Annotated in this window: 59 protein-coding genes (1 of these 59 running past the window's edge); 4 read left to right on the forward strand and 55 right to left on the reverse strand. The window is 44.9% G+C overall.

Annotated elements, in window-relative coordinates:
• Positions 1-119 precede the first annotated feature (119 nt).
• The 12 genes from AYW76_RS15070 to ccmA all read right to left on the reverse strand — a co-directional run bounded on the left by AYW76_RS15070 (position 120) and on the right by ccmA (position 10,210).
• Complete coding sequence (locus AYW76_RS15070) at positions 120-350, reverse strand: YheU family protein (protein ID WP_067222505.1); 231 nt, start codon at positions 348-350, stop codon at positions 120-122.
• The gene (gene ligA, locus AYW76_RS15075) at positions 350-2,386 is read right to left on the reverse strand and encodes an NAD-dependent DNA ligase LigA (RefSeq protein ID WP_067222508.1); all 2,037 of its coding nucleotides are present in this window, start codon (positions 2,384-2,386) and stop codon (positions 350-352) included. Before ligA ends, AYW76_RS15070 begins: the two co-directional genes overlap by 1 nt.
• Before the next feature lie 68 nt (positions 2,387-2,454).
• On the reverse strand, positions 2,455-3,480 hold the full coding sequence (gene zipA / locus AYW76_RS15080; RefSeq protein ID WP_067222511.1) for a cell division protein ZipA: 1,026 nt from the start codon (positions 3,478-3,480) through the stop codon (positions 2,455-2,457).
• Positions 3,481-3,546: 66 nt separating this feature from the next.
• Positions 3,547-4,725 (reverse strand): c-type cytochrome biogenesis protein CcmI, encoded by a 1,179-nt coding sequence (gene ccmI / locus AYW76_RS15085; protein WP_082866256.1) that lies wholly within the window; start codon positions 4,723-4,725, stop codon positions 3,547-3,549.
• A complete protein-coding gene (locus tag AYW76_RS15090) occupies positions 4,722-5,144 on the reverse strand; it encodes a cytochrome c-type biogenesis protein (RefSeq protein ID WP_067030722.1) in 423 nt (140 codons plus the stop codon). The genes ccmI and AYW76_RS15090 overlap by 4 nt, the downstream gene beginning before the upstream one ends.
• Positions 5,141-5,650, reverse strand: a complete 510-nt coding sequence (locus AYW76_RS15095; protein ID WP_067030725.1) for a DsbE family thiol:disulfide interchange protein — start codon at positions 5,648-5,650, stop codon at positions 5,141-5,143. The genes AYW76_RS15090 and AYW76_RS15095 overlap by 4 nt, the downstream gene beginning before the upstream one ends.
• Position 5,651: 1 nt before the next feature.
• The gene (locus tag AYW76_RS15100) at positions 5,652-7,589 is read right to left on the reverse strand and encodes a heme lyase CcmF/NrfE family subunit (protein WP_067222661.1); all 1,938 of its coding nucleotides are present in this window, start codon (positions 7,587-7,589) and stop codon (positions 5,652-5,654) included.
• A 15-nt stretch (positions 7,590-7,604) separates the two neighbouring features.
• Positions 7,605-8,036: a cytochrome c maturation protein CcmE gene (ccmE, locus tag AYW76_RS15105; RefSeq protein ID WP_067222513.1), complete on the reverse strand. Its 432-nt coding sequence runs from the start codon at positions 8,034-8,036 to the stop codon at positions 7,605-7,607.
• A complete protein-coding gene (gene ccmD / locus AYW76_RS15110) occupies positions 8,037-8,213 on the reverse strand; it encodes a heme exporter protein CcmD (protein WP_067099700.1) in 177 nt (58 codons plus the stop codon).
• Positions 8,203-8,949, reverse strand: coding sequence for a heme ABC transporter permease (locus AYW76_RS15115; protein WP_067222516.1), 747 nt, complete (start codon positions 8,947-8,949; stop codon positions 8,203-8,205). The genes ccmD and AYW76_RS15115 overlap by 11 nt, the downstream gene beginning before the upstream one ends.
• Positions 8,949-9,611, reverse strand: a complete 663-nt coding sequence (gene ccmB / locus AYW76_RS15120) for a heme exporter protein CcmB (protein WP_067222519.1) — start codon at positions 9,609-9,611, stop codon at positions 8,949-8,951. The genes AYW76_RS15115 and ccmB overlap by 1 nt, the downstream gene beginning before the upstream one ends.
• Positions 9,608-10,210: a cytochrome c biogenesis heme-transporting ATPase CcmA gene (gene ccmA / locus AYW76_RS15125; protein WP_231872627.1), complete on the reverse strand. Its 603-nt coding sequence runs from the start codon at positions 10,208-10,210 to the stop codon at positions 9,608-9,610. Before ccmA ends, ccmB begins: the two co-directional genes overlap by 4 nt.
• A gap of 117 nt (positions 10,211-10,327) precedes the next feature.
• On the opposite strand from ccmA, the gene fliK reads away from it, so the two are divergent.
• Together fliK and AYW76_RS15135 are read left to right on the forward strand one after the other, a co-directional pair.
• Positions 10,328-12,214, forward strand: a complete 1,887-nt coding sequence (gene fliK / locus AYW76_RS15130) for a flagellar hook-length control protein FliK (RefSeq protein ID WP_067222526.1) — start codon at positions 10,328-10,330, stop codon at positions 12,212-12,214.
• On the forward strand, positions 12,215-12,481 hold the full coding sequence (locus tag AYW76_RS15135; protein ID WP_067222529.1) for an EscU/YscU/HrcU family type III secretion system export apparatus switch protein: 267 nt from the start codon (positions 12,215-12,217) through the stop codon (positions 12,479-12,481).
• 3 nt (positions 12,482-12,484) lie between these two features.
• On the opposite strand, the gene AYW76_RS15140 is transcribed toward AYW76_RS15135, so the two are convergent.
• The 40 genes from AYW76_RS15140 to bioB form a co-directional block, all read right to left on the reverse strand.
• On the reverse strand, positions 12,485-12,901 hold the full coding sequence (locus AYW76_RS15140) for a DUF2802 domain-containing protein (protein WP_067222532.1): 417 nt from the start codon (positions 12,899-12,901) through the stop codon (positions 12,485-12,487).
• Between the two features lie 27 nt (positions 12,902-12,928).
• On the reverse strand, positions 12,929-13,423 hold the full coding sequence (locus AYW76_RS15145) for a chemotaxis protein CheW (protein WP_067222536.1): 495 nt from the start codon (positions 13,421-13,423) through the stop codon (positions 12,929-12,931).
• Between the two features lie 16 nt (positions 13,424-13,439).
• Positions 13,440-14,561, reverse strand: coding sequence for a chemotaxis protein CheW (locus AYW76_RS19385; protein WP_231872628.1), 1,122 nt, complete (start codon positions 14,559-14,561; stop codon positions 13,440-13,442).
• 5 nt (positions 14,562-14,566) lie between these two features.
• Entirely contained in the window at positions 14,567-15,340 is a 774-nt protein-coding gene (locus tag AYW76_RS15155) for a ParA family protein (protein WP_067099718.1), read from the reverse strand.
• 68 nt (positions 15,341-15,408) lie between these two features.
• The gene (locus AYW76_RS15160) at positions 15,409-16,215 is read right to left on the reverse strand and encodes a flagellar motor protein MotB (protein ID WP_067222539.1); all 807 of its coding nucleotides are present in this window, start codon (positions 16,213-16,215) and stop codon (positions 15,409-15,411) included.
• A complete protein-coding gene (locus tag AYW76_RS15165; RefSeq protein ID WP_067222543.1) occupies positions 16,208-16,945 on the reverse strand; it encodes a motility protein A in 738 nt (245 codons plus the stop codon). Before AYW76_RS15165 ends, AYW76_RS15160 begins: the two co-directional genes overlap by 8 nt.
• Positions 16,945-18,015, reverse strand: coding sequence for a protein-glutamate methylesterase/protein-glutamine glutaminase (locus tag AYW76_RS15170; protein ID WP_067222547.1), 1,071 nt, complete (start codon positions 18,013-18,015; stop codon positions 16,945-16,947). The genes AYW76_RS15165 and AYW76_RS15170 overlap by 1 nt, the downstream gene beginning before the upstream one ends.
• Before the next feature lie 21 nt (positions 18,016-18,036).
• Complete coding sequence (locus tag AYW76_RS15175; protein ID WP_067222549.1) at positions 18,037-20,376, reverse strand: chemotaxis protein CheA; 2,340 nt, start codon at positions 20,374-20,376, stop codon at positions 18,037-18,039.
• 15 nt (positions 20,377-20,391) lie between these two features.
• Positions 20,392-21,198 carry a protein phosphatase CheZ gene (locus tag AYW76_RS15180; protein WP_067222552.1) on the reverse strand — a complete coding sequence of 269 codons (807 nt, stop codon included), beginning with the start codon at positions 21,196-21,198 and terminating at the stop codon, positions 20,392-20,394.
• A gap of 9 nt (positions 21,199-21,207) precedes the next feature.
• Positions 21,208-21,588, reverse strand: a complete 381-nt coding sequence (locus AYW76_RS15185; protein WP_425643020.1) for a chemotaxis response regulator CheY — start codon at positions 21,586-21,588, stop codon at positions 21,208-21,210.
• A 57-nt stretch (positions 21,589-21,645) separates the two neighbouring features.
• Positions 21,646-22,365, reverse strand: a complete 720-nt coding sequence (locus AYW76_RS15190; protein ID WP_067222556.1) for an RNA polymerase sigma factor FliA — start codon at positions 22,363-22,365, stop codon at positions 21,646-21,648.
• A gap of 117 nt (positions 22,366-22,482) precedes the next feature.
• Positions 22,483-23,829: a flagellar biosynthesis protein FlhF gene (gene flhF, locus AYW76_RS15195; protein ID WP_231872629.1), complete on the reverse strand. Its 1,347-nt coding sequence runs from the start codon at positions 23,827-23,829 to the stop codon at positions 22,483-22,485.
• A gap of 128 nt (positions 23,830-23,957) precedes the next feature.
• Positions 23,958-26,051 (reverse strand): flagellar biosynthesis protein FlhA, encoded by a 2,094-nt coding sequence (flhA, locus tag AYW76_RS15200; protein WP_067222562.1) that lies wholly within the window; start codon positions 26,049-26,051, stop codon positions 23,958-23,960.
• 53 nt (positions 26,052-26,104) lie between these two features.
• Positions 26,105-27,244, reverse strand: coding sequence for a flagellar biosynthesis protein FlhB (gene flhB, locus AYW76_RS15205; protein WP_067222565.1), 1,140 nt, complete (start codon positions 27,242-27,244; stop codon positions 26,105-26,107).
• Entirely contained in the window at positions 27,237-28,019 is a 783-nt protein-coding gene (fliR, locus tag AYW76_RS15210) for a flagellar biosynthetic protein FliR (protein ID WP_067222569.1), read from the reverse strand. Before fliR ends, flhB begins: the two co-directional genes overlap by 8 nt.
• On the reverse strand, positions 28,019-28,288 hold the full coding sequence (fliQ, locus tag AYW76_RS15215; protein ID WP_067222572.1) for a flagellar biosynthesis protein FliQ: 270 nt from the start codon (positions 28,286-28,288) through the stop codon (positions 28,019-28,021). Before fliQ ends, fliR begins: the two co-directional genes overlap by 1 nt.
• A 2-nt stretch (positions 28,289-28,290) precedes the next feature.
• A complete protein-coding gene (gene fliP / locus AYW76_RS15220; RefSeq protein ID WP_197467839.1) occupies positions 28,291-29,049 on the reverse strand; it encodes a flagellar type III secretion system pore protein FliP in 759 nt (252 codons plus the stop codon).
• A complete protein-coding gene (gene fliO / locus AYW76_RS15225; RefSeq protein ID WP_231872630.1) occupies positions 29,039-29,344 on the reverse strand; it encodes a flagellar biosynthetic protein FliO in 306 nt (101 codons plus the stop codon). The genes fliP and fliO overlap by 11 nt, the downstream gene beginning before the upstream one ends.
• Positions 29,345-29,433: 89 nt before the next feature.
• Positions 29,434-29,895: a flagellar motor switch protein FliN gene (gene fliN / locus AYW76_RS15230; protein WP_067030774.1), complete on the reverse strand. Its 462-nt coding sequence runs from the start codon at positions 29,893-29,895 to the stop codon at positions 29,434-29,436.
• A gap of 14 nt (positions 29,896-29,909) precedes the next feature.
• On the reverse strand, positions 29,910-30,881 hold the full coding sequence (gene fliM, locus AYW76_RS15235; protein ID WP_067030777.1) for a flagellar motor switch protein FliM: 972 nt from the start codon (positions 30,879-30,881) through the stop codon (positions 29,910-29,912).
• Between the two features lie 9 nt (positions 30,882-30,890).
• Positions 30,891-31,412, reverse strand: a complete 522-nt coding sequence (locus tag AYW76_RS15240) for a flagellar basal body-associated FliL family protein (protein ID WP_067222578.1) — start codon at positions 31,410-31,412, stop codon at positions 30,891-30,893.
• Between the two features lie 92 nt (positions 31,413-31,504).
• Positions 31,505-33,379, reverse strand: coding sequence for a flagellar hook-length control protein FliK (locus tag AYW76_RS15245; protein WP_067222581.1), 1,875 nt, complete (start codon positions 33,377-33,379; stop codon positions 31,505-31,507).
• Positions 33,380-33,426: 47 nt separating this feature from the next.
• Positions 33,427-35,121 carry a fused response regulator/phosphatase gene (locus AYW76_RS15250; protein ID WP_067222584.1) on the reverse strand — a complete coding sequence of 565 codons (1,695 nt, stop codon included), beginning with the start codon at positions 35,119-35,121 and terminating at the stop codon, positions 33,427-33,429.
• Positions 35,122-35,138: 17 nt separating this feature from the next.
• Complete coding sequence (locus tag AYW76_RS15255) at positions 35,139-35,438, reverse strand: STAS domain-containing protein (protein WP_067222587.1); 300 nt, start codon at positions 35,436-35,438, stop codon at positions 35,139-35,141.
• 43 nt (positions 35,439-35,481) lie between these two features.
• Positions 35,482-37,218, reverse strand: a complete 1,737-nt coding sequence (locus tag AYW76_RS15260) for a hypothetical protein (RefSeq protein WP_067222590.1) — start codon at positions 37,216-37,218, stop codon at positions 35,482-35,484.
• Between the two features lies 1 nt (position 37,219).
• Entirely contained in the window at positions 37,220-38,944 is a 1,725-nt protein-coding gene (locus AYW76_RS15265; RefSeq protein WP_067222594.1) for a hypothetical protein, read from the reverse strand.
• Complete coding sequence (gene fliJ / locus AYW76_RS15270) at positions 38,944-39,381, reverse strand: flagellar export protein FliJ (RefSeq protein WP_067222598.1); 438 nt, start codon at positions 39,379-39,381, stop codon at positions 38,944-38,946. Before fliJ ends, AYW76_RS15265 begins: the two co-directional genes overlap by 1 nt.
• A gap of 49 nt (positions 39,382-39,430) precedes the next feature.
• Complete coding sequence (fliI, locus tag AYW76_RS15275) at positions 39,431-40,768, reverse strand: flagellar protein export ATPase FliI (RefSeq protein ID WP_067030801.1); 1,338 nt, start codon at positions 40,766-40,768, stop codon at positions 39,431-39,433.
• Between the two features lie 9 nt (positions 40,769-40,777).
• On the reverse strand, positions 40,778-41,560 hold the full coding sequence (locus AYW76_RS15280; protein WP_067222601.1) for a FliH/SctL family protein: 783 nt from the start codon (positions 41,558-41,560) through the stop codon (positions 40,778-40,780).
• Between the two features lie 3 nt (positions 41,561-41,563).
• Positions 41,564-42,574, reverse strand: coding sequence for a flagellar motor switch protein FliG (fliG, locus tag AYW76_RS15285; protein WP_067030808.1), 1,011 nt, complete (start codon positions 42,572-42,574; stop codon positions 41,564-41,566).
• Between the two features lies 1 nt (position 42,575).
• Entirely contained in the window at positions 42,576-44,249 is a 1,674-nt protein-coding gene (fliF, locus tag AYW76_RS15290; RefSeq protein WP_067222604.1) for a flagellar basal-body MS-ring/collar protein FliF, read from the reverse strand.
• 26 nt (positions 44,250-44,275) lie between these two features.
• Entirely contained in the window at positions 44,276-44,635 is a 360-nt protein-coding gene (fliE, locus tag AYW76_RS15295) for a flagellar hook-basal body complex protein FliE (RefSeq protein ID WP_067222607.1), read from the reverse strand.
• Between the two features lie 71 nt (positions 44,636-44,706).
• Positions 44,707-46,053, reverse strand: coding sequence for a sigma-54-dependent transcriptional regulator (locus AYW76_RS15300; RefSeq protein WP_067222610.1), 1,347 nt, complete (start codon positions 46,051-46,053; stop codon positions 44,707-44,709).
• Positions 46,046-47,206: a sensor histidine kinase gene (locus AYW76_RS15305; RefSeq protein ID WP_067222614.1), complete on the reverse strand. Its 1,161-nt coding sequence runs from the start codon at positions 47,204-47,206 to the stop codon at positions 46,046-46,048. The genes AYW76_RS15300 and AYW76_RS15305 overlap by 8 nt, the downstream gene beginning before the upstream one ends.
• A complete protein-coding gene (locus AYW76_RS15310) occupies positions 47,207-47,677 on the reverse strand; it encodes a helix-turn-helix domain-containing protein (RefSeq protein ID WP_067222617.1) in 471 nt (156 codons plus the stop codon).
• Positions 47,678-47,784: 107 nt separating this feature from the next.
• Positions 47,785-48,471, reverse strand: a complete 687-nt coding sequence (gene bioD / locus AYW76_RS15315) for a dethiobiotin synthase (protein ID WP_067222619.1) — start codon at positions 48,469-48,471, stop codon at positions 47,785-47,787.
• The gene (bioC, locus tag AYW76_RS15320; protein ID WP_067030827.1) at positions 48,464-49,252 is read right to left on the reverse strand and encodes a malonyl-ACP O-methyltransferase BioC; all 789 of its coding nucleotides are present in this window, start codon (positions 49,250-49,252) and stop codon (positions 48,464-48,466) included. Before bioC ends, bioD begins: the two co-directional genes overlap by 8 nt.
• On the reverse strand, positions 49,233-50,039 hold the full coding sequence (locus AYW76_RS15325; RefSeq protein ID WP_067222622.1) for an alpha/beta fold hydrolase: 807 nt from the start codon (positions 50,037-50,039) through the stop codon (positions 49,233-49,235). Before AYW76_RS15325 ends, bioC begins: the two co-directional genes overlap by 20 nt.
• Positions 50,040-50,045: 6 nt before the next feature.
• On the reverse strand, positions 50,046-51,230 hold the full coding sequence (bioF, locus tag AYW76_RS15330; RefSeq protein WP_067222625.1) for an 8-amino-7-oxononanoate synthase: 1,185 nt from the start codon (positions 51,228-51,230) through the stop codon (positions 50,046-50,048).
• The gene (gene bioB / locus AYW76_RS15335) at positions 51,217-52,203 is read right to left on the reverse strand and encodes a biotin synthase BioB (RefSeq protein ID WP_067031439.1); all 987 of its coding nucleotides are present in this window, start codon (positions 52,201-52,203) and stop codon (positions 51,217-51,219) included. Before bioB ends, bioF begins: the two co-directional genes overlap by 14 nt.
• Positions 52,204-52,742: 539 nt before the next feature.
• On the opposite strand from bioB, the gene AYW76_RS19140 reads away from it, so the two are divergent.
• Both AYW76_RS19140 and bioA read left to right on the forward strand, forming a co-directional pair.
• Positions 52,743-53,030, forward strand: coding sequence for a ComF family protein (locus AYW76_RS19140; RefSeq protein ID WP_156489095.1), 288 nt, complete (start codon positions 52,743-52,745; stop codon positions 53,028-53,030).
• 86 nt (positions 53,031-53,116) lie between these two features.
• Positions 53,117-54,406, forward strand: coding sequence for an adenosylmethionine--8-amino-7-oxononanoate transaminase (gene bioA, locus AYW76_RS15345; protein ID WP_067222632.1), 1,290 nt, complete (start codon positions 53,117-53,119; stop codon positions 54,404-54,406).
• Between the two features lie 58 nt (positions 54,407-54,464).
• On the opposite strand, the gene AYW76_RS15350 is transcribed toward bioA, so the two are convergent.
• The 3 genes from AYW76_RS15350 to rplI form a co-directional block, all read right to left on the reverse strand.
• Positions 54,465-56,027, reverse strand: coding sequence for a methyl-accepting chemotaxis protein (locus AYW76_RS15350; RefSeq protein WP_067222635.1), 1,563 nt, complete (start codon positions 56,025-56,027; stop codon positions 54,465-54,467).
• 87 nt (positions 56,028-56,114) lie between these two features.
• Positions 56,115-57,491: a replicative DNA helicase gene (gene dnaB / locus AYW76_RS15355; RefSeq protein WP_067222639.1), complete on the reverse strand. Its 1,377-nt coding sequence runs from the start codon at positions 57,489-57,491 to the stop codon at positions 56,115-56,117.
• 164 nt (positions 57,492-57,655) lie between these two features.
• Positions 57,656-57,671: the end of a 50S ribosomal protein L9 gene (rplI, locus tag AYW76_RS15360; RefSeq protein WP_067030847.1), read on the reverse strand. 431 nt of this gene lie beyond the right edge of the window; 16 of the gene's 447 nt are visible here — the last part of the coding sequence; its start codon lies beyond the right edge, outside the window; the stop codon is at positions 57,656-57,658.

The raw sequence follows: 57,671 nt of genomic DNA on the forward strand, positions 1-57,671 counted from the left end.
AAAAATCCGATTAAGAATGCTTAATCGGATTTTCTTGGGCTATTTAACTTAATGCAATCCTTAAGTGAACAGCATTAGCCTAAATAGCCCTTTTTTAATGTCTGATCTTATTAACTGAACTAATAGCGTTGCTGCACAGCCTGTTTCGGCACCAATTGTATCGTTTCGCTTTCCGTATCAAACAGTAATACCGCTTCACCACTTTTTAATGAGCGAAGCGCTTGTTCACGTTTTTGTTCGGTTGATAAATCATATTCCCCATAATCTGTGCCATCACGGGAAACAATGTCGTTGAGCACATTATTTAGAGTGTCGGAATCTAAAGAATCAAACGGGATCAACGTATCCATTATACCGCTCCTAACGTTATCAACATTTCATGTAAGGCTTCTTCATCCATTACAGGCACCTCAAGCGACTGCGCCTTAGTCAGTTTAGAGCCAGCTTTTTCGCCAGCCACCAAACAATCAGTCTTACCCGACACAGAGCCGCTGACTTTCGCACCTAACTTAATCAGCATGTCTTTGACTTGGTCCCGCGAATAACGCGTTAAAGTTCCGGTGACAACGTAGGTTTTACCTTCTAAAGGCTGCTCGCCAACCTCATCAGCGTCTTCTGATTGCCATGTAATGCCTTGCTCTAATAGCCCTTGTACTGTTGCAACGTTGTCTTCCTGATCAAAGAACATGCGAATGTGCTGAGCAACAATTGGTCCAACGTCTTCTACTTCAATCAAGTCTTCTTCCGTTGCCGTCATCAGTTTTTCAAGAGTGCCGAAATACTGTGTGACGGTGCGTGCCGTTGCTTCACCTACTTCGCGAATACCAAGGGAATAGACAAAGCGATTAAACAAGGTTTGTTTTGAAGCTTCGATGGCATCAAGTAGCTTCTCAACCGACTTGTCCCCCATACGCTCCATAGCTAATAGACGCGCAGGCTTATCTTTGAGCAAATAGATATCCACGGGCGTTGCCACCAACTTTGCTTCGACCAACTGTTCAATCAGCTTATCACCCAGACCGTCTATATCCATGGCCTTACGCGATACGAAGTGCTTTAGACGCTCCTTCAACTGAGCACCACATACTAAGCCGCCGGTACAGCGCTGAACAGCTTCGCCTGTGACACGTTCAATGTCTGATTCACATACCGGGCATTGGGTTGGGAACTGAATCTCTTGCGCATCATCAGGACGACGCTCTTCAATCACTTGCACGACTTGTGGGATAACATCACCAGCACGACGAATGACCACCCAATCATTCACCTTGACACCTAGACGGTCCATCTCATCTTGATTATGCAGTGTTGCATTAGACACCGTAACACCACCCACAAAAGTAGGCTGTAAGCGCGCGACTGGCGTAATGGCGCCCGTTCGACCGACTTGAAAATCAACGCCTAAGATCTGTGTCACTTCTTCTTGAGCAGGAAATTTACGAGCAATCGCCCAACGCGGCGCCCGCGCGACAAAACCAAGCTGTTTTTGTTGAGCAATGCTGTCGACCTTATAGACAATCCCATCGATGTCATAACTTAGGCCATCACGTTGCTCTGAAAGCTGAGCAAAGTAATCCAAGCAACCTTGAACCCCTTCAACGCGAGACATTAAATCGTTCACTTTAAAGCCCCACTCCGATAACTGTAGCAGCCCGTCGTAATGACTGTCTGGCTGCGACCAGCCTTCCGCATAACCAATACTGTATGCACAGAGCACCAGAGGACGCGCAGCTGTCACTTTAGGATCTAGCTGACGTAAGCTACCAGCCGCCGCATTACGCGGATTAACAAACGCCTTCTCGCCTTTTTCAGCCGCTATTTGATTGAGCTTTTCAAAACCAGCTTTTGGCATGTAAATCTCACCACGAACCTCAAGTACAGGAGGGGGTGTTTCAGTCCGCAGTTTTAAAGGTACTGAATAGATCGTTTTAATATTCGAGGTGATATCTTCGCCCGTCAACCCATCGCCACGGGTAAGGCCGCGTACCAAATACCCATCTTCATAACGTAAACTGATGGCCAATCCGTCTAATTTAGGTTCACAGCAATAAGTAATCGATGCTTTGCCCGACAGCTTCTGAATACGCTCATCAAAGTCCACCATACTGTCATTATCAAAGGCATTGTCCAGCGATAACATAGGCACAGTATGAAGGACAGAAGAGAAACCATTATCAGGCTTTTCACCAACTCTCTGTGTGGGTGAATCGGGTTGTATCCATTCTGGATGTTTCGCTTCAATTTGCTGTAACTCCCGATAGCAGCGGTCATATTCTGCATCCGGCACTAATGGTTCATCCTTTACATGATAAGCGTAGCTATAGTCATTTAGTTGATTGGTCAACGCTTTTAGGTTTTCTAAGGTAAAGGCTTGATGGTCGCTCATAGTGTTCTCAAACAGGTACTGATAGAAAGAATAAAGGCCCCTATAGGGGCCTTATGAAAATAGATGGGCTAAGAGTTACGTATTTTCTTAGTCAACTGCCTGCGCTCAAAATCTTTGATACGCTGGCGACAATGAGCAATGGTTTGATCGCTCATAGGTTCGCGACGCTCGTCACGTAACTCTCCCCCTAGATTTCGCACTAGGGTTTGTGCTGTTTCCAACATAAAGTCGTAGGCTTTCATGCTGTTCTTCGGCCCAGGTAGGCCCATGAAGAAACTCACGCCAGGGCAATCGGTTTCACCCATGGTATCCAGATCAAACGTGCCAGGCTCGATGGCATTGGCCATAGAAAACTGAATTTTGCCTTTATCAAAACCTTCTTCGTGTCGATGGAAAATATCCATATCTCCGTAGCGCATACCACAGTTTAGAACCAGCTGTAGCAGTTCCATACCAGCAAACGGTTCATCTTCTGGAGAAAAGACATTAATTACGATGACTTCTTCGATTTCTGCCTCTTCATCGTCGTCTTCAGTAGGCTCAGACAACGGTGCGAGATTAGAGGATTGATCTAAATCGACACTTGAATAATCACGCTCAAAGTCTACATCAGCTTCTTCTTGCTCTGAATAAGATTCGTGACCGACATCCAGCTCATCATAGCCATCGTAAAGCACATTACCGTAGTCGTGTTCGGTATTAATATCTTGGTTGGATTGTTCGTCAAATCGGTTCGGAACTAATGAAGCTAATTCATCTAATTCAAACTGATCATTTCGATCAAGCTCTGGGCCTGCATCTACTTTATGAGGCAAGTCCGTCAAAGGACTACGAGCTGTTTTACGAGCATTCTCAAAAGCATTCATTACAGGGTCAGCATGCTCCTCTTGATGGCCCACAGGACGGGCACCACCATTCGGAAGCTCACGACGTAATGACGCTTCTTTTTTACGTTCTTCAGGGTCATCATAAGGAGAATCATCAAAAGTCCTTACCGCTTGTGATTTGCGATAACGACGATACCCATCGACTAATATGCCGATGATAATGATGACACCAATTACAATTAGCCACTCACGCAAGCTAAAATCCATTATAAAAAATCCGCTTCAGATCAATACATTTGCCCGTATTATCAGCCTAAGCGAAGAGGAGTTCAATTATAAGGACACATTGACCTTAAAAATCTTGCTGCTATTGCTTGGTACGGACGATAAATAACCAACTATTTGTCCCTGAGTGAGGTCTTGAGCATCATTTCGAGAACGTTTTACAACAACATCGACTTGCTCAACCTCAGACAGTGTTTGACTTGGCATCAAATTATCAATATTTGTCAGCACTATCGGTACACTAAATTGCGTTGCTGTGATGCGTTGAATCGCAACAGGCATTGGCTGATCCGCCAATTTTGCATACACCAAGAATACATCGTCTTCTGATAAAGCACCTTTATTCAACACCAATTGTAACTGTAACCGATGAGTGATCAGCGCAGGAACTTGCTCCTCACTAATTCCGCCTTGTTTACGTGCTGCTGCAATTCCAGATAACAAATCAAACCTTTCTTGACGGTCTTGCCCCAAACGAATAGCTTTTTGCCAGACCAAAATAGCGTTTTCATACTGACCCGCATCAAAATCTACAATGCCCTGCAAACCAAGTGCTTTGACATTCTCTGGATCTGTTGCCAAGACACTTTCTACTTGATGGCGCATTTCTGAAGACACGGTATTGTTGTTAGCATAAAACATAGCTTGCGCCAGCTCTACTTGAACATTAATACGCTCTTCAGAATCTGGCTCCAATTTTTTTAGTACTTGGCGGTATGACGCAATGGCTTCTATGTAATTTTGCGCCAGCACTTGTTCACTGGCTAAGTAATACCAATCTTCTGCTCGGTCGTAGCGTGCCACTCGATAATTTAGAAATTCTGAAATGTCTTTTTCATCCGCAGTATCACTGACCATTTTTTGCGTAAATGTGACATCCGGTGCAAAGCCTAAATGATGATACAAAGCCGCCGAGCCGACTAATACGACCGCCACCGTTGCGGCCAACAAACTACGCGCTAAACCTGTCTCTTTGTGTAACGTTAGCTTACCATGATTATTTATATAATTGGCTTCACTAACAATATCGTCATGCAGTTGCTCAGCCTCACTGTCCGTTAACCGTCCAGCATTACGCTCTTCTTCTACTTCGCTTTTACGAATCGCTAGAAACGTTTGCCCTGCATCTTCATTCGAAGATGCTCCACGATGACGCAAAATGAAGCGCACGAGATACAATAAACTCACTACGGTCAGAGAGACCATCACCAACCATGCCATCATCATGACTCAATATCCTTTTTCGATTGATGCCGTTTGTTTCTGACAATCACCACAACAAAGATCAATGCACCAATGGCCACTAAAGCAAATGGCCCATACCACAATAAAGCAGTACTCGCGTTATGTACTGGACGATACAAAACAAACTCGCCGTAACGCGCTACCATGTAGTCAATAATCTGCTCATTAGACTGACCATCATTGATCATTTTGTAGACTTGATTACGCAAATCGATGGCGATACCAGCGTTAGAATCTTCAAGGTTTTGATTCTGACATTTTGGGCAACGTAGCTCTTCTATTAATATACGATAACGTTGCTGCTGTTCAGGCGTATCAAATGCTAAAACGTCATTTGCAATGGACGTACTACTCCAAGTGGCTAGCACTAACAGCAAGGATGCTAGGCAGCGTCCAATCATTGCATGTATTCCTTTAAGGTTTGCCAAACCTCTTCATTAACGACACCTTGATGGCGATAGAGAATTTCCCCCGTAGCGCTGACAACAAACGTTTCAGGCGCGCCTGTAATCCCCATGTCGACGCCAAACTTACCCATTTCATCCAATAGAACCAATGAATATGGGTTGCCACGTTCGACAAGCCACTGCTTTGCTGCAGGTGTTTCATCTTTATAATCAATACCCACAATATTTACGCCTTGCTCTGCAAGCTCACCTAGATAGGCATGTTCAGCACTGCATGAAGGACACCAAGTAGCCCAAAAATTCAGTAAGTAAGGTTCATCCGGCATTGCCTCATTGGAAACCACTGAATCAGAAGCCATATCGACGAGTTTAAACTCTGGCATAGGTTGACCAACTAATGCAGAAGGCATGTACTCAGTGTCTTTGCCCAATTGCTGATAAAACACTACACCTAAAGCAATAAAGGCAATAAGAGGAATAAAGAACAATAATTTTTTCATGTTAAGCTCCTGTTTTGCGACGATAACGCTTATCCCAAGCAGCCAATAAACCACCTGCCATCATTAAAATACCGCCCAGCCAAATCCAACGTACAAAGGATTTAATATAAATTCGAACGCCCCAAGCACCATTGTCTAAAGGCTCACCTAGAGATATGTAAAGATCGCGGGTAAAACCTGGATTCAACGCAGCCTCTGTCATCATTTGACGACGAGCTTGGTATAAGCGTTTCTGCGGTAGCATTTGCGCCACAGATTGCCCGTCTTGGTACACATTAATGACAGCGGTATCCGCTGTATAGTTGGGTCCTTCGACATGCCGTGTCCCCAAAAATTCAAATTCATAATCACCCACCATAACCCGCTCACCAGGAGCCATACGAACAACTGCTTCGGTACTGTTCAAACTCACAAAGATCACGCCAACTAAGCTCACAGCGACCCCAAGGTGTGCTAACTGCATCCCGTAATAATGTCGCGGCAACTTACGGGCACGAGTCCATATAGATTGACGCTTAGACAGCACTTTATCTAACCAATCGCGAACACACATAAAGAATAGCCACAATGCAATCGCAAAACTTAGCCACATGTACCAGTCAAAACTATGGAACGTAAACACAAAGGCTGATAAGGACACGGCTAAAACGGCAGGAAGAGCCGATGCACGCCACAATAACGCACCTTTCGTATTATGCCACTTAGACAATGGCGCTATTCCCATAAAGACAATAAGCAGCAGGGCTATAGGACTAAACACCGCATTAAAATACGGCGCACCTACCGATATTTTACCTAAATTTAAGGCATCGAATATCAACGGGTACAAGGTGCCAAGCAACACCGTCAGTGTGAGTATTGTCAATAGAATATTATTAATCAGTAACCATGACTCTCGCCCAGTTAAGCCAAAACTAACCTGAGATTTCACCTGCGAAGCGCGCAACGCGTACAGTAATAAGCTGCTGCCAATAATAAGCACCAACAAAGCTAAAATGAATACACCACGAGTCGGATCAGCGGCAAACGCATGCACCGACGTTAGCACACCAGAACGAACCAGAAATGTACCGAGCAAAGACAAACTAAACGTAAAGATCGCCAGTAATACCGTCCAGCTTTTGAAAACCCCTCGCTTTTCCGTCACCGCTAAAGAATGGATCAACGCGGTTCCCGCTAGCCAAGGCATAAGCGACGCATTTTCAACCGGATCCCAAAACCACCAACCGCCCCAACCTAATTCGTAGTATGCCCACCAGCTTCCTAAAGCAATACCAAGGGTTAAAAATGCCCAAGAAACATTGGTCCACGGTCGTGCCCAGCGTGCCCATGAGGCGTTTAAATTACCCGTAATCAAAGCTGCAATAGCAAACGCAAACGCCACTGAGAAACCTACATAACCCATATACAACATGGGTGGATGAACAATTAAACCTATGTCTTGCAGCAGAGGGTTAAGGTCAACACCATCAGCCGGCGTATCAGGTAACAAACGAATAAAGGGCGAGGAAGTAAACAGAATAAACGCCAGAAACCCCGTTGCTACAATGCCTAAAACACTCAGAACCACAGGACCTGTGCTGTTTGGTAACGAGTCACTTTTATACGCTAAGGTGGCCGCCCAGATGCATAGAATTGTAATCCATAGTAACAATGACCCTTCATGCCCTCCCCAAACGGCACTGATTTTGTACCAAATTGGTAATAAGCTATTAGAATGCTGGCTGACATACAGAATAGAAAAGTCATCTTGCGCAAACGCAATGGCTAAAATAACAAAGCTGGTGCATGTCAGTGTTGCCATCAAATACGTCAAAGGTTTTGCTGTGACCAGTAAAATAGCGTTTCTCTGAAGGTAACCAACCATTGGCAGTACCGCCAATGCCAAAGCAAACATCATTGCGAGGATCAAAGCATAATGCCCGATCTCTGGAAGCATCATCATGTCAATTTCCTATTGCGCCTTGGATTGTTCTAGAGCCGCCGACACTTCTGGTGGCATGTATTCTTCATCATGCTTTGCAAGCACTTCACTGGCAATCAACACACCACGCTCATCAAGCTTACCTTGTGCCACAATGCCCTGCCCTTCTCGAAACAAATCGGGCAGGATGCCCTTATATTCAATGCGCAGTGAATGTTTGTAGTCTGTTACCAGAAACGCAACATTCAAGCTATCAGACGCGCGCTCAACACTGTTTTCTACGACCATACCACCTGCCCGCAGCGTCACGCCTTGTGGCGCTTCCCCAGCTTCAACCTGAGTCGGTGAATAAAACAGGTTTATATTTTGCGACAGTGCATACATCACCAATCCAATAGCCGTGGCTAACACAACTAAAATAACACTGATGGTCACTATGCGTTTCTTTCGAACTGGATGCATTTAACGGCTCTGCTCCCTCTGGTAACGTTTTTTTAACTGCTTTTTCAACAGCTTATTGTGATGGCGAGTTGAGAAAAATAACCCAACTAACGCCAAGGCACTAATGCCATAGGTAGACCATACGTAAAGCCCATGGGTTCCCATTTGTAAAAATGCTGAAATGGACTCAAATGCCATGTTCCAATACCTCTTTTTTTACCCAATTGGCTTTACGCTCGCGCATTAACACTTCGGTCTGCATACGCCACATCGAAACACCTGCCGCAAACAAATACAGACCTATCGCAGAGAACAACAATGGCAACCACATTTCCATCGGCATAGAGGGTTTCTCAGTCAGCTTAAACGTAGCGGGCTGATGAAGGGTATTCCACCATTCCACTGAATACTTAATAATTGGCAAATTAATCACCCCAACGAGGCTTACAACTGCCACAGCTTTATCGGCAAACACTTGATCGTCTAATGCGTTTTGAATCGCCATAACGCCCATGTAAAGTAAAAACAGTACGAGAACAGACGTAAGACGCGCATCCCATACCCACCATGTTCCCCAAGTTGGTTTGCCCCAAATTGCCCCTGACACCAATGCAATCAGCGCCATAATGGCGCCGACAGGCGCAACAGATTTGATAAACACAGGCGCTAACTTCATTTGCCACACCAATGAGACAAAGCCTGCGACGCCCATCGCTAGATAGCAGCTTTGTGCCAAAACAGCGACAGGAACATGAATATAAATAATGCGAAAACTATTGCCCTGCTGGTAATCCTGCGGCGCAAAGCCTAGTCCCCAAACAACGCCAACTAACAATAATGCCAGTCCCACATAGACACATCGGCCACCCCAATTGCTGGCCCACTGGTAAAACCATTTTGGTGAGCCAAGTTTATGAAACCATGTCCAATTCATTAATTTACACTCGCTCTAATTGAAACCGCCGCCATAATTGGCGACAAAGCCAAAGCGACTAACGATATTGCCCCTAAAATAGCTAGCTGACCGCTGTAAGCCATTTCCATTTGTGCTGCGCGTACCGCACCAGTCGCAAAAACAATCACGGGGATGTATAAAGGTAAGATCAACAACAGCATCAACACCGCGCCACGGCGAAGAGAAACTGTCAACGCGGCACCAATTGATCCAATGAAAAAGAGCGCTGGCGTGCCAAGCAGAATCGAGCACATCAGCACACCGAGTGCTGAGGCAGGAAGAAACAACATCTGAGCCAATAAAGGTAACACCAACAATAGCGGCACCACGACCATGACCCACTGAGCAAATACCTTTAAAAACACCAAAATAGAAACCGATAAACCGCTCGCCAGCCATTGCTCTAAAGAGCCGTCGTTATAGTCTTCTTTGTACATTCCTTCTACCGCCATCAGAATGGCTAAAGCCGTCGCACACCAAATAATGCCGCCAGCCGCAGGTGAAAGAAATTCAGAGCTAGGGTCAACACCTAAAGGAAACAACGTAATGACCATGACAAAAAACAACAGCGCATTAAGCGTATCTTGTTTTCTACGCAATAAGGACAGCCACTCTGATTTAAAGTAGGAACGATAATTCATACCGATAACTCAATAACCTTAGGAGATAGGTGCAATAACGGTTGATGGGTAGTGATCACCACAGCCCCTCCTTCTGATAAATGCGCTGCCATTTTTTCTTCTAATACAGAAACCCCTTTAACATCGAGGGCCGTAAATGGTTCGTCCAAAAACCACAAGGATTTATCTGTTAGCCAAAGGCGAGCTAAGGCAATCCGACGCTTTTGGCCTGCCGATAGTTGTGCAGCAGGGGTGTCAGAAAACGCAAGAAGTTGAACCTCTTCGAGGGCTTGTTCAAGTTGTCGATCGCTTTTATCAGGGCAGTACAACTTTAAATTTTCCAATGCCGTAAATACATTTTTTATGCCTGGCGTATGACCGAGATACAATTGATCCTGAAGCAACATATCACGATGTTGTGTGACATCTTCGCCGTTATAAATTAATTCACCGTCTTCAATTGGCACCCAACCTAAAATGGCTTTCATCAAAGAGCTTTTGCCTGCGCCATTTTCACCGGCGATTCTAATCAAATCACCACTTTGCACTGAGAACGATAATTCACAGCATAAATCTCGTTCACCACGCTCGATTGACAGGTTTTTTATGTCTAATTTCACTGTTTTTCGCAAAAGAAATACTCGTACAGGCCGATAAATGAGTTAGAGCACGTCTCTAAATTAGCGCCTATTATAAAATATATTTCTAGGTTTTCAGAAAGAAAGGGTGGTGAAAGCATGATCACGGACATAAATTCGCTTGTTTCTGGGGCAGGAAAACCCGCCTCTAGCCAATCGTCCGCAACTTCGTCTATTGGAACGATCGCCAAACTGAACAGCGAGTTGAAATTGATCGAAGGCATGCAATCCGTTCAAATAACTTCGGTAAAGAATGCTCAAACCTCTTCCGGCAATAGTCAACTTATCGGTGTGACACGTAACAACCAACAACAACTCACCTTAATCAACGATAAGCCTTCGCCTAATTTACACGCTGGAGATAAAGGCACCATCAATGTTACGGGCAATCAGGTTACATTGACGGTAAACATAGCAACCAAAGATTCATCAACGCACACTCAAACCCCCACTTCAAACGCGCCACATTCGACTCAAACATCGGCATCAAGTTCAACACCTACTAGCAGTAGTACACAATCAAATACAGCGCCTACACAGCAAACGTTGACAGCAAAACCCTCACTACCGGCAGCGACCTACCAAGCAGCGAACTCGCCAGCCATCCAACAAGCTAAAACCGTCGCTCAAGTGGCCATTGCGAGTCGTCCAATTACGCTCACCGTAATAAGCAGTAATGCAGAGCTTGCGCAACCTAGTGGAGCTAATAATGCTGTAACCGATAAAGCGCCCTCAATGTCGGTTCAAAGTGTGCCTACTGCCATACCAACTAGCAAAACCACGACATCAGCAAATACGATAGCGCCTCCGACACAAACAACAGCTACTTTAACGAATACAACTGCAGCACCAACACACACGGAAAAAAACACAGCGACTTCATCAATGAACTCGACTATGTCCGCAAGCTTGCAAAACGCCGCGACCAATCCATCTAATACCGCTAAAAGCGCTGCCGCACCACTGCAAACGTCATCCATTACGCAAACACAAGTCAATTACTACGCAGTAGTCAGTGATGGGGAGGAGCAGTTTACATTAACGACCAAACACCCTCTTAAACCTGGCGATACGCTCAACGTCATCGTTGATAAGCAAGGGCAATTACAGCTTTACCCCACAGAACGCACTAACACAACAGCCACAACCCTAACGGAAGGTCTTAAACAAACTCTGCCTAAACAAGTAACACCCCAAGAGTTTATCTCGCTTATCCGACAATTAAGTACCTTGTCGCAAGCTCAGAACGCCACTGCACTTCCTGAGAAGCTATCGGCTGCAATTGATCAGCTGGTTAAGCAACTACCAAATATCCAAAGTTTGACCCAATCAAGCGATGGCATAAAGCAAGCGATTCAAAATTCTGGCTTATTTAGCGAAAACAACCTCGCTAACAAAGCGAATTTGGTCTCTGATTTGAAGCTCAACCTTTCCCGTTTAGAAGGCGTAAATAATGAATTATCGAAACAAGCGCCCGTGACAAATAACCTTTCTGCCAATAGCTCACAACAAGCGCTTAATATGGTGGCTGGAGCGATTGAGCGCATTACAACAAGCCAAGTAAGGCACTTAATAGAAAGCGCTCAACAAGACGGCTCTATCTTACCGTTAACCGTTGAAATACCGATTAAAGACGGACAATCGACCTCCATCGTCAATTTACGCATTGATAAAGATGACTCTGATAACGAAACCCAAGAGCCTCATAAACGTCGCTGGCTCGTTCAATTAAAGTTCGAGTTTGAAGAAACAGGACGATTTGAAGCACGTGCCAGTGTGCAGGATAAAAAAGTGGGGGTTCTTTTTGCGGTAGAAGATGCCAGTACTGAACAAATGATTCGTGAACGATTAGATGATCTAAGGACAAACCTAAGAGCAAGAGATGTCGAGATTGAAACTTTGGATTGTTTCAGAGCAAAGTTAAACCCTCAGCCTAATCAATACCAAGAAACATCGAACAAACGACTTATTGATGTGAGAACTTAAATGAATCCTAAAAAAGCAGTTGCTTTAAAATACGATTTTCAAAGTGCCCCAACTATTACAGCGAAAGGTAGCGGCTATTTAGCTGAGCAGATTATGCGCGTTGCAGAAGAGAACAATGTGTTACTTCACAAAAGTCCAGAGCTGGTCGAAGTCTTATCAACACTTGAATTGGGTGATGAAATACCGGAGACACTGTATCTTGCCGTCGCCGAAATTATCGCCTTTTCCCATTCGCTTAAAGGATCGGGCGACTATGGCATCAATTAATTGCTAATAGGATTGGCTAGAGCTAGGCGCTTTACGAGACTCTTTTTTTAACAAACTGATGAGTTCTGCTTCTGCTCGTATCAGGCCGCATTTGGATACTAAGTCGTCCACCGAGGCGCCCATTTCAAGCAACTCCATGGCACGGTTGTAAGATACACTGCTGCCTTCTTTTGAAATCAGTTCGGACTGTCTCTCAACGGCCATATTCAAACGCTTCTCAATGGCAACAAGACGACGTCCCATGCCAATTGAGCCAGATGCCAATACCTGAACTTGCTTCTTTTGCGCTTGCTCTGCTTCTTGCGCTGAGCGTTCAAACCTCTTCAGCTTTCGAGAAAGGCGAAATGCCCACACTGCTAACGCTACAAGCAATAAAAATTGTAGCACTAGCAAAAAGTTAAAAACCCATTGAGATTCCATTAATCGCCTTTTGAAACTCTCTTCATTCTAAATAGAAGCGATTTCGCTCCACTCATCTTCAGAAAGCATTTTATCTAAATCTACAAGAATCAACAAAGTATCATTTTTATGACAGACTCCTTGAATAAATTTAGACGATTCATCATTCCCCACACTTGGCGATACTTCAATTTCAGACTGTCGTAGGTAAACAACTTCGGACACGGCATCCACTAAGATACCGATCACATGGCCGCCTACCTCAAGAATCATAATACGCGTTGCGTCTGAGATTTCACCTGAGGCTAAGTCGAAACGCTGGCAGGTATCAATCACGGTAACAACAGTACCGCGAAGATGGATAATACCTAACACAAAGGAAGGTGCACCTGGAACAGGCGCTATTTCTAAATAACGCAACACTTCTTTCACTTGCATTACATTGACGCCATAAGTCTCGTTTTCAAGGCGGAATGTTACCCATTGAAGCATTGGATCATCGTTTTCTTTAACTTCATTTTTTAAAGCGATACCTGTCGACATCACGACCTCCACAAGCTTAATCTTTCAAATGTTTACGAAAACCGTTATCTGGGTCTTCCAGTAACTCGATAAAACCCTGTACATCTAATATAGCGCACATATGATCAATTACCGTACCGGCTAACCATGGACGTCGACTTCGATCCGAGCGCCACTTCACTTGAGACGGTTCCAGCGAGATTGCTTCAGCAACTTTCTCACAGGCTAACCCCCAATCCGAGCGGTCTAGTTGAATCACAAATTTAAAGTGTTCTTTGAGCTCACCTTCATAGTGATTCGGCATTACCCATCGTGCTGTATCAACCGTACGAATGTTATGCTCACCCACATTGGCCATGCCCATAAACCATTTAGGCTGACCAAATATTTCTGTGAGTTTTTCATCGCTTGATTGATAGATACCACCTAACTCAACCAATGGCACAGCAATTTTTAAAGCACCAACATAAAATAACAGGCATTCAAAACGACTTTGAGACCAAGGTAGCGGCTCTGTTTTCGCTATATATTTAGAAGGCTCTGGCTCTGGCTCTGGCTCTGGCTCTGGCTCTGGCTCTGGCTCTGGCTCTGGCTCTGGCTCTGGCTCTGGCTCAACAGTATCTTCCATTAGAGTCTCGTCTAACAACTCTGTTTCAGCGGCGACATCCTCTACGAAAGCATCTTCGTCTTGAGTGACCTCAACATCTTCTAAAAGAGCTTCTTGCTCTTGCTCTACTTCTTCAAATGAATCATTAGCAAGTGCAGCAAGATCAGATTCAATATCCCAAGTTTGGATCTCGGCTTCTTGTAATAAAGGGGCTTCATATTCCGCTTGGATCGTTTGAATCGCGGTTTCAAAGTCAGCAAATGATGCATCCAACGCTTGGTAATCTAATCCCGCTGAATCGTGTGACTCGACTTCAACCCCATCGCTTTCAGGCTTATCAAAGCTTTTCTCAGAAATTTCTTCAACAGAGCTAATATATTCAATAGTGCTTTCGGTATTTTCTAACATTGCTTCTTGTTCAGCTGGTTCAGTCTGCTCAGCAAGAAGCTCAGGCTCCGAGAACGTCGATTCCTGTAATAAGTCGTTTAAATAGCTCTGCAGCGCTTGTTGTGGGCCATTTAATGTATAGTCTTTCGTTTTAGTATCTTTCATTCTTTTTAACCAGATGGATTTAGTAAAGTATCCATCAAACTGGCGTAAGCTTTCACACCTCGAGCATTAGCATCCAATGCAGAGGGAGCCACCCCTGCTGTACTCGCATCTCGTAGTTTGGTATCTACTGGAATGACAGAATGCCATACGGCGTCTTCATATAAATCTTTCAAACTACGTAAGCTTTTATTAGATGCTTGAGTCCTACGATCAAATAGTGTTGGCACAATCGTATAAGGAACAGGTCTTTTTCTAGCTCTATTGATCATGGTCAAGGTGCGTATCATTCGCTCTAAGCCTTTAATTGCTAGAAACTCCGTTTGCACAGGAATCACCAGCTGCTGACAAGCCGCTAACGCATTGATCATCAACACCCCCAACACTGGAGGACTATCGATTAAAACATAATCGTAATCGTCCCATAGTATGGCAAGCGTTTTTGAAATAACTAACCCCATGCCACCTTGTGCTTGGGCATGTCTCTCTAAAGTCGCAAGCGCGGTTGATGCCGGAATTAAAGATAAATTAGGATGCCCTGTTTCTAGAATAACAGAACGCGGTAACTCTTCTGGGATCTTGCCACTTACTTGAAATAAATCATAACCACTGTGCTCAATGGAATCAGGATCAAAGCGAAAATAACTAGTCAATGAACCATGGGGATCAAGATCGATCATTAATACTCGATGGCCAGCATCCGCTAGTAAGCCGGATAAACTAACAACTGTTGTGGTTTTCCCCACGCCACCCTTTTGATTTGCCACCGCCCAAATGTGCACACCGACCCCTTAGATGTTATGCAAGAAATTTACGTAATTATTGCAACACAATCATATACATTAACTCGCTAGTTAAACAAGTAATCATACAAGTTATCCGCCTGACGCTTACTGATTTTTAACGTTACCCGGCGATTTTGTGCTCTAGCAAAGTCATTGCTATTACGAACCTGCGGGTTTTCACTCGAAAAGCCTATAGGTGCTAACAACTTAGGGTCCATACCGCGATACGTCAACTCATCAACAACAGAAGCTGCACGTAAACTTGAAAGGTGCCAGTTAGAAGGAATTCTAGTCGAATTTGTAGGTAAGTCATCCGTATTGCCAAGCACCAAGATTGGCGCTGGATAAGATCGTAATATACTGGAAACTACGATCATCAAAGCAACGGCTTCATTGGTTAACTCAAAGTCCCCTTGGTCAAATACAAGTGATGACTTCATATCTAAGGTAATCCAATGAGCATCTTCCGTGATAGATACTTGGCCAGATGATTGTAGAACCGGAAATTGAGAATTAATCGACTTATTGAGTGCGTCGTATAGCGGACTCTTGCCCTCAACTTCACCAGGAGGATTTTCAGCTTCAGATTGCTCGGCAGGAGCAACCTCTAATAATCGCTCACTCTCTGGCTGAGTAGCCACTGGTTGACCAATATTAATTGGCTTTATCGACTTTTGAACTGCATCAAACACACCGTTCAATGTTTCACTTAATACCTTTTCATTGCCTGCCTCTTTTAAGGAAATCGAATAAAGAGCAACAAAGAAGGCAAAAAGAAGTGTTATAAAGTCTGCATAGGAAAGGATCCAGCGGTCTTGGTGTGGAGCATCTTGTCCACGGTTACGAGACTTTCGGCGGCGACCATCACTCATAACCGCTTAATTCCAAATCAAGCCGTTGTGGATGCTTACCAATTGCTATTCCATGGATACCATCAATAAACATTTGGTTGTTTAGTAGTTCAAGATCTGCATAGCGATAAAGTTTACGACAAATAGGAAAAATCACTAGATTCGCAAACCCCTGACCATACAATGTTGAAACAAAAGCCACCGCGATACCGTGCCCTAAGGCCTCGGGACTGTCTAGATTTGCCATGGCTTGTATCAAGCCTAATACAGACCCCATAATACCAAGCGTTGGTGCATAACCACCAATTGACTCGAGAAAGCTGATATAGCTACCGCGGCGGTCTCGAATACGCTCAGCTTCGTCATGTAATCGATCAGAAAGAAGCTCTGGATCTGCCCCATCAACAGCCATTTGCATCGCTCGAATTGCAAATTCATTATTTAGCGATTGAACATCGTCTTCCAAAGCGATAATAGAGAAACGTCTGGCTTTGTGAGCCAATTGATTCAGCGTACGACGATTACCACTGAGATCAAAAACAGGAGGGAATAACGACCAAGAAAGCATACGTAACGCGGCAATAGCTTCATGCAGACTACTCTGCGCTAACGCGGCGCCTAGACTTCCGACAACAACGATAATGGCCGAAGGAAGGTTCAGCAGTAAAACAACTTCCCCCCCTCCTAGCCAATTCGCTAGAAATACCGACGCAAAGGCAACAATCAACCCACCTAGCGTTAGAAAATCCACTAGCCAACCTCTTTAACAATTCGCTCGCCAATATGATCTAAATGAATCACATCGTCTGCCAAATCGGCTTTCTCGACGGCTTGAGGCATACCGTAAATAACGCAAGAGTCTTCACTCTGAATCCAAACTCGAGAACCAGAATTCTTCAACATACGAGCACCTTCACGACCATCTGCCCCCATCCCCGTCATAACAACTGACAAAACTTTTCCTGGATAACACTTAGATGCCGATCCAAAAGTGACATCAACAGAAGGTTTATAGTTCAACCGCTCATCACCTTCAAGAATGCGAACGCACCCACCGTTACGAGGATCCACCATCATTTGTTTTCCGCCAGGAGCAAGCAGAGCCACACCAGGTTTAAGCTTATCGCCATCTTCGGCTTCTTTAACGGTAATCTGACAAATATTATTTAACCGCTCAGCAAACGCATGAGTAAAGGCTGCTGGCATATGCTGAACCAATACTAAAGGCGCAGGAAAGTCTTTAGGTAACTTTGACAGGACGGCTTGCAGTGCCATAGGGCCACCAGTAGATGTACCAATAGCAACCAAACTTACTTTCTTGCGGGCGCGTGGAATAATGACGCCTCGATCACCGCTCACAACAATCGGTCGCGGTGCAACCTTGGTTGCAGCTCTTGCAATCGGCTTAGAAATACCACCGGTCCTAGTTCTAGCAACCGTTAGAACTCGCTCCACTAAGGTATGCTTAACGACAGCCGAGTCTCGAGAAATATCCTCGAAGTTTTTCGGCATAAAGTCGACAGCCCCCGCCTCGAGTGCATCAAGTGTAACTCGAGCACCTTCATGGGTCAGCGAAGAAAACATAAGCACAGGCGTTGGCTTACTCTTCATAATTTCTGTAACAGCCGAAATGCCATCCAAAACAGGCATTTCATAATCCATCGTCACAACATCAGGAGACAGTGCTTTGACCTTATCAACAGCTTCCTTGCCATTATTGGCTGTCCCGACCACTTGCAAGCGAGGATCAGCACTAAAGATTTCTACTAGACGACGTCGGAAGAATCCCGAGTCATCAACGACCAGCACCTTCACTGGCATAATACAGCTCCTGTAACTTGTCTAGCGTGAAGCATAGCTCTTCAGCATACTTGGCACATCAAGAATGATTGCAATACGACCATCACCAGTGATAGTGGCACCCGCCATACCAGGCGTACCCTGCAGCATTCTGCCTAGTGGTTTGATAACCACCTCTTCTTGTCCAACTAATTGGTCAACCACAAAACCGACTTCGTTCATGCCAACTTGGACTACGACAACATGTGCTTCCGCAGGTTTCTCGTCGAATGCAGCGCCTTTAATCAGCCAGTTTTTCAGATGGAAGATTGGCAAGGTTTTACCGCGAATAACCACAACCTGCTGACCATCTACAATATTTGTTTTGTTAAGATTTAAATGGAAAATCTCATTAACGCTGACAAGAGGGAAGGCAAATGCCTGATCATTCAGCATAACCATCAAGGTTGGCATGATGGCTAGAGTCAATGGAACTTTGATGCTGAAACGAGAACCCTGACCTAAAACGGATTTAATCTCTAACGTACCGTTCAACTGTGAGATCTTCGTTTTCACAACGTCCATACCAACACCACGGCCCGATACATCGGTGATCTCAACCTTGGTTGAGAAACCTGGCGCAAATATCAAGTTAAACGCTTCATCGTCAGAAAGTCGTTCTGCGGCATCTGTGTCCATCAAGCCTTTTTCTACCGCTTTACGACGCAATACATCCGCATCCATACCTGCACCATCATCATCAATAGACAGTAAGATATGATCGCCTTCTTGCTCAGCAGATAGAATAACGTGACCTACACGCGGTTTACCCTTGGCTTCCCGCACGTCTGGCGCTTCTACACCATGGTCTACAGAGTTTCGCACTAAGTGGACCAAAGGATCAGCTAGGGCCTCAACTAAGTTTTTATCTAAATCGGTATCTTCACCCCGAAGCTCTAAATTCACTTCTTTTTTCAGATTACGCGCCAAATCACGAACAACTCGAGGGAAGCGGCCAAACACTTTTTTGATTGGCTGCATCCGTGTTTTCATGACAGCATTTTGTAAATCGCCCGTCACTACATCTAAGTTAGCAACGGCTTTACTCATAGACTCGTCGTCACTCTGAAGACCTAAGCGAACTAGGCGGTTACGAACCAATACAAGCTCACCTACCATGTTCATAATGTCATCGAGACGTTTCGTATCAACTCGTACCGTTGTCTCTTGAACAACTGGCGCATGCTGAGATTTCTCTTTGGCTTCTACATCAGCTGTTTCGGGTTTTGCTGCAGGCGCAGCTGGCTTTTTAGGAGCAGCCTTAGGTTTCGCAGCTTTCTTCTCAGGCTCTGGCTTAGTAGCTTTCGGTTTCTCTTCCGCTTTAGGCTTAGGAGCACTTTTGTCCTCGGCTTTTGACGCAGCAGCTACATCTTCTTTAGGGCTTTGTCCCTTACCATGCAAACTATCAAGAAGTTGCTCAAATTCGTCTTCTGTGATGAGGTCCGATTCAGAAGAACTCGCCCCAGCATCACCTTTTGGTGCATCTGAGACCGCTTCTTCAGCTGCTTTGGCTTCCTCTTCTTCCGCTATACCGGGAGCACTTCCACCATGCAGTTGATCTAACAACGCCTCAAACTCATCTTCCGTAATTTCATCGGCATCAGAGCTGGCTGCCGTCGCAGCGGCTGGCGCTGCATCAGATTCAGTCGAATCAATGCCAGGGGCACTGCCACCATGTAACTGATCTAATAACGCGTCAAATTCGTCTTCCGTAATTTCATCTGAATCCGGTTCAGTATTATTAGCCTTCGGTGATTCAGAAGGCGTATCTGATGAACCTAATGCACTTAGCAAAGACTCAAATTCATCATCTGAAATATCTTCATGAACAGAATCTGCTGCTGGCTCGTCGTTTGCTTCGGGCTCGTCGCTTGCTTCAGGCTCAACCTCTTCTTCAACAACGTCTTCTTCAACATCGTCTTCATCTGAATCACTATTCAATTCATCTTCAGAAGGTGGCTTAGCATAGAAACTCAAAGACTCAATGATATGAGGGTCTGCTGGTTCAGGCTCACCACCTGCACGAACAGTTTCAAACATTTCATTCACAGCATCTAGAGCTTGCAGTACCACGTCCATTAACTCTGAATCGACTTTACGTTGGTGGTTACGTAATATGTCAAAGACGTTTTCCGCATAGTGACAACAGTTAACCAGCGCAGTCAGCTGTAAAAAACCAGCGCCGCCTTTAACTGTATGGAAACCACGGAAGATTGCATTCAACAATCCAGTATCTTCCGGATTTTGCTCCAAATCCACTAATTGCTCTGAGAGCTGTTCCAGGATTTCTCCAGCTTCTACTAAAAAATCCTGTAGAATTTCTTCATCAACCTCGAAACTCATCCGCAGCAGCTCCTATTAAAAACCAAGACTCGAAAGCAAATCGTCGACTTCGTCTTGGTTATTCAGTACTTCAGGGTTATCATTCTTATTAATCGCTGGCCCGTGGCCTCGATCGTCGTCACGTTCCTTGTTCTCTGCCTCATGCTCCATACCAGAGATACTGTCAACTCTACCCGCAACAGATACAAGATGGACTAAACGTTCCTCTACGTCACGTATCAGTTCGTTAACTCGTGTAATTACTTGTCCTGTTAAGTCTTGGTAACCTTGTTCTAACAGTATGGTATTAAGGTTGTCATGCAAGGTTGTGGCACTTTCATCGGTAAGCTTCAAGAATGCATCAATTCGCTTATACAAATCGCGAAACTCTTGTGGCGTAAGATCTCGCTGTATCAATCGGCTCCAATCTTTATGTAACGCTTTAGCTTGGGTTTGCAGTTCACTTGCAACAGGTACACTACTGTCGACCATATCCATGGTTTTATTCGCAGCAGAACTGGTCATTTCGATCACGTAATTCAAGCGATCTGACGCATCCGTTATACGCGTCGGAGAATCCTTATCAGCACCCGCTGGGGCCGCACCGCTTTGCACCATCATTTCCACTGAATCGAGCTGAAAATCACGAATCGCATCGTGCAAGCTGCGTGTCAGATAACCAACCTCATTGTAAAAGCTATTATGCCGAGCCTCGCTCAACTCTTGGATAATCTTGATCGCACCACTAAAGTCACCGACTTCAATTTTGTTGAGCAAGTCTACGGCACCATCTTTTACAACAGTTTCGAACTCTCCAAGTTTTGACTCGTTTTCACTAGACATTTACAGCCCCTATTTTGCGGAATCAATACGTTCGAAAATCTTTTCAATCTTTTCCTTTAAGGCCACTGCGGTAAAAGGCTTAACAACATAGCCATTCACCCCAGCTTGAGCAGCTGCGATAATCTGATCGCGTTTCGCTTCCGCAGTTACCATTAAGACAGGAGTAGTTTTTAGTTTTTCGTCAGCACGAACAGCGCGAAGCAACTCAATACCTGTCATTCCAGGCATATTCCAATCAGTCACAAGAAAATCAATTGTGCCTGTTTGGAGAATAGGCAGTGCAGTCGTTCCATCATCCGCTTCGACTGTATTGGTAAATCCTAAATCCCTCAGTAGATTTTTGATGATTCGTCTCATCGTTGAGAAATCATCAACAATCAGGATTTTCATATTTTTATCCAATGCAACCTCCACAACCCTTAGGTAAAGTCATTTCTATCATAGTAATTAATCCTGCCAATCCGTGAGTCGAGAGCGTAAACGCATCGCCGCTTGACTGTGTATTTGACTGACACGCGATTCACTAACGCCCAATACGGCACCAATTTCTTTTAAATTCAATTCATCATTATAGTAGAGCGAAAGAACCAATTTTTCACGCTCTGGTAATCGTTCTATCTCTTGAGCAAGATGTATTTGGAAGCCAGCTTCTTCTACTAAGTGATCAGGCTGACTGGTATGACCATCTACTTTAATATCAAGCTCATGGCTACCTGTTTCACTATCCAACATTTCTTCATAACTAAACAACTGGGTCGACATAGACGAATGCAAAATATCATGATATTCGTCAATACTAATGTCCATGTGAGCCGCAACTTCAAGGTCTGTTGCTTCACGACCACTGAACGACTCTACTTCGCGAATGGCACTCGCCACGGCTCTACTGTTTCGTCTTACCGAACGCGGCGCCCAATCACTTTTACGCACTTCATCCATCATGGAGCCACGAATACGAATGCCTGCGTAGGTTTCAAATGAAGCACCTTTAGTCGATTCAAATCGCTTGTAGGCTTCAATAAGTCCCATCATCCCAGCTTGAATCAAATCATCGATATCAACACTGCTTGGTAATCTAGCCAACAGATGATAAGCGATTTTTTTCACTAGAGAATCATATTTCAGCACAATCGCATCAATCGATAACGTCGCCTTCTTTGTGTACATGCTACATCCATCTTCGCGTCTTGATATGCTACAACTCTAAATTTATTATCCGAGAGCGTACAAACTTAAATGTACTATATAGTTCGCTGTAGTGCTCTGCCAAATAACATATTTTTACTAACTCCCATACTTCAGTGACCCATAGAGCTGCCCAAACTGCTCAGCAGTATACACCGCACGACTGACTAAGTTGTGCGCTCGTGCAGGTTCTATATCGTCGGGAATTCGCTGACCATATGCAACATACATAACCGGCAAGCCTTCTTCAATAACAACACTAATCGCTTCACCTAGGGAAGCTGATTCGTCAATTTTACTTAAAACACAACCGTCTAACTGTATCTGAGAATAGACATCTACAACAGTCTTTAACACCTGACGCTGACTTGTACAGGGTAAAACCAACAATTTCTTTAAATACCCACGCGCTCTTTTCATCATAGCAAGCTGTCGCTCAAGGTTTTGATCCCTTGGATTCATACCCGCTGTATCAACAAGCACTAGCGAGTAATCTGAATACTTATCTAACACTTCATTCAAATCAGTGTACTCATTCACGACCTCAACAGGGACATTTAAAATTCGTCCGAACGTACGAAGCTGTTCATGGGCCGCTATACGATAGGTGTCCGTAGTAATTAATACCACATTATTAGAACCGTATTTTAAAACATACTGAGCAGCAATTTTGCCTATTGTCGTGGTTTTCCCCACCCCAGTCGGCCCCATAAATGCAATGCAACCACTGAAAGCCTCTGCTGTAGAGCGTATAGGAATACTGTCGGCCAAATGAGAAAGCGCTTTTTTCCAGTCTTCCTCTCTTCCGGTCAACGACAAATCCGACATGATTTTATCAATGACTTTCTCTGATAACCCTAACGTTGTTAATTGTTCTTGAAGCCGCTGATCGTAGGTTTGTCTTTTGGCGGCAGAAGCTTGAGCCACAACTTGCTGATTATCTTGTTGAGTCTGCTCTAATAGCCGACGAACTTGCTCGAGCTCTTTTTCCATAGCTCGAAGCTTCTCTTCGTCAGGTGACGGGCGCTCCCGAACATGATTCCTTAAGGATAGATCTTCTTGAATAGAAGGCTCAGGATCAGATTCATAGTTGTTTGATGTGGGGGCGTAATCATCAACGTAATGATTTTTCGCAGGTTTTTGTTTAGGCGGAGCGACATCATCAAAGACTTCATACACGTCCCCCTTAGGCTTTGAAGATTGCGGAGCCATACCACGTGCCTGCTCTAGACGCTCTTTGTAATGCGCACTAGGCTCTGGCGTTGTCGGCTGCTGGGGAGCTTTGCGCTGTACTGGGTCTGGTTTGTGGTTTGCACTAGGCGTCATCGAACCGTCATAATCGATTGCAATGACGATTTCAACTTCACCACTTGGCAGACGCTTATTGGACATAATGACAGCATCAGGCCCGACGGCTTCACGTATCTTACGTATCGCCTTTTGCATATCGGGAGCTCTAAACCGCCTATACTGCATTTAATACCAGTCCTTTAAGTCTATTTATGCATACAAATCCATAGCTTACCCGAAAGGTTTTCATAAATATAGCTAGAAAATCAATGCTTTTCCTTAATTCACTGGCCAATGACAGCGACCACCGTCACTCGCTTGTTATCAGGCACCTCTTGATAGGAAAGCACAGACATTCCAACGCCACCATAACGCATAAAACGAGCCAACATAGGTCTTATGGGAGCCGATACAATGAGTATGGGCGCATTTCCCATTGCTTCTTGTTGCTCTGCATGTTCACGGAAAGACTTTTGTAACTGCTCTGCCATTTGAGGCTCAAGAATAAGCGCTTCTTCATTTTTAATTCCAGATTGCTGGCTTTGCTGAACCGTTTGCATAAGCATCTTTTCAAGCTGAGGATCCAGTGTCATAACCGGCACTTCTTCGACACCTTCAGCCAATGATTGCATAATCATGCGTGACAACGCTGTACGTACGGCTGACGTTAAGATCATCGGATCTTGTGATTTTGGCTGTACACCCATAATTGCTTCGGCAATAGTACGCATATCTCTAAGCGGAACATTTTCTTGTAACAGGTTTTGCAGCACTTTTAGCAACACACTTAAAGGCACAGCATTGGGCACTAACTCTTCTGCTAATTTAGGGTTATGTTGCTTAAGCAAACCAAGCAATTGCTGAACTTCATCATGGCCGATCAACTCAAATGCATGCTTCTGCATCACTTGGTTAATATGCGTCGCCACAACCGTACTCACATCCACCACGGTATAACCATAGGTTTGCGCTTGGTCGCGCTTCTTTGTATCAATCCAGATAGCATCCAAACCAAATGATGGGTCTTTACCAGGAATACCATCTACCTTACCAAACACTTGACCTGGATCGATCGCCAATTCTTTATCGGGGTGCACTTCTGCCTCCGCAAGACTCACCCCCATTAAGGTAATTCGGTATGCATTAGGCATCAAATCTAAATTGTCTCGTATGTGCACACTAGGCACTAAAAAACCCAGTTCTTGGGACAACTTTCGACGAACACCTTTGATTCGCGAAAGCAGCTCCCCACCTTGGCTTTTGTCGACAAGAGGTATCAGACGATAGCCGACCTCTAAGCCAAGCATATCCACTGGCGCAACATCGTCCCAGCTCAAGTCTTTGCTTTCAGCGGGGGGCTGAGCCCCACTAGAATCGCCTTTGCTAGCCCCTTTGGAGGCTGTTTTTGTTTGGGCTTTTATCTTCTTGCGGTATTCAATATAGTAAGCACCACCTGCAACACACGCGGCCAATGATAGAAACGAAAAATGAGGCATGCCAGGTACGACGCCCATTATCGTTAAAATGCCCGCTGCCACATAAAGCGCTTTAGATGAGGCAAACATCTGACCAAAAATTTGCTGCCCCATATCACCCGCTTCATTAACACGAGTAACCATGATCGCAGCCGCGGTCGATAACATTAAAGAAGGCAACTGAGCAACAAGTCCATCACCAATTGTCAGAAGAGAGTAGACTTGAACAGCTTCCACAAATGATAGGCCATGCTGCGCCATACCAATGGCCAGACCACCAATAATATTAATACCTAAAATCATCAGGCCGGCGACGGCATCACCTTTCACAAACTTCGACGCACCATCCATCGAACCGTAAAATTCCGCTTCAGCCGCTATTTCATCACGGCGCTGCTTAGCTTGATCAGAGTCAATCATGCCAGCATTCAAATCCGCATCAATCGCCATTTGCTTACCAGGCATAGCGTCCAGCGTAAATCGGGCACTTACTTCCGAGATACGCCCTGCACCTTTCGTCACCACGGCAAAGTTGATGATCATCAAGATGGCAAAAACCACAAAACCCACAACGTAGTCACCACCAATCACCACTTCGCCAAAGGCTTGAATAACCTTTCCGGCGGCATCGCCACCCTCATGACCATTCAACAGCACAACCCGGGTCGATGCGACATTCAACGCCAGTCGCATCAAGGTTGAAATCAGCAAAATCGTTGGAAAAACAGCAAAATCTAATGGTCGCATGGAATATACAGCCACCAATAGAACCACTATCGCTAACGCAATATTAAAGGTAAATAGAACATCAAGTAGAAAAGGTGGCAGTGGCAATATCATCATGGCAAGCAGTGCCAAGAGAATAAAAGGAACACCTAAGTTACCACTTAGAATGCCTTTCATTTGCCCACCTAATCGTTGGCGATCAAATTCCACTCATACCTCGGTTCATCAAATCAGCGCTCCCCGTTCCATTGAAATTCTTCTGGTACTTCTAATTGCGGCATACGCTCAGGAGGCTTCTCTCCCGTTCGGGCCATTCTAATTTGATAGACATAAGCCAGCAACTGAGCAATCACTTGAAACAACCCCTCTGGAATTTCATCCCCAATTTCAGTATGCCTGTAAACCGCACGGGTTAATTCTGGCGATTGTATCACAGGGATATCGTAGTAATTGCCTATCTCTCGAATCTTCAAGGCAATGAAATCATTCCCCTTCGCCAGCAGGACCGGCGCCTTACCATTAGCTTGATCGTATTTTAACGCTACAGAATAATGTGTCGGGTTAGTAATAATAACATCGGCTTGGGGTACATCTGACATCATACGGCGCATCGCAGCCTGTCGCTGTAACTGGCGTATGCGGCCTTTTACTTGAGGGTCACCCTCCGCATTTTTATACTCATCTTTAACTTCTTGCTTGGTCATCTTCAGTTTATCTTTGTGTTGCCAAGCTTGGAAAGGCACATCAACAGCGGCGATAATAATAAGTGAGGAGGACACCAAGATAAACGCCCAAATCAATACCTCAATCGCATGATTTAATGCCGTTCCAGTTGTCTCAAAAGTCAGTCCGGTTAACGTAGGAATATAGTAACGCAATACGAAATAGGCTGCGGTCCCTACCAGTGCCACTTTCAAAATAGACTTACCAAGTTCTACCAGCGACTGGACAGAGAACATTCGTTTGATACCCGTAATAGGGTTCATTTTTGATAGTTTTGGGGTGATTGCTTCAAACGAAAAGTTAAAACCACCCAAAGCAACACTACCAATGACCCCTGCCACCGCAACAATCACCATGAAAACAGTAATAGAGTCCATTGCAGCCATGATCGACACATACAAATGGTGAATCATCATAGCCTTATCAAATAAATCTTCACGCGCCAAAGAAAAATTAAAAGCATAAAGTCGCGTCAAATCATCCACAATCAACATGCCGATCATGTACATTGAAAATGCCGCCACAACCAATAAAACAGCACTACTTAGGTCTTTAGAGCGGGCGACATTGCCCTTTTCTCTTGCCTGTTCGAGTTTTTTGGCACTGGCGTCTTCGGTTTTTTCTGTACCGTCTTCGTTCTCAGCCATTACTGCTGATCCCCCACGTCTCTTGTAACCAAGTCGTCATTTCCTGAAAAAACAACCGGTAGATATCCAAAAAGTCTTCCAGCATAATCCAAATAAAGACCAGCGAGAACAGCATAATAATTGGGAAGCCAAGTGCGAAGACATTCAATTGAGCCGATGCTTTTGCTACAACACCAAATGATACGTTCATAATAAGAGTGGCCACAGCAAGCGGAAGAACCATCAACAACCCTTTCTCAAATAGCCAGCTACCCAGCTGCAACACATCCCAATAACGCTGACTGTCAAAGCCACTACCAATCGGCCAATAATCAAAGCTGCTCACCAAATACTCGATCATCACAAGATGACCGTTTGTTCCCAAAAAAGCCAGCCCCGCCATCGTCATATAATATTGGCCCACTGTAGCAACAGTAATGCCGTTTGCGGGATCATTAGACATGGCAAAACCAAGCCCCGCTTTCATTGCTGCTAATTGACCTGCTAAAGAAAATATCTGAAATAAAACCGTTACAACGAAACCCAGGACAATACCGACAATAAGCTGTTCAGCAATCAGTAAGATAAAGGCCGGTGAGATTGGGTCATAGCTAGGCACTGTGACTATAGGCGTCACAATGATAGAAATAACGAAGGCAAAAAGCAGACGAACACGGATACTTACAAGTTTACTGCCAAATAATGGCAACGCCATTAAAAAAGCCCCAATTCTAAAAAAAGGCAATAAGAAGCTGACAGCTAATGCCATTAATTGATCAGGGTTTAATTCCAGCATCAGCCAATCATCATGGGAATATCAATAAACAACTGCGTAAAAAAATCTGTCAGGCTTGTTAAAACCCACGGCCCAAGATGCATAATGGCAAAAATAGTGACGATAAAACGAGGTAAAAAAGTCAATGTCTGCTCGTTAATCTGAGTTGCCGCCTGAAAGATACTCACGATTAAGCCAACAACCAAACTAGGGACCATTAATGCCGATACAATAATGACGATCAAATAAAAGCCTTGCCCATACAAATCCAGAACAATTTGAGGATCCATGACTAAATTCCAAAACTAGCGGCTAACGTTCCCATAATCATAGACCAGCCATCTACCATTACAAACAGCATAATTTTAAAGGGTAACGAAATGATCACTGGAGAAAGCATCATCATACCCATCGCCATCAATACACTGGCAACGACCATATCAACAATCAAAAATGGGATAAATAACATAAAACCAATTTGGAACGCCGTTTTTAACTCACTAGTGACAAAGGCGGGCATCAATATGGTGAATGGTAGCGTATCTAACGAATCAATTTGACCTTCTTTACCTGCTAACTTGACGTATAACGCCACGTCATCCTCACGGGTTTGCGCCAACATGAACTCGCGCACAGGCTTAGAAGCTGCCTCTACTGCTTGAAGGGAGGTCATTTCATTATTTAAGTAAGGCTGTAGAGCCACCGCATTAATTTCATCAAGCGTGGGTGTCATAATAAACAGCGTTAGGAATAAGGCCATACCTAACATTATTTGGTTCGACGGTGACTGCTGTAAACCTATTGCTTGGCGGAGAATCGACAAGACTATAATGATACGAGTAAATGATGTCATCATAATTAACGCTGACGGCAGCAGCGTTAGTGCTGTCATGATGAACAGAATTTGCAAAGTTACCGAATATTCTTGGCTACCATCTGGATTGGTAATGACAGAGACCGCTGGCAACCCTTGATCAGCCCAAACAAAAAGAGGCAGCAAAGAAAGCGTAATCAACAACCATCTTAGCAGCATTAAAATCTTACTTCTCATTAGTTAGCTGCTCATTCATCATTTCGGCGAACTGGTTGCCAGTCGAATCAAACTCACTTAAACAGGTAATGCTATTAGCCGTCGCGCCGAGCAGCATTCGCTTACCCTGAACTTCAACCAAAATAAGCTTCTCTTTTGTACCAATTGACTGCGATGCCAGTATTTGAATTTCAGATTTCGACAGTTTAAGTTGCAGCCCTTGTAAACGCTTTAACCCCCAAATGACCAACGGGATCAGCGCTATTAAAAAAGCTAAAGCAAAAAAAAGACGCCAAATAGAGGACGTATCAGCCATTTTCATCCCTCCAGAAAAAGGCTCCGCGAGCACTCCTGTCGAGATAAAAAACGAACATAATAGAATAAGATATCGCGTCATTTAGAAGTTTATTTCAACCGTTTAATACGTTCACTAGGGCTTACAACATCGGTTAAACGGATGCCATATCTATCATTGACCACTACCACTTCACCGTGAGCAATCAAAGTGCCGTTTACGAGCACATCTAATGGCTCACCAGCAAAACGGTCTAACTCCACAACAGATCCTTGTGTTAACTGCAGCAAGTTACGAATAGCTATTTCCGTACTGCCCAGCTCCATCGACAAGGTGACGGGGATGTCCATAATAAGCTCCATGTCAGAGCTTAAAGCAGGCATTCCAGACGCACCACCTAATTCTTCTAATTGAACAGGTTTAACCTCCTGCTCAGACATCGCGGCTGCCCATTCATCATCAACGTCACCGCCCTCACCTTCGTCATCACCCGCTTCAGACATTGCTGCCGCCCATTCATCGGCCAAATCAGCGTCCATTCCTTCCGCATCTGGGTTTGTTTCTTCTGCCATTTTTTTAGACCTAACTAATTCTTAGAGTTCTTACAGCTTTCAATCATTTCAACGGCGTAATATCCGTTACTCACACCAAGCTTACCTTTAAAAGTAGGTACGTTATTAGCACGAACTGTTACTAATTCCGGCATCTCGATAGGTATGACATCCCCTTTTTTAAACTTCATGACTTCACCCAGTTTAACTTTTTTGTTAACGACATTAACCTGGATACTCACATCAAGTTCTTGTACATCTTGCTCTAGCGATTTTCCCCAGCGTTCATCTTTCTCATCGACGTCACTCTGAACACCTGCATCAAGCAACTCTCGCACTGGCTCAATCATTGAATAGGGCAAGGTAATATGAAGCTCGCCACCACCACCATCCAGTTCGATATGAAAAGTCGAGACGACAACGACCTCACTCGGACTTACAATATTCGCCATCGCTGGATTCACTTCCGAGCTAATGTATTCAAGGTCAACTTTTAAAACAGGCGCCCAAGCTTCAGTCAAATCTACAAATACTTGCTCAAGCATCAACTGAACGATTCGAATCTCAGTCGGTGTAAATTCTCGACCTTCAATTTTAGCGTGACGGCCGTCACCACCAAAGAAGTTATCTACCAACTTAAACACCAGCTTAGCATCTAAAATAAATAACGCCGTGCTTCGTAGTGGTCGAAACTTAACAAGATTCAAACTGGTTGGGACATACAAAGTGTGAACGTACTCACCAAACTTCATTATTTGAAGCCCACCCGATGACACATCGGCCGTACGGCGTAGCAAGTTAAATAGGCTTATACGTGTATAGCGAGCAAAACGCTCATTGATCATTTCAAGCGTGGGCATTCGCCCACGCACAATTCGCTCTTGGCTGGTAATATCATAGGATGAGACACCGCCTGCATCGGCGTTATCATCCGCTTCAGGCTTTTCATCTGCACCATGTAAGAGTGCATCAATCTCATCTTGGGATAATAAATCTTGCGCAGCCATTTATCGTCCTTATTGCATCACAAAGTTTGTGAACAATACATCTTCAATGCCACCTAAACCCGTCTCTTGGGTCAGTATGCTGTTGATCGTTTCAACAGAAGCTTCTTTCAAAGCCTGCTTACCATCAAGGGTTTGCAGCTCTTCAAAGGATTGACTCGAGAAAAGTAATACAAGACTGTTTCTAATTAATGGCATATGCAACTTAACAGCATCGATTTGCCCTTGATCACGGGACTTAAGGGTCATATTCAATTGTAGGTAACGCTGCTTACCAGATACCATAAAATCAACGACAAACGCTTGATCAAGGTCTAAATAGATCGCAGGGCCATCCAACTGAACCATCTCTTCTGCTGAAGCCGCCTCACCATCGGCGGCTTCTTCTGTATCGTCGCCACTGAATAAAAAGAAATACGCGGCGGCACCGCCACCACCTAGTACCAACAACGCCACAACAATAATGATGATCAGTTTTTTCTTGCCGCCCTTTTTCCCTTCTTCAGCGCCAACGTCTAATTCATCGTCTGCCATATACAACCCTTGTTCATGCAAATTAGCTAATACATTCTACGAATGTGCAAGACCACTATTCTACAAAGATTATAGTGAATCACCATGGTTTTCTACGCGTAATAATCAATCCCTTGTTCTGCAGGCGATACATAACTCACATTTTCCAAGCCATCCATATCTCCTACATCGTCATTGCCAAGGTTTCCGCCCCCTTTTCCTTGTCCATTTTGACCATCAGATGCATCTGAGCCGTAAGCTTGTCCGTTATCTTGTGAGACTTCCACATCAACTGAGTCTAAGTCCATGCCTTGTTGCTGTAACATATCTCGAAGGCGCTGCATCTGCCCCTCAAGGGCTTCTTTCGCGTGCGCCGAGCTGGCAATAAAGCTCACGTGTGTGTTGGAATCTTGATCGATACTGACCTTTACCGTCAAGCTCCCTAACTCAGGCGGATCTAATTGTATATGTGCGGTTTTGAACCCTTCTTTAACCACCCATGACACCTTAGATGTCATCTCTGAAGACCAAGCTTGCGTATCAGGCGATGCATGCATTGTTAACTGGGCAGCAGCACCTTCAGGGCGGGCGTTAGCGGTCGCCGCTCCCATAAGGGCATTGGCTGAAGTCAGGCTATTAAGACCCTGACCGGTAGGCTGCAATGGACTGCTAAATCCAGTCACCGCTTGCTCAAGCGCTTTTTTAGCACCCATTAACTCGCTTAAGTCTTTAGGAAGTTCAATCAAGTCCTTATCCATTAGCACGGATAAATCGCCATCCTGAAGCGCAGCAGCTAAAGACTCTCCCGATAAAGCGCTTTTAGATACATTCATCGCATTGGGGGCCGTATTTAAACCGCTTGTTGCTTGCTCAGCCTTTTTCGACAGTTGCTCCATCATCCAACGTAGGTTTTCGGACGAAGAAGCACTCACATTCAATGGCGCAATGTTTTCATTAGCAGCTTCGCTTTGATTTATCGCTACAACCTCGGCATCAAGAGGAGCCGTATGATCGCTTTGCAGTACACTCTCACTTCCTGTTTGTGTTTTTCCTTGTAGATGAATGACATCATCAGCAACCGCTGCTGTAGTTTCGGTTGCCACCTCTGATGGTAACCCTTCTTGAAAGGTTGCATCAGAGATAACACCGCTGTTAGAGGAAGCAACTGAGCCATCTAACTCTAATTGGTTTTCTTCAGAGACTTTCTTTTGAACATCATTGCTAGAATGGGCATTATCATTTGCTTGATTGATTGGATTACTTAACGTGTTTTCCCCATCCTCAACATTAGATGACCCCGTATCCAACTGAGAAGTCTTGCCGCCTTCCGATTCAGAGGAATCTTCAGATAGCTGAGTATTTTTTATTTCAGTGGAAGTGTCGTACTCTTTTGGAAGAGTAGATGTACCTTCGCCTTCTGACGAAACATTCATCTCATCTACACTATTTTGGTCAGCACTGTCCTCTTGCGATAGCTGTTCGTCACTTGTTTGAGGTGATGGCTGGATAACACCTGAAGCAGTATCCAAACGTGAGCTTTGGGTGGAGTCTCCCATCACAGAGCCATCTACTGCAACGGCTTGCCCATCCGTTTGCCGCTCTTTGCCGTCCTTATCGACAGGCGAAAGCTCAGATGAATCTGCCCCGACCTTATCTTGATCAACAGATTCCCCCCCATCAGTCTTAACTGGCTGTTCAATCTCTTTTGCTTCCTTGTCTTGCGGCTTTGATTGAACGCTATGAGGTTCTGCTTCCCCAGTTTTCTGCGTACCATCTACCGTCACACTAGAATCCGTAGAGCTTTGAATTTGCTGGTTTTTATCGGACGCTACTGAACTTGATTTAGATGTTCTATCAGCACTATATGGCCGATTCGTTGCATCAAGAACAGAGCCAAAGTCACTGCCAGCGTTACCTTGAGATGACGAAGACGTTTTTGCAACCTTGGGAGTCGTCGATACGACGGATAAAGATGGGCTATTAATCATGGGCAACCTCCACTATTCGCAATATTACTGCAAATAGGAGGCCAAGTTTACCAAGTATAAATAATAGAAATTTTAGTGCCATCGTCCGACAGCTCGACTTTATTACAAAGCTGATTAATCAAACTTAATCCTCTATTAAAAGGTCGATCATGATCAAAATCGTTCAATTGCAAATTAGAGGTATCAAAACCTTTACCACTGTCCGACATTGTTAAACATAAACAGCCTTCCCCTTGCTCTGCAGTCACCTTCACATCAATAACAACCTTGCCTTCTAGTAACTGCTCGAGTTTAGATTCTCTTAAGGAGTAATACTCAGCAAACCCTTCTACAGTCGATTTTAGCTTTGAATCTAGATTAAGAATGCCATGCTCCAAAGCATTAGAATACATCTCAGAAAGGATCATAAACACCTCGCTAGAGCGTTTATTAAGCTCAGGAACGGTTGTTAATATCTGCAATAAGTAAGGCAAAGGATCGGTATTCTTTAACGAGTCCGCATGCAGTTCATAACAAAATACGAAACTAGCGGGGGCATTAAAACTTCGTCCTTGAGCTAAGGATTGAGATTGTGGACTATTATCCAATGCCAGAGACAAATCTATTCCGAGCACAGAAATATCATCGTGGGGATTTTCAAGAATGCCTTCATCATGCAGCATTTTTTCCAACCATTCAAAAGGACTACCTTTCACTTGGCCTTCATATAGAGGATTTAAAGCGCTATTGTAATGGATCTTATTATCTTTGCTTCTGGCCTCGTAAACCCCATCTGTAAAAGCGATAAAGTAATCCCCTGGCTCGTAGGAAAACATATCGATATTGGCTTCAAATTCATGCTCATTTAGTATTCCTAGAGGCAATGAGTCAGAGCTAATCAATTTTGGTAGGGTTTCATCTGCAGAAAAGTACAGCAAATCGGGTAAGCCTGCATTCCACACAGCAACAGTACGATTGTGCGTATTAATATCAATAAAGGCCGCTGCACAAAACATGTTTGGCGGCAATATCGTATGTAATCGCTTATTGATTTCAGGAAGGATCTGACGCATAACAAACCCTTTCTCCGTCCAGTCGAAGAAAATGTCTGCTAATGGCAAAGCGCCTATCGCGGCAGATAAGCCATGCCCAGTAAAGTCCCCAAGCAATAGATGCATGCCACCATTGGGCTTATAAGCTGCCAAAATAACATCGCCATTAAAAATATGGCTACCATGATGAAGCGTGGAAAGTGCTCTGTCAGATAAACAATTTGAATGAGTAATACGCTCATAAACCATTTTTGCCACTTCTTGGTCATGAACCATTTGCTGGTTTAACAGTGACAATTCATCGCGCTGCTCAGACAAGGCATTTTGCAATACCAACAATCGTGCAATAGCATTTAGTTTAGCGGAAACCAAAGTGGGGTTGTAAGGCTTAGATATGAAGTCAGTAGCTCCAACATCTAAGCAATTTTGCAGCACAGCAGGATCAGAAATGCCCGATAAGAAGACAATTGGAACAAGTCTTTCTTGAGCTTTTTCTTGAATTTCAATGGCTGCCTCCCAACCGTCTTTACGAGGCATTTTAATGTCTAGACATACCAGTTGGATTTTATCCGGATCAAAGCAATCGACAGCGTCTTGGCCGTCTTCAGCCGTCACAACCACATGCCCCAGCTGGCTTAGCATGGTTTCGAGTAACATTCTATCAGAGGGGTTGTCATCCGCGACAAGTATAGTTAGCTTTTGTTCCTTCATAGCCGCTCCGAAAATCATTACGCAAATGAAAACAGACGTTCAAACCTTGCCATTTTTAAAGCACTACCCACAAAGTCAGATGCGCCTTTTAATTCTATCGTTGCGCCGTCACCTCCTGCATGGTCACGCAGTAATAACAACATGCCTAAAGCAGAACTATCAATATAGCTTACATCTTTCAAATCTACGATAAAATCAGTGCCTTTCGGATGACGACTAAAGCCATCTCGAAACGCTTGCTGGCAGGCGTAGTCAAAACGTCCCTTTATGACTAAGGTCGCCGTATTTGCCTTTTCATCAAATTGACTAATAATCATACATCACGCCTCACAAACTTTGGGCCAAAAAAATGATTTTAAGTTATTGATGAGAGAGGAGTTTTTTCTTACTCGCTAAATCCGAAACATAATCTAACTTTGACTGCACATCGTTTAGGCGGCGCATTAAGTCTGATTCAGTACTCTTAATATGCTCCAGCTTCAAGTCACCAGGAGCAGGCTTTGAGTCTAGGATTTCAGTTAACACAGTATCTATATCGTGGGCTAAATCAATGACGCTGTGTTCTATAACACTCGCACTTGAAGGCTCTGTATGCACTATGCTCAGCAAGTTTAAAATCGCTTCTTTAGTGTTTATTAGACCTTCATTTACCACTGCAACCCACGTATTTTGAGACGCCTGCCACCCAGCTAATTGCTGTAAATAGGCTTCGTATAACTCAAAGCGATATTCTATATGCTCTCTCACCAGCAAAAAATCTTGCTTACTTACTTCTATTTCTGAAGCGAGCATATTTTGACTTTCAAGGCTCTCATTCGTCTCGACTTCATTGCTATTGAGTTTAGCAACGAGCCACTCTGACAACTGTTGCAGTTTGGTAATCTTGGGATATTCTTTGTCACAGTTATTTACCAAGACATTAGAACGCGTAAGAAAATCGATCACTTGCTTACGATTTGCTTCCAATTTATTGGAAAAGCTACAGTACGGCGAGGAGTCATCCAAAATTCTAACCGGGGCATCCCACACGTCATTAGCCATTAAACTCAACGTTGCCTCCAGCACTCTAAGCTCTGCATGAGACTCAAGTTGAACCAGTTCGACTAAATAACCATACTGCTTACAGGTTGTAATTTTTGTACAGCGCACCTCATAGTTTCTCTTTCCTACTCGCTTAGGCGCTATAGTATTACTTTCAATCAAATCCTTAGAAAGCACTTCGCCTTCCAAATTGGAAAGATGGACATCGACCCCTAAAAAGTCCGATAAGGATTCAGATTCAAGCACCCACAACTCTGACATCCCCTCACTGACACTAAGAATTTCTCCACTCTCACTAACCAACAATTTAAGCGATAAAGAAGACGACATAGCCGATTGATAAAGCTGAGCAAAAGCTTTTTGGGTCAAAAAATCAGAATTAACACCGTTTAAAAAACTATCAAAATAGCGAGCAAAGTCACCAAATTCATCACTGCGCAAAACAGGCACAGAAATGGGAACTCCCGACTGCGCGCGATCAATCTGCGAGTGAAAAAAGCTTAATGCTACGCGTCTATCTAGCAGCACTCGACGCCATCCCCAAATCAGGTATATCAGCAACAAACACCACCCAGCAGAAAGAAGCATGACATAAGGGTGATGCAACAAGTCTATGTTTCCTAGTCGTGAGCTACGCTCCGCTGCAATTTGCTTAATTTGAGACAATCGACTCAATGCTAATTGGATTTGCTCTGCTACCGTAAATTGAGAAATCGTAACGGGTGCACTGGGTAAGCTAACAATCTCAGAACTGTATTCACGTAATCGCTGCCCTAGAGATCGCTCTCGCTGTAACAACTCAGGAATATAAACGGAACCTTGATCTGCGGATATTGCTCGCCACCGCGCCATCAACTCTAAGGTTTGGTAGGTAATGTCATGCAGCTCATTTGCAGAACGCTGAGATTCCTGTAAGCGTTCATTTGCAGCGAAATATGTTCCTACAAGCAAACCTGTAAATAACAGAATAAACAGCACCGCATACTGAACTATCCAGTCTGAAAAGCGCACTCGACGTTTATCAAATGCAGCATGAGTTGAAGTGGTTGCGTCCATCTTATTCAAGCATCTCTAACAGCTGTTTAAGAAAAAAGTAGGTATGGCGCTGGTCAAGCAAAAACCATCCATCCTCTCTTAGGGTGATACGAATTCGTTCTTCTTGCCAATTTAGCATAACCGCATCAGCGTCTACTAATTTATGAACCACGCTCTTATCTGCACTGCTGTATTGCCCCCTGAAGGCGAAGTTAACTCCCTTCGACTCAATAAAAATAACCAGATCATCCGCACTACACCACTTTTCATCCGGCTCAATTAAAGGCAATACATGACCGCTATGATAGACAAAACCAGGCACCAAGTGCACAACAGAGCGATACGGAGTAATTCCTATCACCATATCGGCATACAGCTCCATCCCATGAGAAGAAGATAACTGGATCATCACAGGAGAGTGGTTCTTACAGCGCCCATTCGCAGTACCACCGCGCCTTAACGTTAACGACTGATGAAATACTTCTTCTGGTAGCATAGGTTCATTATAAAAAGTCCCTCTAACGTTCCAAATATTATGCGTAGTTTTGGGTAAAAAATTGGCTCGTAAAACAACACCATAGTCTCGATCAAATGAATTTGGCTGTAGATAGTACGTGTGCCCATCTATCTCAATGGCCAACAATGGATTCCGCTCATGTAACGTTGCGACTGAGCTCCATCCGCTGTCTCCGTAATGCCAAACGTGTGTATCCAACGCAAGCGGAGGATTTTGACTCTCTCCATTGATCACTTTCACTCGAAATGCAGGAAATACAAGTGTCTGGTTTTCCCAGCGCAAACAATAAACTGGAATAACCGATTCCGACAAAGGCACTACTTGCGTCGCGCGCGACTGATCGTCCAGAAAAAAAACACGCCCTCCATAAAGATTTATCCCATGAGCAGTTTCTAGACTGGTACTCTGAGACATCACCCTTAGATTACTCCTATTAGCAACCTGAATGACATCATCAACACTAACGGAAAACTGCTCTCGAACCTGATCATGGAGTGACTTATAAAAACTTAGAAAAGAAGGGCTTCTACGCCACACCTCGCGCTCTGATGCCAATAAATGAAGCCAATCAACCCAGTAATTTTGGCTTTCTTCGGGCAACATCAAAGCTTGGCTTGAGCCTTGCTCCAACGCTTCCCAGTGCCAACTAGGCAATGTTAAGACTAATTGCTCTAAGTCTAAGCCTGTTTCCAGCACCACTTGCACGCGCACGTTGTCGAAACTATCGCTCTGAACACTAGACCGATTTTCTGCATGATCAATAACCCAATAGCCCAAGTCCGACAAACTTGAGAAGTCTTCAAACCCTTGAGTTACTTGACCTTGATATTCACCTCTATAAGAACGTACCGAATTGCGTTGAGTCTGCACTAAAGTAGTTTGCAAACCTCGCTGAATATTCTCGATCAAGCTAGTATCAACCGCCGTCGAAAAAGCCAGCTCAGCCACGTAAAGCGACCGGAACTCACTCGTCCATGCCAGCCAGCCAGCCATTTGCGAATCATTAAAAAACGCGCCTTGATCAATCACTGCAGCAAAATCATTGATCAACAAATCAAGATAACTGTGAAGTTGGCTTTGTTCGGGTAGGTGGCACTTTAGATCTGCTAACAGTGACTGAATTGTCAAATAAGACTTTAGCGGTGCCAGTTGAGAATCAAAGATAGAAGACTCAATGTTAAACAGAGTCATTACAATAGAGGCTTGCGAGGCGGCTTGAACCTCGCTCATTAGGAACGCATCCGTTGAAAAAAAGCGCGGTTAGCAAATTCGTCTATCTGTTTTTGTTCCTGCTTTTCAGCCAAGGCATTTTCTTCACCAACACTTTTTCCTTTTAGCCAGTCCATGCCTTTCGTTTTAGCCCGCGCATCCTGCCAACGCTTCATAACCATATTGACCTGCTGCTCCGAACGCTTCACCTGCTGTTCCTGCTGTTTCACGGCCTGATGTAAGCGCGTAACAAAGTGCTGGTAATTGGTCGTTAAATAGGGAGATAAGCCAAGCAGGTTGCGCTGCTGTTCATATTGCTCAGCATACTCTTTCAACTCTTGCAGTTTCCGTTGATCATGCTGTAGACGAGCTTGCTCTTTCGCCACAGCTTTCGCCACGTCATCTTCTTTGCGTTTGGAAATATCAACCAGTACCTGCATGCGCTCAGATTTTTTCATGCGTCTCCCTCGGAATTAGTTTGATATTATCGGCTTAGGGTATAGGCGTCTACTGGGACGGTGTTGAAGTCATCGCAGCGACGAGCGCTTCTAGACTTTGATCAATACTAAAGCTTTCGCCGAGTGATTGACGTAAAAAGTCGTTAATAGCAGGCATCAAGGTAATTGCCTGATCCAATTCAGGATCGGAACCTTTTGTGTAAGCCCCGACAGCAATCAAGTCTCTATTCTGCTGATAGCGAGAATACAGTTGTTTTACTCGCATAGCACCTTGCATGTGAGCATCAGAAACAATATGAGGCATAGCACGGGAAATGGAAGCTTCTATATCAATCGCAGGGTAATGTCCCTCTTCCGCTAAACGACGAGACAGTACAATATGACCATCCAGAATCGCTCGAGAAGCATCTGCAATCGGATCTTGCTGATCATCCCCCTCTGTTAACACGGTATAGAAAGCCGTCACAGAGCCACCACCCTCTTTACCATTTCCAGCACGCTCCACCAGCCAGGGTAGTTTAGAAAAAACCGAAGGGGGATAACCTTTGGTTGCTGGCGGCTCACCTACTGACAAGGCTATTTCACGCTGTGCTTGCGCATAACGCGTCAAAGAATCCATCAATAATAGTACGTTTTTGCCTTGATCACGGTAATATTCCGCGATTCTCGACGTGAGAACCGCTGCGCGCAAACGCATTAAAGCGGAATCATCTGCAGGTGACGCCACCACAACAGAACGCGCTAAGCCCTCTTCACCAAGAATTTGCTCTATAAACTCTTTTACTTCTCGACCACGCTCGCCAATCAATCCAACGACGGTTATATCTGCTTCGGTAAAGCGTGTCATCATACCAAGTAGCATACTTTTACCCACACCACTGCCGGCAAATAAACCTAGACGCTGACCTTTACCCACCGTCAGTAGTGAATTAATCGCTTTAATACCAACATCTAACGGCTCACTGATTGGTTTTCTCTGCAGCGGGTTTATGATTTCCCCCTGCAAACTAATACTCTCGTCGGCAATAATGGGCCCTTTACCATCCAGCGGTCGGCCAAGACCATTGACGACACGCCCTAATAACCCTGGGCCTACCGGCATTTGGCTGTCTTCACGTAATGGACGCACACGCGCACCTGGAGAAATGCCATCGATCGCTTCCGTTGGCATCAAGTAGGTCAAATCTCCGGTAAAGCCGACGACTTCAGACTCAACCCAACGATTTTTACCAATTTGGACCGCACACCGATCGCCCAAGGAAGCAGCGCATCCTACAGCCTCCATCGTCAGACCGACCATGCGTGTTACCTTACCTTCGATATCAATGGAATAATCTGGCAAAGACTGTTGCTGCAGCTTGCTTAATCGATCAAGGAGTGTCGTCATAAAAGTGCTTTATTGAGGCTTATCGAGAGAGTTTAAAACGTCTTTTAAACGAGATTCAACGGTACCGTCGACATAAAAGCTATTTGACTCAAGAACAAACCCTCCCTCAATCAGAGACGGATCTGTTTTTACTTTTATCGTGAGGCGTTGCTCCGCAGCCAGTGCTTCAATCGCTTCGACACAGCTTGGATGAACGGTTAGCGAGGCACGCCCCTCATGCTCACCTAACGTAGCCAGCACTTTACTTAATTCAGAGCGAATCATTTCCTCACTGTCTTCGCCTAACTCACGACGAACGACATGCTCGACGATACGCTTCGTGGCACTCTGTAACAGCTCTTCTAAACGTTCTCGGGTACTTTCTAGAGGTTGTTCGAATTCTTTTAGGACATTATTGAGAAGCATTTCTAGCTCACCAACCTGCGACTGTGCAAGCTCAACACCTTGCGCTAACGCTTCCGCCTTACCTTCTTCTAGACCTTGTTCAAAACCCTGTTGATGACCTTCTTCTTGGCCTTTAGCTAAGCCTTCTTTATGACCCGCTTCTTGGCCCTCTTCTTGACCTTGCGCAAAACCTTCTTCATACGCCGCTAGGCGTATCTCTTCAAGTTGTTGTGCCGTTAATGGCTCATAGACCAGAGAGTCTTCATCAATCTCCTCTGTAATCTCAACCGCTTCTTCGTCAGACTTAATCGCAATACCTGAAGGCGTTTTACGCGGCGCTTCACCAGAACCTAAATTTGGTAATTCCCAGCGTTCATAAGCGGTCAGCTTTCTCTCGTTATCAGGCATTCACTAAACCATCTGCTCACCACCGCCACCAAGGACGATTTCACCGTTATCAGCCAAACGACGGGCAATCGCAAGAATCTCTTTCTGCGACACCTCCACTTCACTCACTCGCACAGGACCTTTGGCCTCTAAATCATCCTTAAGCATGTCCGCTGCACGAGATGACATGTTCTTGTAGACTTTTTCTTGCATGTCTGGATCCGCACCTTTTAGTGCCAAAATCAGTGTCTCAGACTCAACTTCACGTAAAATAGCTTGAATACCACGATCATCTACTTCAAGCAGATTATCAAAGACAAACATCAGATCCTGAATGCCACTTGCCAAATCTTCATCAACATCCCGAATAGACTCCATCAATTCAGCCTCAACCGAGCTGTCAATAAAGTTCATAATATTAGCTGCTGTACGAATACCGCCAATCGAGGTGGACTTAGTAGAATTATTACCAGAGAACTGACGCTCAAGAATATTATTCAACTCCTGCAATGCCGCAGGTTGAACAGTTTCTAAAGAAGCGACTCGTAAAACGATATCCAATCGCACGCGTTCATCAAAGTTCGATAGGATGTCCGCTGCTTGATCTGGATCTAGATATGAAATAACAATGGCTTGAATTTGGGGGTGCTCATAGCGAATCACATCCGCAACAGCTCTTGATTCCATCCATTTAAGCGTATCTAACCCTGTGGTATTTCCACCTAATAGAATTCGGTCAACTAAACTGCCCGCTTTCTCTTCACCCAGAGCCTCTTTAAGCATATTTCGAATGTAGCCATCCGCGCCCAACCCAAGGCCAGTTTGATCGCCAACTAGAATCAAAAACTCATCAAGGACTGTTTCTACTTGATGTCGTTGAATATTCGCCAACTGAGCCATGGCTTGGCCAATACGCTGAACCTCTTTAGGCCCCATGTGTTTCAAGACCTGAGCCGCATCGGACTCCCCTAACGACATCAGCAAAACCGCCGCTTTATCCAGCGAGCTCATGTTCGCAGCATCTTGGTCACTCATACTAGCCTTCCATTACCCACTGTTTCACTACCTGCGCTACTCGTTCTGGCTCTTCGGCAATCAGACCGCGTATTGCGTTAAGTTGTCGCTCAATTTTCTCTGGTGATCCAGGTACGGAAACGTCTTCCGCACTGACTAGAGACACCTGATCATCAGAAATCTCATCCGTCTCATCGGCAAAAATAGCCGCCTCTGTATCTTCCGCCACCGCAATTTTGTTCTGGTCACCCAATGTTTTCAAAATTGGACGCACAACCATCAATAAAAGCAGTAAGATAAACACACCGACAAGTACGGGCTGTAATAACTCTAGGAACCAACTTTGCTTATAGAACGGAACCTCTTCCGGTGCTTCCGGCGGTTCTGGAACAGCAAACGGCGAGTTAATCACACTGACACTGTCACCGCGAGAAGGGTCGTACCCCACCGCATCACGCACTAAGAGCGTCAAACGACTCAACTCTTCATCGCTCCAAGGCGTTCTAATAACCGCAGAGGTATCTGGATCTATCGACACAATATCATCAACAACCACCGCGACTGAAAGCCTTCGAACGGTGCCTTGTTGTCGCTTGGTGTAGCTAATACTTCGGTCTAACTCAAAGTTTCGTGTTGTTTCTTCACGTGACTGGCCATTTGCCCCATTTGCACCGCCGCCAATCGCAGCGCCATTTTCATCCGCGGCTTCGGGTATATTCACCGCACCGGGAGGCTGATTGGTTAACGAGCCAGGTACGCCATTATTACCACCGTTCGCAGATCGACGTTCACGTAAGGTTTGTTCACTGCGAAGTGCCAACAAGTCTGGGTTATATTGCTCGTCTGTTTGCTCTACCGCGGTAAAATCGATATCGGTAGAAACCTCAGCCTTGAACCTTCCACTTCCCACGACCGGCGACAAGATATTATTCACTCGTTGTAACATGACGTCTTCAACACGACGTGAGTATTCGAACTGCTTGCCCGCAACGGATAGTTCGGAATTAGTATCTTTCTCGGTCAACAAAGTACCGCGCTGATCCACGATCGTAACGTCTTGATCACTTAATTGGGAAATACTTGAAGCAACAAGATTTACAATGGCATCCACTTGACTACGGTCCAAACGACGACCGGGGTAAAGCTCAAGAAATACAGAAGCACTCGGCTTACGGGTATCTCGAACAAACACAGACTCTTTAGGGATAGCAAGGTGTACACGGGCAGATTTGACGCTTTGTAAACTGGTGATCGTTCGACTCAATTCACCTTCAAGTCCACGACGGTATCGCGTCGTTTCAACAAATTGCGAGGTGCCGAGGGATTGATCTTGGTCCATAATTTCAAGACCAACAATATTGTCTGACACAATGCCTGAGCCTGCCAGCTTGAGCCGTGCCTGATGATAAAACTCCGACTCAACCAATAATGCGCCAGTGTTTTCATCGAGCTTGAAAGGGATACTATTAATATTTAGGATTTCAACAATCTGATCGGCATTGTAGTCCGTAATACTACTGAGTACGGGCTTGTAATCTGGGCCAGACGTCCACAGTACAGCTGCCAGAGCGATAGCAATAGACGCAGCAAGACCGACCATCAACGAAAGCTGACGAATTACTGTCAGTTTGTTGAAGCCAGTCAATAACTCCATATAGAGCTTTTGCTCAGATCGATCTGCTGGGACATTATCCATTCAGTACTGCCGCGTCTAACCCACTGTTAAATGGGCATATTCATTATTTTCTCGTAGGCGTCTACCAGCTTGTTCCTGACCTGGGTCATCGCTTCAAAGGATACGCTCGATTTTTGCAAACCAATCATTACTTGAGGCAAGTCTACCCCTTCTTCGCCACGCTCATAGGCTTGAGCGAGTACTTTAGATTCTTTCTGTAATGAATTTACGTTATCGACAGCAGTTTTCAGCATATCGGAAAAGTCAGGACGCTCTACTCCTTGCGGGGCTTGTTGACCAACCTGCTGAATACCCGTTTGAATATTCGAGCTCGGAGATTGAATCTGACTTCGCAAGTCACGCATTTGAGAAAGCACCTGATTAATGTCAGGTCTGTCTGTCACCATTTTACTCGCACCCAAAAAATCATTAAGTCATAGTAGCTTAGCACACTGTCATTAAAAACTAGACTTTAATATCAATCAACTTCTATGCCACATTCTCGCATTTTTGCGATTTTGTAGCGCAGCGTTCGAGGGCTAATGCCCAACTTCTCCGCCACTTCTTTACGCTTGCCTTTAGCATCGACCAAGGCTTGCGCAATAATACGAAATTCGTGCTGCTGAACGCCACGCCCAAGTATCGATGCGGCTTCACTCGCATCTTCATCTTCTGGCTCTTCTACTTTTGGCGCGGAAACCATATCGAACACGATATGATCTTCGCTCACCCTGCCTTGACCACACAATATTAGAGCACGCTGAATAACATTCTCTAATTCACGTACGTTGCCAGGCCAACCATGAGATTCAAGCTTGCTTAACGCGGATGGCGCTAGAAAAGCGTCATTAATGCGCATCTTTTGTGCATGCTTTAACAATAAAGCTTCTGCCAGCGGTTGTATATCGCCTTTACGCTCGCGAATAGGAGACCATCGTAAAGGAAACACATTTAAACGGTAATATAAGTCTTCCCGAAAACCGCCTTCTCGAACATATTCAGCCAAATCACGGTTTGTTGTGGCAATAATTCTAACATCTAATTTAACCGCTTTTTTGCCCCCCAATCGCTCGACCTCGTGTTCTTGCAATACACGCAATAACTTTGCCTGCAGCCCGACATCCATTTCAGTCACTTCATCTAATAACAAAGTACCGCCATTGGCTTGTTCGAATTTACCCGCTTGAGAAGAAACAGCTCCCGTATAGGCCCCTTTCTCGTAACCAAAAAGCATGGCTTCGAGCATATTTTCAGGGATCGCAGCGCAATTAATAGCAATAAAAGGACGTCCATTGCGATCTGATACAGAATGAATGTACTGCGCTAAAACTTCTTTACCTGTGCCACTTTCACCACAAATTAAAACCGTTGAATCCGTTACCGCCACACGTTTTGCCAGCTCCAATAAAGCCACGCTGGTTGGATCTTTAGCGATCGGGGTATAGCTTTTAACTTTTGCGACACGAGACGTATGTTTAGCGATAATATCGAGCAGTTCATTTTCTTTGAAGGGTTTAAGCAAGTAGTCTACTGCGCCATTACGCATCGCCTCAACCGCATGGGCAATATCACCATAGGCGGTCATCAGCATCATCGGTAATTCAGGAAAATGCTCCATAACATGCTGAAGCAAACCGTAGCCATCCATTCCTGGCAAATTGACATCCGATACCACCATATCAAAGTTCTGACGCTTTAATGCCACAATGGCATCTTCAGAACTTTCCACCATAAAACATTTATAACCCGCCAGTAACAGCGTATCTTCTAATGCTTCAGCTAATCCTCGGTCATCTTCTACGACCAACAAACTCACTTCAGACATACTCACTCCCTAAAATTGGCAATGTGATGGTCGCCTTTGTGCCAACCTCAGGCTGACTCTCGATTGTAAAGGTACCATGATGGGCACGAATAATCGCTTTCACTACCATCAGCCCCAACCCAGTTCCATGTTGTTTTGTGGTAACAAAACCTTCTTGTACTTTATTGAGCTGTTCGTCGCTCATTCCTCGTCCGTGATCTTCAACCGTGATACGTAATACCTGCTCATGAGCCGTGACCCACAGGTCTATTTCTGCACCGCGCTCAGAAGCTTCGATACCATTGTTCACCAAATTCAGTATCGATCCAATCAATACCTCTTGATGACACTGTATTTGTCCAGTTGGCAAACCGTCAACATGAACATTAAGCACAGCATGATTCAGTTCTGTTTGTTCCTTCGCACGCTCTGATAGTTTATCAACCAACACTGTCAACGATAACTTTTCGTCTAATTTAATATCTGACTTTGAGAAAATTAGCATATCTCGAATTTGGCGCTCAATATTATTCAATCGGTCAGACAATTTTCCCGAAAAACGAACGCGCATATCCTCAGACAAAGATTCTTTCTGTAAGTGCTCAGCGTATAACATGGCGGAAGACAATGGCGTGCGTATTTGATGAGCCAACGCCGCCACCATTTTCCCCATAGTGGAAAGGCGTTCATGATGCGCCAATTGACGCTGCAGCGAATGAGTTTCGGTTAGGTCGACAAGAATAATCAATTGCCCAGGCACATCACCCAGTGACGATGTTTCAACGCGAACACGCCGCCCAGTGACCATCGTAATTTCATGGCCGTCATCTTTTTGAGGCCGAAAGCTTTTAGGTACAATATCTGACCACACACCACCTAAAATAGTCTCACCAAATAACCGATCCACAATTGGATTAGTCATCACTACTCGACCTTCCGAGTTGAGTAGCATCACACCAACAGGCATGGACCAAAAAAGCTGCTGAAATTGCTTCAACAGCACTTTGTTTTTCGTCTCTTCTTCTTGTTTAGCGCACTCTGCCTGTTCCAGCTTTGCGGTTAACAAGCGAACTTCATTTTGCAGTTCTTCATAAGCGCTTTCTAAAGAACGTGAAGTCTCTTCAAATAGAGTGAATGCTTCTTTTAAACGGGCAATTTCTTCGTCCTTGTTCACTTAGAACTCCGACTTATCTATACGGTAACGACGCATCTTTTCAATCAATGTCGTACGTTGAATTTGCAGTAAGCTGGCCGCTTTAGAAACCACACCATTTGAAGACGTTAACGCATGACGAATCAACACCGATTCAAGATGTCGAATATAAACATTAAGATTCACAGCTTGCGTACGTGGCATGTTAGGAGACTCTGCCAAGCGATTTAAAATAGGCAAAATCTGTTCTTGGCGCCATGGGATAGGACAACACCATACAGTGCCTTCTGACACCACTTCTTCGTGTTCTTGCAGCCAAATAGAAGGCAAGGGTAAAGACAGCTTGGTCACATCAACCAAACTTCCGACGACAAAGAAATCAACAAGTTCATTCTGTTGCGGATCCATGACAATCTCAATACCGAGAAAATGTAGGATCGGCGCGACGGCTTGAGTCTCTTCTTGACTGACACCAATGATACAGGCTTTCATGATTCTCTATTAATGACTGTAATAACTCCAAACTTTAGCACAGTGTCACCAAAGAGGCATGCTGTCAGCTCAGTGAAATGACAATAATTTCTTTATAAGGCAATGGTTTAACTGCTGAGATTTTTGAACAGTAAATCAAATTCCGCCTCAGCTGTTTGTCTATCTTGATGCCAAGATAGGCTCCCCAATAACGGTGCAGATAGCATGTTATTCAACGTTGCCAGATTCTCTTCATAGCAACTCATATCTTCTTGTCCGCCATTTGCTACCCAACCTGCGATTTTCAAGCCATCACGACGAATCGCTTCCATGGTCAAGAACGCATGGTTTAAGCAACCTAATCGCATATTGACAACAACGATCACCGGCATGGCCAAACGCTTCGCTAAATCAGACAACAATTCACGATCGTTCACTGGTACACGCCAACCGCCCGCCCCTTCTACCAAGGCAAAATCATGGGGCGTTAATAAACTGCCTCGAACAAAGCCTTCTAAGCGAGTTACCGTGATGATTTTATTTTCTTTTGCGGCCGCGATATGTGGCGCAATAGCAGGCTCAAATACAACTGGGTTTACTTGTTCATAATGCAGTGACACCGAACTCGCCGCTTGAATTTTCATGGCATCATCATTTCGCAACTTACCGTCAATCATTTCCGCCCCAGCAGAAATGGGTTTTACTCCCATTGAGCGTAAATCTTGACGCGCCGCCGCCGCCAATAACCCCACACATACATGGGTTTTGCCTGCATCTGTATCGGTGCCGGTAATAAAGTACTGTTGCTTAGCCATGATCTACCTTCGTCAATTGAATAAACGCCACCTCATAAGACAATGGAATGCCAAGCTGGGTTTGCAGCTGCTTGTATTGTAATTCAAAGGCTTTCCACTTAGAGGGCGATATAACACTGGAGTCTTCCATTACAATCGAAGCTCCTACTTTTTTTAGTGAGTAAACGGCTTCTTTTACCGTAGGATAATGCACCGTCATGGTGTGCTGTTGCGCTTTCTGGATAAAAAAACCAGCGGCTTTACAGTCGGCTAGAACCTTAGCCATGCTCGGGTAATGGTTATGATGCGAACGGCCGTCTACTCCCTGCCAAGCTATACTAAGTTCAGGCATCGAGCCAGACACTAAAGTAGATACAAGAACTTGGCCTTGATCACTCAACACTCTAAACAGCTCACTAAAAAGCTGCGATGGCGTTAAACACCACTGAATTGCCAAGCTGGACATCACGCCATCAAAAACACTGTTGGCAAAAGGCAAGGCTTCTGCATCTGCACACACGAATGCTGCACTGGGTACTCTTTGGCGTGCTTTGTGAATCATCGAGAAGGACAAATCCAGCCCGACCACTTGCTGACCTTTTAATACCGAAAGCGCTCGACCAGTCCCTGTGCCCAAATCAAGCCAACGTTGATCCATGACAGGGGAATACCACTCTACCAGTTGCGTTAAGACCTGCTCTTGGAACACCGCATATTGATCATAACTGTGCGCAGCTCGTGAGAAACTGCTCGCCACTTTTTGTTTGTAAACAATGTCTGAGTTAGTTAAACGTGTTGTCATTAATGTACTGGGTTACCATCGCCACAAACTGTGACGGGTCTTCTAAGAAAGGTTGATGGGCCTGATTTGGTAAAGCCAACACCGTTTGCTGATAGTTCTTTGGCAACCACTGAATCACTTTTTCTGTATCAACCAATGCATCTTGAGCACCAAACATATGTAAATTTGGTACATCCAGCAGTTCAATTTCGCGCCGCACATCTAATGTTTCCAGCAAAGCCAAACCACGAATTAATGCTTCTGGGTCGATCAACTCTTTAGGCTGCAGACTGGACAAGGTTTTGGTTAAACCTTTCACGTCTGAGGCCCCCTGAGTCTGTAAAGTCAAAAAGCGGCGAAAGCCTTTCTCTGGCGTTTGCTTCACTAGATCGAAAAAGTGTGTGAACGCATCCGGCTCCATGCCAATTGGCCACTCATCGATAGCGGTAAAACACGGCGCACTTGCTACCGATATTACCCCTTTTACGCAACTAGAACGTCGCGCAGCAACATAGTTTGCAATCATCCCGCCTAACGACCATCCGATCCACCAACAAGGCTTTGGCGCAGCGCGGAGCAACTGCTCAGCAAGTGCATCGATATCGTAGTTTGGCCCGAAGCGATTACGTTTATGCCAATTTGGATCCACGGAAACACCCGGTAAATTAGCTAATACCACATAAAAATGCTTACTCAGCTTAGTCGCCGTTTCATGAAAAACTTCTTTTGGCATAGCCCATCCAGGCACCAAAAAAATTGCGGGAAGGTTAGGGTCACCAAAGGTTTCGGTTTCAATCGGAGTTCGCATTTTTAATCACTCAGACACATCGTTAAAGATGGCATCTAGGGTATCACACAAATGCACGACTTCCCCATGAGTGTGTTCAGCACTCAACGTAATGCGAAGCCTAGCAGTATTTGGTGGAACGGTCGGAGGTCGAATCGCTTTACACAAAATTCCTGCCTTTGCCAACGCAGCACTGATGTGCAGTGCATCATCACTTTGACCAATTAACATAGGCTGAATAGCGCTATCCGATGGCATCATCGGATACGGCCATGCTGCTGATCGCTGTCGTAACAGCTGAATATGATTCGCTAGCTGCTCTCTACGCTGCTGACCTTCATCCGATCGAATCAGCTCTAGACTGGCTAAAACCGTTGCCGCAATCGCAGGCGACATCGCTGTGGTGTAGATGTAGGGGCGCGCAAATTGGGTTAAATAATCGGCCATATCTTGAGAGCAAGCAACAAAAGCTCCGGCAACACCAAATGCTTTACCAAACGTCCCCATTAAAAACGGTACATCTTCAGCACCTAAGCCATCTAAATCTATTGCACCTTTACCTTCATGCCCCATACAACCTAAACCATGAGCGTCATCTACCACCAACAACCATTCATGCTCGCGAGCAAGTGAGGCCAATGACGCGAGCGGCGCTCTATCACCGTCCATACTGAAAATACCATCTGTTGCCAGCACACCCGGCTGATCAAGAGATTGAAGGTGTTTTTGAGCACTGCTCACATCGTTATGTAAATAACGTTTAAAGGTTGCACCGCTGAGTCGAGCACCATCAATGAGCGACGCATGATTCAACTTATCCATCAAGACAGGGTGTCGTTTGCTCGCAAGCGCAGAAATAACCGCGAGGTTTGCCATGTAGCCGGTACTAAATAGCAACACACGCTCATACCCTAACCAACCTGATAATGCTTGCTCTAAGCGCTCATGTATATCCAAATGACCGCAGACAAGATGAGAAGCACCACTGCCGACACCATATTGGTGTGCGGCGTCGGATAAGGTTTGTTTTAAATGAGGATGATTGGCTAAACCTAGATAGTCATTTGAGCAAAACGATAAATAACGTCGATCGCCTTGCCTCATCCACGTGGTTTGCGGACTCGAAACAACTTGTGTAGAGCGAAATAAGTGCTGCTCTCGGCGCTCATCGAGCGCCTCGAGCATCCAAGCTGGTGTTTTAAACGGTGGCATCGTAGAAAAACTTGGCTTCGTTTTGTGCTTTAGCCTGAGCCGCAATCGCTTCCGTTACCGCTTCATCAGACACATCGTGACGTCGTTCAGGTTGAATGCCCAACTTCTCGAATAACATACGATCTTTGTCTGCTTCAGGGTTGCCAGTTGTCAACAGCTTTTCGCCGTAGAAAATAGAGTTAGCGCCCGCCATAAAACACAAGGCTTGAGTTTGTTCACTCATACCTTGACGACCTGCAGATAAACGCACGTGAGACGTTGGCATAATAATACGCGCTACAGCGATGGTTCGAATAAATTCAAATTCATCTAAATCATCAACATTTTCTAGCGGCGTCCCTTCTACTTTTACCAGCATATTAATTGGCACACTTTCTGGATGCGGTGTCATCAAAGCCAATTGACGTAATAAGCCCACACGATCTTTTTGCTCTTCTCCCAACCCCATAATACCGCCACAACACAGCTTCACACCGGTATCACGAACATTAGATAACGTATCCAACCGCTCTTGATACGATCGCGTAGTGATAATACTGTCGTAAAACTCAGGAGAGGTGTCTAAGTTGTGGTTATAATAATCTAGGCCTACATCAGCTAACTGCTTCGCTTGCGCTTTATTCAGCGTCCCTAGCGTCACGCACGACTCTAAGCCCAGTTGTTTAACGCCTTTGATCATCTCTAACACATAAGGGAAGTCTTTTTCTGAAGGATGCTTCCACGCCGCGCCCATACAGAAACGCGTCGCACCTTCCTTCTTTGCAAGTGTCGCTTCTTCCAACACTTTCTGCACTTCCATTAACTTTTCTTTTTCCAATTCGGTATTGTAATGGCCACTTTGCGGACAGTATTTACAGTCTTCTGGACACGCGCCGGTTTTGATGGACAATAGAGTACTGACTTGCACTTCATTGGGTGCAAAGTTTGCACGGTGAACGGTTTGCGCATGGAAGAGCAAATCCATAAAAGGCATATCAAACAATGCTTGAACTTCTTGGCTAGTCCAGTCGTATCGAGGTTGAGTCGAAATATTCACCGCTATGGCTCCATCATTTTATTGTTGCAAGGAACGCAATACTAATGAACCACCCCCATCTGTCAACTACATTGATAAACAAGGTTTACAAGAGGCTATTTTTAAATCAATGCTATGTTTGTGGCTTCAAGCAAGAAGGTTGCCTCTGCTCCAGCTGCACTACTTTTTTAAAACGAAACGACCACTGCTGTGATCGTTGTGCAAGCCCCACCCTGTCTCCTTTAGCACTATGTGGAGAATGCCAAAAAGAACCCCCCAGTTTCTCAAAAGCCATCGCGCCTTTTGAATACGAAGGTCTCTGTCGCGCTCTGATCACTAAGGCAAAATTTGAAAACCAACCCCACCTACTGCGCCCTTTAATCAGTCAGCTTGCGGATCACATACTGCAACAGAACCAGCCTATTCCTAAACTCTGGAGTTATGTACCAACCGCCACCAGTTCACTAATTGAACGTGGTTTTTGTCAAACCGAGTTTATGAGCCAACTGTTATTGAAACATCTGCGCCACTATCATCCCGATCTTAAAATCGAGCTAATAACAATAGAGCGAATAAAAGCAAACCAAGCGCAACACACACTAGCAAAACGCGAGCGTCATAAACTCACCCATAAGCACTTTTATGTGCCACAGACACCTTCCGAACCTGTTTTACTGATCGACGATGTCATCACGACAGGCAGTACTGTCAACGCTTGTGCCGAAGCTCTAACACTATCCGGAGCGCCAAATGTGACAGTCTGGGCATTAGCAAGAACGCCATAACAGTGAGCGCCATAGATATAGCGCCCCCTATAAAATTTCGATAGTATGCCGTTCAATTTGTTCACTCGTTGTATAGGCCAAACACCATGAACCAAGAAGAGCACCAACATCTAACTGAGTTAGATAAACAACTGTTGTGGCACCCATACACTTCTATGAGCCATCCAACTCCCCATTACTTAGTAGAAAGCGCATCTGGCTGCGAATTCCATTTGGCCGATGGCCGCAGTCTAATTGACGGCATGTCTTCTTGGTGGAGCGTCATTCACGGTTACAATCATCCACAGATTAATCAAGCCTTACACCAACAAGTAGATCGGTTCTCACACGTTATGTTTGGCGGCCTTACTCACAAACCAGCGATTGAACTCGGGCAAAAGCTGGTGGCAATGACACCTGAATCATTAACACGGGTTTTCTTTTCCGATTCAGGCTCAGTCTCAGTTGAAGTCGCACTTAAAATGGCGATTCAATACTGGCACACACAAGGTCACCCCAATAAACAGCATTTTGCGACCCCTCGTTCTGGATATCATGGTGATACCTTTGCTGCTATGTCCGTCTGCGATCCAGTGAATGGTATGCACAGCATGTTCAACCAAGCACTGACGCCGCAATGTTTTGTCTCCCCGCCGCCAACGGGAATCGATACGCCACTTGATAAAAAATACTTACATGAAATTCGTGAGTTATTTGCTGAACAACACGAGCATTTAGCGGGGTTCATCATCGAACCTGTCGTTCAAAATGCCGGCGGTATGCGTTTTTACAACCCCGCCTATCTTGATGAAATCAGAGCACTGTGCGACGAGTTTAACATTTTGTTGATCTTTGATGAGATAGCGACGGGCTTTGGTCGAACAGGCAAACTGTTCGCGACAGAGCATACCAATATCGAGCCTGACATCATGTGTCTTGGCAAAGCACTCACTGGTGGCTACATCACGCTTGCAGCGACACTTACCAATGATAAAGTCGCTCTAGGAATCAGTGACCAAGATGGCGTATTTATGCACGGTCCGACCTTTATGGGGAATGCACTAGCCTGTGCGGCAGCCAATGCCAGTTTAGACCTAGTGAACAGTTATCATATCGAGGACAAAGTCCACCAAATTCAAGTATGGCTAGAAAGTGCGTTAAGCCCCTGTTTAGATTTAGAGATGGTGACCGATGTTCGATGTCTTGGCGCTATCGGTGTCGTAGAACTGTCACACCCCGTAGATCTCCATAAAATTCAGCCACTGTTTGTCGAGCAAGGCGTTTGGGTTCGTCCCTTTGGCAAACTTATCTACCTAATGCCTCCTTACGTTATTACTCAAGAGCAAGTCACTAAGCTGGGCCACGCAATTCAGACAGTGATACAACAACATTTTTAATCCATCAGACAGACATAAAAAAACGAGCCATTGGCTCGTTTTTTTCGCATATCTAACGTTACTGCTTCATGCGCTCAGCTAAGTTACCTTGCTCGTAAGCTTCTTCTTCAATATGAGCAATATTCGAAACAATATTTTCCGCCCGCTCGATACTTTCAATGCTCAGCTGATCCACTTCCATCATTTGTTGACTGAGTGAACTGGCCACATCAGCTTGCTCTGCGGTAGCAGAATTAATCTGAGCCGTTGTCTCCACAATATGATGAATCGCTGCTTCTATGGCGTTCATGCTTTCAGCAACCTCATTCACACCTTGAACACCTTCATCAGCAACCGTCGCGCCTTTCACAATAGCCTCGAGGACAGCTTGAGTATTGCGTTTTAACTCTTCCGTTGTCGAGTGGATACTTTGAGTAGCATCTTGCGTTCGAATAGCAAGTGCTCGTACCTCATCCGCTACCACAGCAAAACCACGACCCGCTTCACCAGCTCGCGCTGACTCAATGGCAGCATTCAACGCCAACAAGTTAGTTTGCTCCGCGATGTCACTGATCGACTTAACCAAACCGTTAATAAGATCACTTTGTTTCGCTAAATCTTCTACTACATCTTTTGCAGAATTTACTTCAGCGTATACTTTCTGCATGGTTTCACCAGTATGCTTGGCCATCGCTCGGCTAGCTTTCGCTTTATCTTCCACCGACGCTGTATCTTCGGCAGCAATGCGAACATGGTCTGCAATTTGATTCACACTGGCTTGAAGTTGTGTACTCGCCGACACCACCGTTTGGAAACTTTCACGCTGCTTATTAAAGTTTATTAAGTTAGATGTGACACTCTCTTTAGCATGCTCCGCTCGCTGCTGTAGCTGTTTCGAGCCCTCAACCAAACGATGTCTAAATGTAAATGCAGCGGCATTTTTATGTAACTGAGAAAAACTGAGTGCCACATTGGGGCCAACCGCTTTAAAGTACAAATACTGACCGATTGGGTTGTGTGCTTCTGGAGGCAGCTTGGCAATCGTTGAACGCAAAGAGTGGCGCTGAGTTAGATTAAGTGACGCACCAACAACCGCTAAAATGGGCGATAGAATTTGCCACCATAACCAGGGTGAAAACAGCCCCATGATACCGAACACAACAAAAAATATTGCGTTTAACCATGTTTGACGCCACATCCATCCTTTAAAACGAGGCATACCTGGAACAGGGTGCTTACCCGCATTGACCCGCTCATACACCATTTGTGCATGGGCTTTTTGATCGTTGGTCACTTTTTGACGAACCGACTCGTAGCCAACCACCTTACCGTTATCAATAAGCGGGCTAACGTGCGCACTTACCCAGTAGTGGTCACCACTTTTACAACGGTTTTTTACAATCCCCATCCAGCTTCTACCGGCTTTTAAGTTTTCCCACATATCGGCAAACACAGCAGGCGGAACATCAGGATGACGAATCAGGTTGTGCGGTTGACCGACTAGCTCTTCACGCTCGTAACCAGCCACCTTACAGAAATCATCGTTTACGAAGGTAATACGACCCTTAGTATCCGTACTGGAAACTAAAGTATAGTTGGCAGGAAAATCATTTTCCCTGTTTGTAACAGACATCTTTCGCATAACTTCTCTCGATAAATATATCTAATCACTGACACAACCATAAGATTTACATACCGTTTTAGCAACTAAAAGGCATCACTTTTTGCACTATTCATCCGCAAAATCACGGTAGGCATCCGGTGCCAAATCTTCAAAACGCGTGAATTTGCCAATGAAGGCCAAGCGACAAGTACCGATTGGACCATTACGCTGCTTACCAATGATAATTTCGGCAATACCTTTATGCGGCGTGTCTTCATGATAAACCTCATCACGATAAACAAATGAGATGACGTCCGCATCCTGCTCAATCGCACCTGATTCACGCAAATCCGAGTTCACTGGGCGCTTATTTGGACGCTGCTCCAAACTTCGGTTAAGCTGCGAAAGCGCAATAACAGGACACTCCATTTCTTTCGCAATGGCCTTTAATGATCGCGAAATTTCTGAGATCTCATTGGTTCGCCCCTCACTGTAGCCTGGAATTTGCATCAACTGCAGATAGTCGATCATGATCATTGCCACACCACCGTGCTCGCGTGCAATACGACGCACACGTGAGCGCATTTCTGTTGGGCTAATCCCCGCGGTATCATCGATGAAGAGCTTACGATCTTTTAGCATTTTCACCGCTGACATAAGTTTATCCCAATCCTCTTGAACCAATTGTCCAGAACGCATTCGAGTTTGGTCTATTCGCCCCAAAGACGACAGCATACGCATCATCAACTGCTCAGCCGGCATCTCTAAACTAAACACTACCACTGGAATCTCACTGATCATGGTCGCATTTTCGACCAAGTTCATGGCGAATGTTGTTTTACCCATCGATGGACGGCCAGCAACGATAATCAGATCCGAAGGCTGTAACCCCGATGTCATCGCATCAAGATCAGTAAAGCCCGTACTCAAACCGGTGATCGAGCCCTCTTGATGGTACAACTCATCAATTTTATCTACGGTCTTACTGAGAATGTCGGCAACGATACGAGGGCCGCCTTTCTTATCTCCACCTTCTGCAAGCTGAAAGATTTGACGTTCGGCATCTTCCAGCACTTCCGCAGCCGTCATTCCTTCTGGCTGATAAGCTCGGCTATTGATGTCATTAGTGGTTGAAATAAGCCGACGCAATATGGAGCGCTCACGCACAATCTCAGCGTAAGAAGCAATATTAGAGGCACTAGGCGTCCCTTCTACAACCTCTATAAGATAGGTCACGCCGCCAATGTCTTCCAACTCTCCACGCTTATCAAGCCTTTCACTGATGGTAACCACATCGGCAGGTTCGGAGTCATCCGCAAGACGAGCAATCACAGCAAAAATTGCACGATGTTCTGGACGGTAAAAATCATCCGCCATCACCAGCTCAGATACTTTTTCCCAAGCTTCCGGGTCAAGCATTAAACCACCAATAACAGAGCGCTCTGCCTCTATCGAATAAGGTGGTAGTTTAATAGAGGAGACTTCTGAATCTTCAAACTGCACGTAACACTCTCTCGCAAATTGGATTGAAAAAAGGCATCAAAGCTTACCATTAAGCCTACTAAACATCAGCTAACGATCATGCTTAGGAAAGAAAAAAGACAGGCATAAAAAAAGGCATCCCACTTACGTGAAATGCCTTTCTTTGAAGCTATAATTCCGAAGGATTATAGAGCTACAACG

Origin of the sequence: Marinomonas gallaica (genome assembly GCF_001639745.1) — a bacterium.
Taxonomy (GTDB): Bacteria; Pseudomonadota; Gammaproteobacteria; order Pseudomonadales; family Marinomonadaceae; genus Marinomonas; species Marinomonas gallaica.

What these genes read in the sequence shown, in the direction of transcription:
- AYW76_RS15135 (WP_067222529.1), top strand. Translation starts at nt 12,215, where the DNA reads ATGAATCCTAAAAAAGCAGTTGCTTTAAAATACGATTTTCAAAGTGCC.
- bioC (WP_067030827.1), bottom strand. Translation starts at nt 49,252, where the DNA reads ATGACAACACGTTTAACTAACTCAGACATTGTTTACAAACAAAAAGTG.
- fliE (WP_067222607.1), bottom strand. Translation starts at nt 44,635, where the DNA reads ATGGTGACAGACAGACCTGACATTAATCAGGTGCTTTCTCAAATGCGT.
- AYW76_RS15115 (WP_067222516.1), bottom strand. Translation starts at nt 8,949, where the DNA reads ATGAATTGGACATGGTTTCATAAACTTGGCTCACCAAAATGGTTTTAC.
- fliO (WP_231872630.1), bottom strand. Translation starts at nt 29,344, where the DNA reads ATGGCTGATACGTCCTCTATTTGGCGTCTTTTTTTTGCTTTAGCTTTT.
- ligA (WP_067222508.1), bottom strand. Translation starts at nt 2,386, where the DNA reads ATGAGCGACCATCAAGCCTTTACCTTAGAAAACCTAAAAGCGTTGACC.
- AYW76_RS15280 (WP_067222601.1), bottom strand. Translation starts at nt 41,560, where the DNA reads ATGCCTGATAACGAGAGAAAGCTGACCGCTTATGAACGCTGGGAATTA.
- fliM (WP_067030777.1), bottom strand. Translation starts at nt 30,881, where the DNA reads ATGGCTGCGCAAGATTTATTATCCCAAGATGAGATTGATGCACTCTTA.
- AYW76_RS15175 (WP_067222549.1), bottom strand. Translation starts at nt 20,376, where the DNA reads ATGAGTTTCGAGGTTGATGAAGAAATTCTACAGGATTTTTTAGTAGAA.
- fliQ (WP_067222572.1), bottom strand. Translation starts at nt 28,288, where the DNA reads ATGGATCCTCAAATTGTTCTGGATTTGTATGGGCAAGGCTTTTATTTG.
- flhF (WP_231872629.1), bottom strand. Translation starts at nt 23,829, where the DNA reads ATGCAAAAGGCGATACGTAAGATACGTGAAGCCGTCGGGCCTGATGCT.
- flhB (WP_067222565.1), bottom strand. Translation starts at nt 27,244, where the DNA reads ATGGCTGAGAACGAAGACGGTACAGAAAAAACCGAAGACGCCAGTGCC.
- AYW76_RS15350 (WP_067222635.1), bottom strand. Translation starts at nt 56,027, where the DNA reads ATGCGAAAGATGTCTGTTACAAACAGGGAAAATGATTTTCCTGCCAAC.
- ccmE (WP_067222513.1), bottom strand. Translation starts at nt 8,036, where the DNA reads ATGCATCCAGTTCGAAAGAAACGCATAGTGACCATCAGTGTTATTTTA.
- AYW76_RS15090 (WP_067030722.1), bottom strand. Translation starts at nt 5,144, where the DNA reads ATGATTGGACGCTGCCTAGCATCCTTGCTGTTAGTGCTAGCCACTTGG.
- AYW76_RS15325 (WP_067222622.1), bottom strand. Translation starts at nt 50,039, where the DNA reads ATGCGAACTCCGATTGAAACCGAAACCTTTGGTGACCCTAACCTTCCC.
- fliR (WP_067222569.1), bottom strand. Translation starts at nt 28,019, where the DNA reads ATGCTGGAATTAAACCCTGATCAATTAATGGCATTAGCTGTCAGCTTC.
- bioD (WP_067222619.1), bottom strand. Translation starts at nt 48,471, where the DNA reads ATGGCTAAGCAACAGTACTTTATTACCGGCACCGATACAGATGCAGGC.
- AYW76_RS15145 (WP_067222536.1), bottom strand. Translation starts at nt 13,423, where the DNA reads ATGTCGACAGGTATCGCTTTAAAAAATGAAGTTAAAGAAAACGATGAT.
- AYW76_RS15310 (WP_067222617.1), bottom strand. Translation starts at nt 47,677, where the DNA reads ATGAAAGCCTGTATCATTGGTGTCAGTCAAGAAGAGACTCAAGCCGTC.
- AYW76_RS15245 (WP_067222581.1), bottom strand. Translation starts at nt 33,379, where the DNA reads ATGATTAATAGCCCATCTTTATCCGTCGTATCGACGACTCCCAAGGTT.
- AYW76_RS15185 (WP_425643020.1), bottom strand. Translation starts at nt 21,588, where the DNA reads ATGAAAATCCTGATTGTTGATGATTTCTCAACGATGAGACGAATCATC.
- AYW76_RS19140 (WP_156489095.1), top strand. Translation starts at nt 52,743, where the DNA reads ATGAGCCAACTGTTATTGAAACATCTGCGCCACTATCATCCCGATCTT.
- AYW76_RS15190 (WP_067222556.1), bottom strand. Translation starts at nt 22,365, where the DNA reads ATGTACACAAAGAAGGCGACGTTATCGATTGATGCGATTGTGCTGAAA.
- AYW76_RS15160 (WP_067222539.1), bottom strand. Translation starts at nt 16,215, where the DNA reads ATGAGTGATGGTCGCCGCCGAAAGTCTCGTAACCGTGGACAAGATGCT.
- AYW76_RS15265 (WP_067222594.1), bottom strand. Translation starts at nt 38,944, where the DNA reads ATGAGCGAGGTTCAAGCCGCCTCGCAAGCCTCTATTGTAATGACTCTG.
- fliN (WP_067030774.1), bottom strand. Translation starts at nt 29,895, where the DNA reads ATGGCAGAAGAAACAAACCCAGATGCGGAAGGAATGGACGCTGATTTG.
- AYW76_RS15260 (WP_067222590.1), bottom strand. Translation starts at nt 37,218, where the DNA reads ATGGACGCAACCACTTCAACTCATGCTGCATTTGATAAACGTCGAGTG.
- AYW76_RS15070 (WP_067222505.1), bottom strand. Translation starts at nt 350, where the DNA reads ATGGATACGTTGATCCCGTTTGATTCTTTAGATTCCGACACTCTAAAT.
- flhA (WP_067222562.1), bottom strand. Translation starts at nt 26,051, where the DNA reads ATGAAAGGCATTCTAAGTGGTAACTTAGGTGTTCCTTTTATTCTCTTG.
- fliJ (WP_067222598.1), bottom strand. Translation starts at nt 39,381, where the DNA reads ATGAAAAAATCTGAGCGCATGCAGGTACTGGTTGATATTTCCAAACGC.
- AYW76_RS15095 (WP_067030725.1), bottom strand. Translation starts at nt 5,650, where the DNA reads ATGAAAAAATTATTGTTCTTTATTCCTCTTATTGCCTTTATTGCTTTA.
- fliI (WP_067030801.1), bottom strand. Translation starts at nt 40,768, where the DNA reads ATGACGACACTCCTTGATCGATTAAGCAAGCTGCAGCAACAGTCTTTG.
- ccmD (WP_067099700.1), bottom strand. Translation starts at nt 8,213, where the DNA reads ATGGCATTTGAGTCCATTTCAGCATTTTTACAAATGGGAACCCATGGG.
- AYW76_RS15300 (WP_067222610.1), bottom strand. Translation starts at nt 46,053, where the DNA reads ATGTCTGAAGTGAGTTTGTTGGTCGTAGAAGATGACCGAGGATTAGCT.
- bioF (WP_067222625.1), bottom strand. Translation starts at nt 51,230, where the DNA reads ATGCCACCGTTTAAAACACCAGCTTGGATGCTCGAGGCGCTCGATGAG.
- AYW76_RS15100 (WP_067222661.1), bottom strand. Translation starts at nt 7,589, where the DNA reads ATGCTTCCAGAGATCGGGCATTATGCTTTGATCCTCGCAATGATGTTT.
- AYW76_RS15170 (WP_067222547.1), bottom strand. Translation starts at nt 18,015, where the DNA reads ATGCCAGTGAAGGTGCTGGTCGTTGATGACTCGGGATTCTTCCGACGT.
- AYW76_RS15140 (WP_067222532.1), bottom strand. Translation starts at nt 12,901, where the DNA reads ATGGAATCTCAATGGGTTTTTAACTTTTTGCTAGTGCTACAATTTTTA.
- ccmI (WP_082866256.1), bottom strand. Translation starts at nt 4,725, where the DNA reads ATGATGATGGCATGGTTGGTGATGGTCTCTCTGACCGTAGTGAGTTTA.
- fliK (WP_067222526.1), top strand. Translation starts at nt 10,328, where the DNA reads ATGATCACGGACATAAATTCGCTTGTTTCTGGGGCAGGAAAACCCGCC.
- AYW76_RS19385 (WP_231872628.1), bottom strand. Translation starts at nt 14,561, where the DNA reads ATGAAAGATACTAAAACGAAAGACTATACATTAAATGGCCCACAACAA.
- AYW76_RS15180 (WP_067222552.1), bottom strand. Translation starts at nt 21,198, where the DNA reads ATGTCTAGTGAAAACGAGTCAAAACTTGGAGAGTTCGAAACTGTTGTA.
- AYW76_RS15240 (WP_067222578.1), bottom strand. Translation starts at nt 31,412, where the DNA reads ATGGCAGACGATGAATTAGACGTTGGCGCTGAAGAAGGGAAAAAGGGC.
- bioB (WP_067031439.1), bottom strand. Translation starts at nt 52,203, where the DNA reads ATGCCTTTTATGGATTTGCTCTTCCATGCGCAAACCGTTCACCGTGCA.
- AYW76_RS15250 (WP_067222584.1), bottom strand. Translation starts at nt 35,121, where the DNA reads ATGAAGGAACAAAAGCTAACTATACTTGTCGCGGATGACAACCCCTCT.
- fliP (WP_197467839.1), bottom strand. Translation starts at nt 29,049, where the DNA reads ATGAGAAGTAAGATTTTAATGCTGCTAAGATGGTTGTTGATTACGCTT.
- fliF (WP_067222604.1), bottom strand. Translation starts at nt 44,249, where the DNA reads ATGGATAATGTCCCAGCAGATCGATCTGAGCAAAAGCTCTATATGGAG.
- fliG (WP_067030808.1), bottom strand. Translation starts at nt 42,574, where the DNA reads ATGAGTGACCAAGATGCTGCGAACATGAGCTCGCTGGATAAAGCGGCG.
- zipA (WP_067222511.1), bottom strand. Translation starts at nt 3,480, where the DNA reads ATGGATTTTAGCTTGCGTGAGTGGCTAATTGTAATTGGTGTCATCATT.
- bioA (WP_067222632.1), top strand. Translation starts at nt 53,117, where the DNA reads ATGAACCAAGAAGAGCACCAACATCTAACTGAGTTAGATAAACAACTG.
- AYW76_RS15255 (WP_067222587.1), bottom strand. Translation starts at nt 35,438, where the DNA reads ATGATTATTAGTCAATTTGATGAAAAGGCAAATACGGCGACCTTAGTC.
- ccmB (WP_067222519.1), bottom strand. Translation starts at nt 9,611, where the DNA reads ATGAATTATCGTTCCTACTTTAAATCAGAGTGGCTGTCCTTATTGCGT.